This window comes from Meiothermus cerbereus (assembly GCF_051297115.1).
Classification (GTDB): Bacteria; Deinococcota; Deinococci; order Deinococcales; family Thermaceae; genus Meiothermus; species Meiothermus cerbereus_A.
In genome coordinates, this window is record NZ_JBEVAL010000004.1 from 1 (window position 1) to 56,093 (window position 56,093).

Below are 56,093 nucleotides of genomic sequence, written 5' to 3' on the forward strand. Positions count from 1 at the left end.
TCATCGCAAAAACTGCCACTTTTTGCCCACTTATCCACAGGTTGCCTGTGGATAACTCGGGTTTCTCATAAATACCCCCTTTAAGAGCCCTTTACAGGACGGCGATTAACGGGGTATGCTGTCGCAAACAAAAAGCCCCGTAAGGGGATTGCAACTTGGGCCGCGAGGAGATCCTCGAGCACACGCAATTTGTCGCAAACAAAAAGCCCCGTAAGGGGATTGCAACCGTCCACCTCACGTCATACACCTCGTTCTGAGCTAGAAAAGTCGCAAACAAAAAGCCCCGTAAGGGGATTGCAACTTTCGCCTTACCACCGGCCAATGAAAACCTCCTCATGTTTGGGAGTTACGCACTGGAGCGAGGCGCTGGGAGGGAACGAGATAGATAAAACTGCATGCAGAACAGTGTTTTCCTGAATCCCAGTGCGCCTGTGATTGCAAAGCACAAAGTTTCCAGAAACGAGAAGCCCGCAGCGTCAACAAAACATGATTCCGACGGGTCAAAGTGGGAGGCTTGCCTGTGGTTGTGTCAACGTTCAACTGCGTAAGTCCTAATTCGATTAAGATTCTTCTCTGCCGATTTACACATCGAACCGAACCATTCTCCGGCTAAGATATGTAGGTTGAGGTGGCTAATGGCCCTGACTTCCCCTGCACATGTTCCTAAGCGCTCTTTGCAAAAGCAGATAGTAGATCTACTTGGTGCTGCACTAAAACCGCTGTACTGGTGGTACGAGAAGCGCATCGAGGCCGAAGTACGCCAGGGGCACGCCCCTAAGCATCTGGGGCTCATCCTGGACGGGAACCGCCGTTTTGCTAAGGAGCTGGGGCTGGACGCGCACCATGGCCACGAATTCGGGGTACAGAAGGCCTACGAGGTGCTGGAGTGGTGCTTGGAACTAAAAATTCCCACTGTTACCATCTGGGTCTTCTCTACCGACAATTTCAACCGCAGCCAGGTAGAGGTTGAGACCCTGATGCAGTTATTCGTGCAGGAAGCCAAGCGCATGGCCCAGGATCCACGCATCCACGCCAACAAGGTGCGGGTTAAAGTGATTGGGCGACACGACCGCTTTCCCCCCAAGGTATTGGAAGCCCTGGAAGAGCTGGAAAAAGCCACCGAGCACCACAGCGGCATGCTCCTGAACATCGCCATGGGCTATGGTGGACGCGAAGAAATTGTTGATGCTGTCAAGCGCCTGCTACTAGAAGCTGCCAAAACCGGCCAGTCGCCGGAAGAGCTAGCCGCCGAGCTAGACCTCGAGCACATCTCCGAGCGGCTTTATACTGCTGGCGTACCCGACCCCGACTTCATTATTCGTACCTCGGGCGAGATTCGTCTCTCGGGCTTCTTGCTGTGGCAAGCTGCGTACAGTGAATACTACTTCTTTGATGCCTTCTGGCCCGCCTTCCGCAAGGTAGATTTTCTGCGGGCAGTACGCGACTACCAGAAACGTGAGCGGCGCTTTGGAAAGTGACGCCTAGCTTAAAGCACCATCAGCAAAGCCAGCAGCCCGCCCGGAAGCAGCCCCAGCGCCACATGTGTGCCAAGCCCTCGGGCTCCAAATGACAGCGCGGTTTTGAACACAGTGTTGCTCAGGGCAGCCACCACGATGGCAATGGAAGCAACAGACAGCATCAGTTGTTCGTTGGCTGTCAGGCGGGCCAGCGAGAGCGAGATGGCGTCCACGTCGGCCACCCCCGAAAAGGCGCTTACCACGTAAACCCCGGCATTGCCGAAGACCTCGAGGCCCACTTTGGTCAATAGCTTGACCAGCGCATAAACCCCAGCAAAGAGCAGTGCGCCCTGGAGCTGCAGGGGGTTTTGTACCGGCACGCTTTCCGGTGCTTCCCGGTCGCGTCGGGCCAGCCAGGCCGCTACCAGCAACCCCCACAGTAGCCACACAAGCACCGGGAGCCAGAGCAGCTGCAAGAGGGCCGGGGCGGTAGCGCTCCAGACCAGGATCCGCCCCAGCATCATCTGTGAGGCCAGCACCACTCCGCTGGCCCAGAGCGGATTGCGGCTGGGGTTGGCGCGGCTCTGGGTAACCATCGAAAGAGTAACGGCAGTGGAGGAAACCAGACCGCCCAGCAAAGCCGCTGCCCACAGGCCTTTAGAGCCTAGCAAGCGCAAGGCCAGATAACCCACAAAGTTAACTCCGGCCACCAGCAGAACCACCTGCCAGATTTCGCGGGGATTCCAGACCCCATAGGGGCCATAGTTGGCGTCGGGCAGCAGCGGGTAAACCACCCCGAGGAGCAGGGCCAGCAGCACCGCTGCCTCCACCTCACCCCGCTTGATCCCCCCTGCAAAAGCATGAAGTTCGTCGTGGAAGGCCAGGAAACCCAGCAGCAGGGCCCCTGCAAACAGGGCCGGCAGCACCGTACCCAAACCGCACAGTACCCCCAGCACATACACCACCAGGGCCGCCACCTGGCTGGTAGCATCGCGGCTGTTTTTGAGGGTATACACCGCCAGCCCTGCCACCGCAGCCAGCCCCACCACCGGCAACCACTGGTTTTGCCCAAGGGCGCTCACCCCCCCCAGCAGTCCCAGCAAAGTGAAGGTGCGCACCCCCCCAATGGTAGAGCCCTGGCGCTCTACCTTGGCCCGCTCGCGCTCGAGGCCCACTGCAAAGCCAATCAGGGTAGCGGCCAGCAAATGCCATAGCGACTCTTGCACTTCTCTACGCTACTACGTTTTTAGCATGACGAAGACGATCAGCCTGAGGGCAGGTTCAGCTCTGCCCGCAGCGTAGTGCCTGCACCAGGGCTGCTGGCGATGTAAAAGCGGCCCCCCAGGCGCTCGATGCGTTCCCGCATGGAAACCAGGCCCAGGTGGCCGGGATACTCGCGCTGGGGATCGAAGCCTACCCCATCGTCGCGGACCTCGAGCTCGACCTTGCCGTCTTGTTGTTGCAAGCGCAGGTACACCTTGTGGGCGTGGGCGTGCTGGACCACGTTGTGGAGGGCTTCCTGGGCCACCCGGTACAATGCCTCCTTGGCCTCCAGGCTTAGGGGTGGTTCGGAGTCCAGGCTGGTCTCGATATAAAGGCCATGCCGGGCCCGTGTGGCCGCTACCTGTCTGGCAAGCGCCGCCACCAACCCTTGGTGCTTTAGGGAGTCCGGGCGTAACTCAAAAATCAGGGCGCGCATCTCTGCCGTAGCCGCCTCGGCCAGCTTCAGCACGAAGTCCAGCGTGGCCGGAACCTGCTCGGGGTGCTGGGCAAGCTGGGCTTTGGCACTGCGCACCCCCAAGACAATGCCATAGATGGTCTGCGAAACCGAGTCGTGCAGGTTACGGGCCAGCTTCTGGCGCTCTTCCAGGGCCGCCTTGCCCTGGGCCTGGGCATAGAGGCGGGCGTTCTGAATGGCAAGGGCCGCCCGTCGTGCCAGCGAGGTAAAAGCCCGCTGTTCTTCGGGGCCAAAGGTATGGGGCTGCAGGTTGTTGACGCTAAAAACCCCGAACACCTGGCCCTCGAGGCGTATGGGAATGTGCATAAAAGCCCGGATGCCCTCGGGGTCGGTTATCTGCCGGGCCACCGCGTCGTCCTGGTGGGTGTCCTGCACCACCACCGTTTCCCCGCTGCGGGCCGCATGGGCTATCAGGCCGTGTCCTGCGTACTCGTTCATAAGCTGCACAAACTGCGAAGTAAAGCCCCGCTGGGCCCGGGTAATCAGGTACTGGTGGGTTTCATCCCAGGTCAGGATGCAGCTTTTATCGGCGCCCAGCAGATCCACACACACATCGGCCAGGGCCTGCAACACCTGGTCGAGCTCGAGCGAGGCATACAGCTTTTCGTCGGCCTGGTAGAGCGCCTCGAGACGCTTGCTTGCGAGGCGTTCTGCTTCAATGGCGTTCGGGGCAACATAAGGCACGTCCGCGTCCGTAAGGCTTTGCCGGGTCTGGCGGGGCTGGGTAATGTCTTGCACGATGGCTGCGCTGTACATTTGGCCCTCCAGCTCTGGGTACAGGAAAGAACAGCGCGCATACCGCCAGCTCCCATCCTTGCGTACAAAAGCAAGCTCGAGCGCGCCGGGCTGTGCAGGGCCGCCGGGCCACATCGCTCGGGCCAGCCCCTCGCGGTAGGGCGGCGCAACCCAGTCCAGCATCACTTTGGCCTGGAGCTCCTCCAGGCTGTAGCCCAGCAAGTCCAGGGCGGCCTGATTGGCATAGACCAGCCTGCGCTCTGCCGAGGCAATCAGGATGGCGTCATGAATCGCCTCCAAAAACCCGACCAGGGTTCTGGCCCAGGGTCGGTGCAAGAAATCAACCAGGCCCAACCAGCCCCTCCCGGATGGCAAATAAGGCGGCCTGGGTGCGTGAGGATAGGCCCAGCTTGGAAAGCAGGTTGGAGACGTGGGTCTTGACGGTGAGTTCGGACAGGTTCAGTTGTTGGGCGATGCGCTTGTTGGAAAGCCCCTGGGCTAACAGCCGCAGTATTTCGGTTTCTCTGGGGGTCAGGGCTTCGCGCATCTCGGCAGTACGCACTTCCTGGGCCAGCCGTCGGGCCGCCTCGGGGTGCAGCCGCACCTCACCCCGGCCCGCAGCATAAATGGCCTCAATTAGTTCCTCGGGCTGGGTGTCTTTGAGCAAATAACCCGTTGCCCCAGCGTGTATAGCCTCGGCCACCCACTGGTCTTCCAGCACGCTGGTCAGGGCAATGACCTCCACCTCGGGAAAGCGCGCCCTGATCTCGCGGGTTGCACGCACTCCGTCCATTACCGGCATCAGCAAGTCCATCAGCACCACATCCGGGTGTAGCTCGGCCACTTTTTCGAGCGCTTCCTGGCCGTTCTGGGCCTCACCCACCACATAAAGCCCCTCATCGGTTGCCAAAAACATGCGCAACCCCTGGCGCACCACCGCATGGTCGTCTACCAATAAAACACCCAGGCCTGTCTTTGGGTTGGGATGGTGCATGGTTTCAGGGTACACTCTGGTGGTCTGGCTCACCAGGGGCATCAATTTTTTGCGTCGGAAAGCGGGAAGGCTTGCCTCGGTTGCCAGAGTTCACTGGCCGGTCGAGGACAGCATGCCGTACACGCCGGGATGAGCGGGCGCACCGGCATGATGGTGGGCTACTGGAACCAGCACTTTACCCATGTGCCCATTGTGATGGCCACGCAAAAGCGCAAACAGATTGACCCCCAAAGCGAACTCTGGCAGCAGGTCTTGGGGGCTACCGGACAGCCCAGGTGGATGTAAAAGGGTGCAGCCTGCCCGCTACCCATGCCCCCTCGAGGCCAGGTTCAAAATCACCACCCCCACAATAATCAGCACGATGCCCAGGGCAATTGCGCCGCTCATCGGCTCTTTGAGCACCAGCCAGCCCAGTACCGCAATCAGGGCGGTGCCCAGCCCCGACCAGACCGCATAGGCGGTATTGAGCGGGATGGTCTTGAGCGCCAGGCTCAGAAAGTAGAAGGCACTGGCATAGCCCAGCACCACCACCAATGAGGGCAGCGGCTTGCTAAAGCCCTGCGAAGCCTTGAGACCCGTCGAGCCGATCACTTCCGACACAATCGCAAGCAGCAGCAAAGCCCATCCGTTCACAAAACCCCCTCGAGTGGTGCAGGTTTCTTTGGATCCGGCGAGACCAGCTTGAGGCCGATCACCGAGCCAATCAACAGCACCAAGAAGACAATTCGGCCCACAGTGATGGGGTCGCCAAAAAAGAGAATCCCCACCAAAGCAGTACCAAAAGCTCCAATACCTGTCCAGACCGCGTATGCGGTACCCAGTGGGATGTGCTTGGTAGCAACCACCAGCAGCCCGAAGCTGATAGCGGCGCAGACAAAAAAGCTGACCGTATAGAGCCAGTTACTAAAGTTTTCCGAGAGCTTGAGGCTGGTGGCAAACCCCACTTCAAAGATTCCAGCCACCAACAGATAGACCCAGGCCATCATCCACCCCCAAATATCCGCAGTCCCATCACCGAGAGGATCAGGGTGGTCAGGAAGAACAAACGCCCTGTGTTCACAGGATCTTTGAAGAAGAAGATGCCTACCAAGGCTGTGCCAAAGGCCCCAATCCCTGTCCAGACGGCGTAGGCGGTGCCGACTGGGATGGTCAGCAGCACGTGCGAGAGAATTCCCAGGCTGAGGGGCGCAAATACAAAGAAACCCAGTGTGGGAAGCGGCTTCTTGAAACCATCGGATAGCTTCATCAGGGTGGTGAAGACCACCTCGAAGAGCCCTGACACAATCAACAAGGCCCAGGCCATCAGGCACCCCCTGCCAGCTCGAGCATCCGCCGCAGTACCTTTTTCTTGAAGTCGCCCTCGGGCACCCCCAGCTTGAGAATATCGGCCATGAAGATACCGTCGGTAGCCAGCATCGCCACCATCACGTCGGGGTTCTGCGGAACCTGGGCATACCAGCGCTGCCAGCGCTCACGCACTATTTCGAGCAAACTGGGATTCAGGGCCAGGGTCGCCATCATCCCCAGCAGCAGACCTTGCGAGCCGTCGTAGGAACCAAGCTTCACATAGGCCTCGGCCAGGGGCAGGCCGCTGTTCTCCAGGCTCTGCTCAAAGTTGTCCATGTGGTGTTCCAGCAACCCCCGCAGCAGCGCGTCTTTGCTGGGGAAGTGGTAGAGCAGCCCCCCCTTGCTGACTTCGGCTCTCTTTGCTACCGCATCCAGCGTCAGGGCCATGGCCCCCTCCTGCCGGATCACCTCCGAGGCCGCCTGCAATATCCGCACTCGAGCCTCTAGCGTGGGCGCTTTCGTTTGCGACATATTTTTCACCCGCGAGGGAGTATACCGTCTGGACGGTTTATTGTCAACCGTCTGGACGGTACAGTTAGGGCCGGACAAGCTTGTAGTAGTGGATGTTCAGGCCTCTTTAATTAGGCTCCACAAAAGCATCTGCAGCCTTCCACCATCCCGATGCTCATTTTCGCTCGATAAAACCCAAGTTCAGGAGATAGAATAAGCCGTAATGATTCGCATCTTACTCGCCGACGACCTTGCCCTCTTTCGTCAGGGGCTCAAAAGCCTGCTGGAAGCGGAGCCCGACTTTAAGGTCATGGGCGAGGCCAAGGACGGGCGCGAAGCCCTGCGCCACGCCCTCGAGGCCCACCCCGACATCATCCTGATGGACATCCAGATGCCGGGCCTGGATGGTGTGCAGGCCACTCAGGAAATCCTCAAGGAATGGCCCCAGGCCAAAGTAATCATGCTAACCATGTACCGCCAGGACAGCTACGTCTTTGAGGCCGTGAAAGCCGGGGCCCGGGGGTACATGCTCAAGGATGCCGATGCCAAGGAGCTGCTGGAAGCCATTCGGCGGGTTTATCAGGGCGAAGTCTTGCTGGATGCCGAGATGGCCGAGCAAATCATCCAGGACTTCAAGGCCAAACAAGAAGCCACCCCCAAAGAACACGCCGAACTATCGGAACGCGAGGTGCAGATTTTGCGCCTGGTGGCCCAGGGCTACACCAATCTCGAGATCGCTTCCGAGCTGTCGCTCTCGGAAAAAACCGTGCGTAACCGGCTTTCGGACATTTTCCAGAAACTCCACCTCAACAACCGCACCCAGGCCGCCCTCTACGCCCTGCGCGAGGGTCTGGCAGAAAAAAACAACGAGCAGTAGGTGCGCCTGCCCCGCCCGATTCCCCGCCTGCTGTGCGGTGGGCCTCGAGCCAGTATTATCTGAAGCCAATGAGTGACTTTACCACCGAAACCAGCCGCGATCCCATAGCCCTGCTGGGGGAAATTGCTGAAATTGGCGGCGATGTGGCCCGTGGGGCCTGGGTAGCCCGACAACTCCAGGCCCAGGGACTGACGCCCCAAACCGATGAGCTGGGCAACGTTTGGGCAGGTCAGGGCCCCACTTTACTGGTTGCCCACCTCGATACCGTGCTCCCCCCCGCCCCCTTGCGGCGGGAAAAAAGCCGCTGGTACGGGCCCGCTGTGGGCGACAACTCCTCAGGGGTAGCCGTTTTGCTGGCGCTGTCCCAAGAGCTGGTGGCTCTGGGCTGCACCGTGGCCTTTAGCGTGGGCGAGGAAGGGCTGGGCAACCTTCGGGGAGCCCGGCGTCTGGTAAAGCATTTGCAACCCCAGCAGATGGTCGCAGTGGATGGCTATCTGCCCGGCGTTGTGAGTCGCTCGGCGGGTTCGCACCGGATGCGGGCCCGTTTTATAGGGCCGGGGGGCCATGCCTGGGGCGACCGGGAGGCCCCATCACCCGTGCCGGCGCTGGGGCAGGCCCTGGCTGAGATGTACGCCCTAAAGCGCAGCAGTAATACCAGCCTGAATGTGGGGAGGTTATGGGGTGGCGAAGCCATCAATGCCATCCCGCAGGAGGTGGGCCTCGAGCTCGATCTGCGGGCGCTAGATGCCTTAGAGCTGGGCCGGATGGTTGCTCAGGTGCGCGAAATTTTGATGGAAGCTACCCGCAAGTTCAGCCTGCGCATGGAAATTGACGTACTGGGTGAGCGCCCTGCTGGCATGACCGCCACCGAGGCCATGATAGAAGCGGCCCGTCGGGCCTTTATGGAGATTGGCCTCGAGGCCCAGTTCACCGCTGGTTCTACCGATGCCTCGGCAGGGGTAGAAGCAGGCATTCCCGCCATTACCCTGAGCGTCTATCAGGGGGGCGGTGCCCACACCCCCGAAGAATGGGTAGAGCCCAACTCCCTGCGCTTAGGGATGCACGCCCTCCGAAGCTTTGTGCGGCAGCTTCTCCAAACATAACGGCTTTGTAACGGCCTCCTTGCTACCCTCTGAGGCACAAGAGGGGGCTATGTCGAAAAAACAGACCTTTTTGTTGCAGCTCTGGCAAGACCAAAGCGGCGTTTGGGTGGTGCTCAAGGATGAGCAATGCGGGTTACTTCACCAGTTCGAGAGCCTCGAGGCGCTTAGCCAATTTTTGTCGCGCATCGGAGAAAATTCTTCTGAGCATAGCGAAATAAAGGAAGCCCCGGTGGTGAATTCGGAATGACCAGCCTGAACCACGGAAGGCGTTTCTTGCCGAAGGTAGTGGGGTTGCGCTCCAGAATGCAAAAAGATGGCCCCTTGGGATTTGTTTTGGGTACAACCGGCCTTCACCAAACCACAGAGTGCGATAGGATAGTCGGGTGCGTGTAGGTGTCTTGAATAGCTGGCTTGCCAATCGCTACCTGCCTTTCTGGGAGTCTTATTTGCAAGCGTTGGAGGTAGAGATTGTTCGCCCCGAAGCAATTACAGTAGATTTGCCTGTCCCCCAGCCCATCCGGCGGGTGCTGAGCCAGGTCTTCAGCCTGAAGAACCAGGGGGTGGACTTCCTCCTGCTGCCCGACGTACAGCTCGGCGTTGAACCCCGTAAAGGCAGCCCTTCGCCCTGGCTGGTAGACCTGGACGCAACCCTGGAGCGGCTTGTGCCGGGCCTGCCACCCACCCTGGTGGTTCCGGCTGAGCTCTCGCTCGAGGTGGCCGGTCTGGCAGCAAAAATTGGGCAGCACCTGACCCAGAACCCCATGCTGGCCCGGCGGGCGCTGGAGCGCACCAAGCATCTGCTAAACGCCCCCTTTTCGCCCCCGAAGCAGTCTGGAAACCACCTGATTGGGGTGGTGGCCCAGCCCATACTGCTCAGTGACCCCGACTGGCTGGCCGCCCTCGGGCGCGGGTTGACCGAGTATGGACTCCACTTGTTTCTGGCCGATAAGGCACCGGCTGAGCTTCGCCAGGAGGGAAGGCACCTCGAGCTAGGCCTCGTCCTACCCACCGACCTCGAGGCCGCCGGAATGCACCGCCACCTCTCGAGGCTGGGCAAAGTCAAAGGGCTGCTCTACGTCCACGATGCCCAGTACCTGCCCCTGCCCACCCCCCTGCGCCGGGTGCTCAAAAAAACACCACCCCCAAAACCCTGGCGTCTGGTGGGCCTCGAGGCCCCCTGGGCCAGGGTTGCCGCCGAACTAGCCAAAGACCTCCAGGTTTGATAAACTGGCAGTTCTGCGCCTGGCATCAACCCTTGAGCCCAAATAGGTTTAGGTATACGCTCAAGAAACATTGGGAGGAGTACAGTGGTAAAAATGCAGCCGCCGGGTCAATTCGATTCATCACCTAGAACTGACCGGTCAGTTTTTGGTCCCCTTATGGCCCTGATGCCCTACCTGCGCCGTTATGGACAGCAGTACCTGTGGGGCATGCTGGCCGGTATTGCCTCGGTAGGGATGGCCTCTTTGTCGCCCTACTTCCTGCGCCATGCCATCGATGCCATTCAGGCGGGCGAGGCCTATCTGGTCTGGGTGTGGGCCATCCTGGGCGCAGCGGTGGCCGCGGCCTTTTTCTCCTGGGCCAACCGGCAACTCCTGGTGGTGGCCAGCCGCTACATCGAGCACGACCTGCGCATGGATCTGTTCAAAAAAGCCCTGGCCCTGGACAGCTATTTTTACAGCAAAAACCGCATCGGCGATCTGATGAACAAATTCACCACCGACCTGGGCGCGGTGCGCGAGATGCTGGGTGGCGGCATCAACATGGGCAGCCGCCTGCTGATGTTTGTGGTGTTTGCCATTGTGGCCATGTACCTGGTGAGCGTGCCACTGGCCCTGGCCCTATCGCTGGTATTTCCCATCATCTTTGGGGTCATGTACTACGTATTGCGCCTGATTGACCGGCGCTACCGCGAAAGCCAGGAGTCTTTCGACCGGATTTCTACCCGCGCACAGGAAAATTTCTCCGGCATCCGGGTGGTCAAGGGTTTTGCCCTGGAAGACCGCGAGCTCGAGACTTTTCAGGCCCTCAACAAGGACTATATCGCCAAAAGCCTGGCCCTGACCCGTGTGGACGGCCCGGTGCGGGCCCTGATGGGCCTGCTGATGGGCTTTGCCGCCCTGATTGTGCTGTGGATGGGCGGCGGAATGGTCATCCGGGGCGAGATGACCGCCGGGCAGTTCGTGCAGTTTAACGCCTATCTGATGATGCTGGGCTGGCCCATTGTGGGGTTGGGCTGGACGCTCACCATCTTCCAGCGGGGCTCGACAAGCTACAAGCGGCTGGAGGAGTTCTGGCGCGAGCCTGCCCGCATTACCGATACGCAGGATACTTCCAAGCGCTCTTTAGCTCCCCTTCACCTGCGGGGAGAGGTCAAGTTTGAGGAGGTACACCTGGAGCTGGGCGGGCGCAAGGTGCTGGATGGCATCACCCTGACCATTCCCGAAGGCACCACCCTGGGCATCACTGGACGTACCGGAAGCGGCAAGACCCTGTTGGTAAGCCTGATTCCGCGCATCCTGGAGCCCACCACAGGCCGGGTTCTGGTGGGTGGCTCCGACGTAAAAGAGCTGCCCCTTGCGGCCTTACGTGCGGCCATCGGAATGGTGCCACAGGAGCCCTTCCTGTTTTCCGACACCCTGGTCGAAAACATCTGCTTTGGGCTACCGGAGGTAGACCTCGAGCGGGCCGTCTGGGCCGCCCGGCTGGCCGGGGTTCACGACGACATCGTGGGCTTTCCCAAAGGCTACAACACCTCACTGGGCGAGCGCGGCGTAACCCTCTCGGGCGGGCAGCGCCAGCGGGTAGCCCTGGCCCGGGCCCTGGCCCGCAAGCCCTCAATTCTGATTCTCGATGACGCCATGAGCGCTGTAGATACCGAGACCGAGTCGCGTATTCTTTCGGGACTCAAAGGCGTACTGGGGCAACAAACCACCATTCTGATCGGCCACCGCACCTCCACCCTGCAGTATGCCGACTGGATTGTGGTACTGGACCACGGCAAAATTGCCGAGGAAGGCACCCACGAGATGCTGTTGGCTACAGGGGGCATCTATGCCGAGCTGGATAGAATCCAGCGCCTGCAAGCAGAGGTGGATTAGCACGCCTGACCCATTGCCAGGAAAAACTACCAGCCATTAGCAACCAACCATCAGCAGCGGAGTCTTATGCACGAAGAAGAAGCCTTTAAGAAGAGTTTTGATGCCAAACTGGCCCGGCGCATTCTGAGGTACGTCCGGCCCTACTGGAAGCAGATAGGGCTGGCTTTGCTGGCGCTGGTCGTAAGTACCCTTACGGCAGCCTCGACCCCGCTTTTTCTCAAATATGCCATCGACAACGCCATCCTGCCGCGCGAGGTGCTACCCCTGGCCCAGCGCTACGAGACCCTGCTGCTCATCAGCGCGGTTTTTCTGGCGGTGCGGGTGGTGGATTTCATAGCCAACTACGCCCAGACCTACCTGATTAGCTGGGTGGGGCAGCACATCCTCTACGACCTGCGCTCGGAAATCTTCGCCAAGCTCCAGCGCCTGCACCTTGGCTATTTTGACCGCAACCCCGTGGGCCGCCTGATGACCCGCATCACCTCCGATGTGGACGCCATTAACCAGTTCATTACCGGCGGACTGGTCGGGCTCATTGCCGATTTTGCCCTGATTATCGGCCTGATGACCTTCATGCTGGTGCTGGACTGGCGTCTGGCGCTGGTGGCCTTTGCCATCATGCCCATCTTCCTGGCCGTTACCACCTGGATTCGCAATGGAATGCGCGAGTCCTACCGGGCCATGCGGCTACGGCTGGCCAAGGTTAACGCCTCGCTGCAGGAAAATCTGGCAGGGGTACAGACCACCCAGCTCTTCGGTCGGGAGCCCAAAAATGAAGCCCAGTTCAACCTGCTCTCCACCGACCTGCGCAAGGCCTGGGTAGACATTATCAAGTGGTTTGCCCTGTTTTTCCCTCTGGTGGGCTTCATGGGGGAAATCACCGTGGCCCTGGTGCTGTGGTACGGGGGTGGCCAGGTCATACAGCAGGCCATTACCCTGGGCCTGCTGGTGGCCTTTACCGACTACGTGCGCCAGCTCTTCCAGCCCCTGCAAGACCTGTCCGACAAGTTCAACATCTTCCAGGCGGCCATGGCCTCGGCTGAGCGCATTTTTGGGCTGCTGGATACCAAAGAAGAGGTGGCCGACAGGCCAGGGGCCATAGGGGTCGAGCGCTTTCGGGGCCAGATTGATTTTGAGGACGTCTGGTTTGCCTACGGCAAGCGGGGCGAGGCCCCGGTGGAACCAGGAAGTCAAGCAGAGCAACAAGGCAGACCAACCTTTGCTTCCTCTTCAGAGCGGCTCGAGGCCCCTGCTTCTGGCCAGAAGCCAGCAGACGACTGGGACTGGGTGCTGCGCGGGGTGAGCTTTCGCGTACGACCTGGCGAAAAGATTGCCCTGGTGGGTGCGACTGGCGCCGGCAAAACCAGCGTAATTAGCCTGATCGCCCGCTTTTACGATGTGCAGCAGGGAGCAGTCAAGATTGATGGTGCGGATGTGCGGGATTACCGGCAACGCGATCTGCGTCGGGCCATTGGCATTGTTTTGCAAGACCCCTTTTTATTTAGCGGCACAATTGAGTCGAACCTGAGGCTGGGCGACGGGCGCATTTCCTTCGAGCGCATCCAGGAAGTGTGCGCTTTTGTGGGCGCCGATGAGTTTATTCAGAAGCTACCACAAGGCTATCAAACAGTTCTGCACGAGCGTGGTGGGGGGCTCTCGACAGGCCAAAAGCAACTGCTGGCCCTGGCCAGGGCTATCCTGCATAACCCCGACATCCTGTTGATTCTGGACGAGGCCACCGCCAACGTGGACTCCGAAACCGAGCAGAAAATTCAGGCTGCCCTGGAGCGGGTAATGGAAGGCCGCACCTCGATTGTGATTGCCCACCGCCTTTCGACCATTCGTCACGTAGACCGGATTCTGGTATTCCGCAAAGGCAAGCTCCTGGAGGAAGGCAGCCACGAGGAGCTGCTGCGGAAGGGCGGCTATTACGCCAAGTTGTACGAATTGCAGTACGTGCACGGTAGCGGCGACTGATGGAAAGCAGGATTGCCGCAATTTCTACCCAAAACCCAGCACACCGCTACAGCGCCTCGAGTTCATCGCGGTGGCGCTCGATGAGCAGCAATAGGCGCGAGAGCAGGGCTTTTTCGGCCAGGATAACCAGCCCTTTTTGCTTCAAAGGCACCAGCACCAGCACCCACTGGGGCAGCGAGATAACGGAAAGCCGAGCCAACTGCCCCGATAGCTCGTTGGCCAGGTTGAGCAGGTCGTCGAAGACGGTCTGCGCGCTGCTGGCAGCAAAGGGCAGGCTGCCCACCACTGCCCGGCCCCCCTCCACCAGGGCTACGGCCTCCACGCCTCGCATATGAAACTGCCTCAGCACCTCGGGTTGGTCGGAAGGAGCAGCAGAGGGTGCCTGGGGGGTGGGTTGGGCAGGTTCGGGCTGGGGGGAGACCTCGAACACCTCCAGCAAGGACTCGAGGTCGGCCCCCCTCAGCTCCTGAAGCACACTCTGCGCTGCGGCGTATTCCTGGGCCAGTTGGGCCCCCAGGCGCTCGGCTTCCTCCAGGGCCCGCCGTACCTCCAACAGGCCGCTTACCCCCAGGCGGGGCAGGCGCTCGGCGGCTGAGCGGAGGAAGTCGCATAAGGGTTTGAGCCGCAGGGCTGTCTCGCCCCCTACCCCTTTGTGGGTGTTGTAGGCCTCGAGCACAGCCCCGATGCGTGCGCTCATCTCGGTGCGCAGGGTTTCCTGGGCCCGGCGCAGGCGACCCAGGAGGGCGTGAATCTCGGTTAGGTCGGGCAGCTCACCGGCCTGCAGACAGGCCCTGGCCTGGTCAACTTTCTCCTCGAGTTCTTCACCGCCCAGGCCCTTCATGCTACGGGCCACCATCTCGTAGCGTGAGAGCTCCTCGGTGATGGAGGCCCGGCGGGCTGCCACCAGGTCGCCCAAAGCCCGTTCCAGGGGGGCAGGATCGGCAACGCGCCCCTGGGCCAGCGCCGCGCGGCTGGCCTGCAAAGGTTGCTTGAGTTCAATCAGGGACTCTTTGAGGGTTCGCTCGAGGTCCAGGATACGGGCCTCGAGGGCATCCAGCTTGCTCGATACCAGCCCCCTGGCGCGTTCGACCAGGGCTTGCACGGCGGGCTCGAGTTCGGCCAGGCGCCCCGCCCCTTGCTCAATCTGCTGCATCAGGTTCTTCCTGTCCAGCTCGAGGGCTTCCAGGTTGGGCAAAGCCTGCAGGGTAGCCCGCAGGCCCATGCGCTTGAGGCTGTCTTCCTCGCGTTCTCTGGCTAGCTGGGATAAAAGCTCGGAAAGCTCCTGGCGCAGGGCGGTCAGGGCCGACTCGGAGATGTCTGGCGCGGCCAGACTTAGCAAAAAAGACTCCACCTGCCTGTGCCCGCGAAAAGGCGAAAGGGCCTGCTCCGCCTCGGCCCGCAGGGTAGCCAGGGCGGCCTCGAGGCGGGCCTGGCGCTCCCGGTTTTCGCGGTTGGTTTTTTCTTCAGCCTCGAGGCTTTCCAGGTTGCGCTCGAGCTCGGCCAGTTCGGGTGGAATTCCACCCGCGTGCAGGGTCTCCAGCACCACTGCCAGGCGGGCCTGAAGGGGGGCGGTACGGCCTGAGGGCAGCTCGAGGCGACCCAGCCGATCGGCCAGCCACTCGTAGCGCACCCGGGCTTCGGCCAGGGCCTCTGCGTGGGCGGCTTTGAGCAGCTCGGCAAAGGCCTCCAGGCGCTCACCCAGGGGGTTTCCGCCTGCCAGCTGGGCTTCCAGGTCGGCCAGTTGGCTGGCCAGGTGGGGCTGGCTCAATAAAGCCGCGTAGCGCTCCTTGAGCGACTCGAGCTGACGGGCATCCTCGGCCACATCAATCTCGCGGATGCGCGACAGCTGCTCGGCAGACAGGGCGTCGAAATCGAGGTCGATGACCAGCGCTTCATCGTCAAAGCCATCGGCGGCCTCACCCAGCTCGACCGGCGCCTCGATGGTGGGATCCTTGAGCACCACCTGTGGCTCGGTAGGGCTGTCCATCTGCGGGATATCCTCGATGGTGTCCAGGGTTATGGTCGCTTCGCTGGTCGGGTTTTGCACCACCGAGGACTCCACCAGCTTGCGCATGTCGGCGGCCAGGGCCCGCGCCCGCTGCACCTCGGCTGCGGCCAGGGTCTCTTGTGCGTGGGCCTCCTGGATTACCCGGATCAGGTTTTCCAGGCGACGCACCTTGGGGCCACCCACGCTCTGCACCCGCTGCAAGCTCATCTCGAGCTCGGTGATGTCTCGGGTCTGGCGCAGCAAAGCGGCCTGGAGCTTTTCCTCGAGCTGGGCCAGCACCTCCTGCCCCTCACGCAACAAAGACCGCACCGCCGAGGCTTCCGGGTCCTGCTTAATCACATTGATTACCCCGCGCAAGCGCCCCACCTCGGGCCAGTCCAGGTAGAGGCTGAAGCGCTTCAGACCCGCCTCGAGGTCCGCCAGTACCCCCCTGGCGTGGGCCGACAGCCCGCCTCCCCCCGCGCTGGCGGCCTTCTCGCCGCCAATACCCAGTTCCTTTAGTATTTCTTCGATGCGGCTACGGGCCGCATTGGGGCTCATTTTGGTCTGTAATTCGCGGTAAACCAGGCGTTTGAGAATCGTCTCGGCCTGGGATGCATCTAGCTTATCGGGACTTATGCCCAACCGGCGCACCCCTTCCTCCAGAACCACCCGGGTGCGCTCCCCTAAAATCGGCTCGAGGGACTTACTGAGACTCTGATACAGCGACAAGCCCTGACCTCCAGTTAAAACCATAAGATACCCGTTCTCAACCCAGTGTATAGCCGACAAGGTTTTGGGGTTGTTCAAAACGACACTGGAAGGCAGTTAGATTATCGCTTGCTCAAACCCCGTCCACGGTCTCTACACAAAAACCTTGCAAGCCACCGCTCAACGAACCGGGTGGTGGGCCGCGGCCTCAATCAGCAGGCGGAAAATACCCCATTGTTCGGGCAGCAGTTCGGGATGCCACTGTACCCCCAGGTAGAAGGGGTGGCCCTCGAGCTGCACCGCCTCCACAATGCCATCTGGAGCAGTAGCCACCACACGCAGGCCGGGGGCCAGGTCTTTGAGGGCCTGATGGTGATACGAGTTAACCCGAAAGCGATGCGCGAACAGCTTATTCAGGGGACTCTGCTCGGTCTGCTCCACACTGTGGCCCAGCGCGGGCGGCTCCGCTTTCTGGCTATGCTGCACAGCACGAAACCCCTGGGCAGGAAGGTCCTGGTAAAGGCTGCCCCCCAGGGCCACGTTCATCACCTGAACGCCTCGGCAAACCCCCAGGGTGGGGATACCGTGCTGGGCGGTATAGCGGGCTACAAACAGCTCGATGGCATCGCGCTCGAGGCTCACCTCCCCCATCTCGGGAATGGGCTCCTCGGCAAAATGGGCCGGATCCACATCCACCCCCCCTGGAAGCAGCACCCCGTCCAGCTTGCGCAACAACGCAGGCAGCTTATCGCTGGCCTGGGGGGGAAGGATTACAATGCTGGCACCCTGGCTCTCCAGGGCCTTGAGGTAGGGCTCGAGCAGACCCCAGATCTTGGTTCGAAAAAGACCTTCCACGCTGCGCGACTGAGGGGTTACACCAATGAGCATGTCCCAATCCTACACTGCCCTGCGCCCAGAGTTTAAAGAGGCCCTCAAGGAAGCTGCGGCTCGCTTTGAGACCCCCTTTTATGCCTACGACTGGCCCAGCATCCTGGAGCGCTTGGGGCGCCTGCAAAACTCGTTTCCCCAGGCAGAGATTTTCTATGCCATGAAGGCCAACCCCCGCCTGGGGCTCTTGCGGCGCTTGCTGGAGCGGGGCATTTTTGTGGAGGCGGTAAGCCTGGGCGAGGTGTACCGGGCCTACCAAGCCGGTTTCCGTCGCAACGAGGTGCTGCTCAATGGGCCGGTCAAGACTCCGGCCATGCTGGAAGCGTTGAGTCGCATGGGCATTCCGATTCTGGGCCTTGACTCTCTGGCCGACCTCAAGCGGGTTGGTAAGCTGCTGCCCAGGGCCCGGGTTCTTCTGCGGGTCAACCCCGATCTGCCCATTGTCACCCACGACCACCTGGCCACAGGGCGGGGCGACAGCAAATTTGGCCTGTTGCCCGAGGACATTGGGCAGGCCCTGGAATTGGCCCAGCGAAACCAGCTCGAGGTGCTGGGTTTGCACATCCACCTGGGATCGGCCCTCGAGCACCCCCAGGACTACCAGGCTGGCTACGCCGTGATGGACGCGCTCTACCGGGCCCACGGCCCCTTCCAGGTTATGAACCTGGGCGGGGGGTTTGGGCTGGGCCTCGAGCTGGCCGAGCTGGGGGCGCAGGTTGCTGCGCTGGCCCAAAAGCACAACGTCGAGGTTTGGCTCGAGCCGGGCCGTTATCTGGTGGCCGAAGCCGGGGTGCTGGTTACACGCTGCTGGGGAGTCAAGCGTACCCGGCGCAATTATCTGCTCATTGACGCAGGCATGAGCCAGCTCATTCGGCCCATGCTCTACGCTGCGGTACACCCGGTTGAACCGCTGTACCACAACCCCCGCCAGGCCACCTACGACCTGGCTGGCCCTGCCTGTGAGTCGGGCGATGTGCTGGCCCGCGACATAACCCTGCCCGAGCCCAAGGAAGGCGACCTGCTGGCCATTCTGCAAGCAGGGGCCTACGCCAGCAGCATGAGCAGCAACTACCTCGACACCCCCCGCCCCAGCGAGCTTTTGTGGACAGGCCAGGGCTGGGAGGTTATCCGCCAGCAGCAGAGCCTGGAGGCCCTGCTGCAAGACGAGATGTGAGCTTTTTCCCTCAGCGGGCCGCCTCGGCCTTGCGCTGGGCTTCCTCGAGGGCCTGGCGGGCCGGTACGTTGCCTTTCAGGGCTTTCTCCAGGGCTTCTTCCAGGAAATTGCGCCAGACCGCAAACTGAGGCACCCGTGGGCGGGGCTGGGCCACCGCCACCTGTTCAAAGGCCACCTTGCGGTAAGGGTTCTCGCGGTAGAAGGCTTCCAGCAAGGGCGTGGCCGACTTGCGCAAGGGCACGTAGTAGCTGGCCTCGACCCAGGTCTTGATGTTCTGTGGCTCCATCAGGAAGCGCCAGAACTCGAAGGCCCCCCGCTGCTGCTCGGCACTGGCTCCACGCAACACCACCAGCTGCGCCCCACCCAGCGGAACCTTTCCATTGGGCTCACGCGGGATGGGGGCCACACCCAGCTTGAAGGCAAAGGATGCGTTCTCGGCGGCGGGCCAGTTGGCAATCGAGGCCATGACCATCATGCCCTTGGTGCGGATAAAGTCGGTCTGCGCGAAAAAGCTTTCAGAGAGGTTGCGCACGCTAATACTGCCCTCGCGCCCCAAACGCTGAAGGTACTCGAGGGTCTCCACCACCTCGCGGGAGGTGAAGTTGGGCCGGCCATCGGGGGTGACCAGGTTGCCCCCCCGGCTGGTAACCTGGGCCTCAAAGGTCCAGGACTCGCTCAACGCAATAAACCCCTTGGAGGTTCGGCTGGTGAGCCCCCTGGCGGCCTGTTCAAACTCGCGCCAGTTGCTGGGCACTTTGAGTCCCTTGGCCCGAAGCTGGTTTTCGTTGAAGAACAGCACCGGTGTGGAGGTGTTAAAGGGCAGGCCATAGCGGCGGTTGTTGATCAGGCCGTAATCCCAGGCCGCCTCGAACAAATCGTCGGTGAAGGCCTTGGGCAAGGCATTCGCCAACTCGTCCAGCGGCAACACCACCCCCTCGGCCACCAGGCGCGGGAACAGCAGAATCTCGGCCTGGAACATCACCGGCGCACCGCCAGCACGTAGCGCTGCCAGCAAGCGGGTCTCCCCTTCGCGGTAATCGCCAATCAGGCGTGGGGTGACCCGGTAGTTTCGCTGGGAGGCATTAAAGGCGTTTGCAAACTGTGCAATCGTCCGTTCAGCCGGGCCATCCATGCTGTGCCAGAAAGAAATCTCGGTCTGGGCCGAAGCCATTCCCGCCACCAAAACCAAAGAAGTCAGCAAACGCTTCACATCTTCCTCCTAGGTGTCACCCTATTCTATGCCCATAGCCGGATTGTCAAGAACAGGTGGTCGCCTATCCGATAAGCAAGTATGCAAGCGCGATAAAGTTAGACCATGAAACAACCCGAAATAGATCTGCTGCAACATCAAGACTCCTGGCGGCTATGGCGCATTATGGCCGAAATTGTGGAGGGGTTTGAAGTTTTGGGAGAGCTTGGCGTACCGCTGGTAACGGTGTTTGGTTCAGCCCGCCTTGGTTCGGAAAACCCCTATTACCAGCAAGCCCTGCTGCTGGGCCAGCGGCTGGCCGAAGCAGGTTTTGGTGTGGTTACGGGCGGAGGGCCCGGGCTAATGGAGGCTGCCAACCGAGGGGCCTACAACGCCGGGGGCATCTCGGTGGGGCTCAACATCCAGCTGCCCCATGAGCAGCGGGCCAACCCCTTCCAGACCCACAGCCTTAGCTTCCGCTACTTTTTCGCCCGCAAGCTTATGCTGGTGCGCTACGCCAAGGCCTTTGTGGTAATGCCTGGGGGTTTTGGCAGCCTGGATGAGCTGGCCGAGGTGCTGGTGCTGGTGCAGACCGGCAAAGTACACCCTTTCCCCATTTTTGCGCTGGACACGGCTTACTGGAAAGGATTGCTGGACTGGATGAAGGACACCATGATTCCCGCAGGGGTCATTGACCCCCAAGACTTGAAGCTCATGACCCTGGTGGACACACCAGAAGCAATACTTGAAGCGCTCACTGGCGCTAATAGAAACAACCATTAGAGTGCTCTAGAGGCTTATCAGCCCAGCGGGAACCGGCAGTGTCCGATTGGCTTTGGTTGCCGGGAACACTCGAGACAGACGCAAACGACGTGTTGAACGCTCTTCCATGACAATGCCCTCTTCAATAATGTTCGTTTGACAGCGGCGGTTAGATGCAGGTGTTTTCCACCAGTACCGGGCCGGATTACAGTTTGGCAGCGCACCGCCAAGGCCATTTTGTCAACCGCCAACACGCGCTGTTTTGACCAGCTAGGCATGGCAAGCGATGGCAGTTTTCACCATAAAAAACTGTTTGGGGTTTAGCGGTGCATATAACCGTTACGTGGGAAGCGCAAGCTTGACTGCTTCGTTCTGAACAGCACAGCAAGCGTCCGGTGGTGCGGTCAATCGTTGGTCAGGCCCATGGTCTCTGGGGCGGGCAGTGATACGATTGGTTGTGATGAATGCGGTTGCTTCCTTCGTTGGGGCCTGGCAACATGCCCCTGTGCGCGATTCCAGGCTTCTTCCCATAGTCGAAAAAGTGGAGGCAGGGGAGCGCCTGACCTTCGAAGACGGGATGGTGCTCTACCATACCCCCGACTACAACACCCTGATGCGGCTGGCCAACCGGGTGCGCGAGCGCAAGCATGGCGGCAAAACCTACTTTGTGCACTCGCTGCGGCTCGAGTTCACCAACATCTGTTATGTGGGCTGCACCTTTTGCGCTTTTGCTGCCAAAAAAGGTGAGGCGCGGGCCTGGGACTACAGCGTGGAGGAGGTGGTGGCTAAGGTGCGCGAGAAGTGGGAGCCGGGCCTGACCGAGCTGCACATGTCCAGCGGGCATCATCCCACCCGCCCCTGGAGCTACTACCCCGAGATGGTGCGGGCCCTGAAGGAAAACTTCCCCGGTATCCAGGTCAAGGCCTTTACTGCCGCGGAAATTGAGCACCTCTCGAAAATCAGCAAAAAGCCTACGCTCGAGGTGCTGCGCGAGCTCAAGGAAGCCGGCCTGGTGGCCCTACCGGGCGGCGGGGCGGAAATCTTCGCCGAGCGGGTACGCAAGCAGATCGCCAAAAATAAGGTCAAGGCCGACAAGTGGCTGCAAATCCACCGCGAGGCCCACAGCCTGGGCATCCGCACCAACGCCACCATGCTTTACGGCCACATCGAAACCCTGGAAGAACGCCTCGAGCACATGGATCGGCTGCGCCGGCTGCAGGACGAGACCGGCGGCTTTTACAGCTTCATTCCCCTGGCCTTCCAGCCCGACGCCAACGCCCTGGCCTTCAACCTGGGCAAGACCGAGTTCACCACCGGCCTTGACGACCTGCGCAACCTGGCCGTAGCGCGGCTTTACCTGGACAACTTCGACCACATTAAAGGCTACTGGGTGATGATCTCCTCCGACCTGGTACAGGTCTCGCTCGACTGGGGGGTTTCGGACATCGACGGCACCATCATCGAAGAACACATTGCCCATGCCGCGGGAGCCACCTCTCCCCTGGGGCTCTCCCGTCAAAAAATGGTGCAGCTCATTCAGGCGGCCGGACGGGTGCCGGTGGAGCGGGATGCGCTATACAACGAGCTGCACATCTACGACCCCGCACCGCGGGCCTAGCGCCGTTTCGGCTGGTCATTCCAGAGCTTTTGTCATTGCTATGTACATACTTGGGGTTCCCCGCTACGCCAACACCGCGCCGCTCTATCACTTTTTGGACGAAGGGGAGGGGGTGGCCTTTCGCTATGGCGTTCCCACCGAGCTCAACCGCTGGCTTCTGGAGGGATCGGTAGACCTGAGCCTGGTCTCCTCGTACTTCTACCTGCAAAACGCAGGCCAGCTGCGACCCCTGCCCGACTTTAGCGTGGCCGACCTGGGGCCGGTGTACTCGGTCAACCTGTTTCACCGCGCACCCTGGAGCAAGCTAAAGCACATTGCCCTGACCACCGAAAGCGCCACCTCGGTACGGCTTTTGCAGTACCTGCTTCAGGCCGATGGCATAGAGGCCCGGTACACCCCCGAGCAAGGTGGCCTGGAGCTGTTAGAGCGTTTTGATGCTGTACTGCTGATTGGCGACCGGGCCATCACCACCTACTTTAGTCTGCTATCCGTCATTCCCGAATCGGTGCACCAGGTGCCCAGCCAGGTTGAAGGCATCCACATCACCGACCTCTCGATGAAGTGGTTCGAGCGTACCCGGCTGCCCTTTGTGTTTGGGGTCTGGGCTACCCGCAAAAACGCCCCGCCACCCCCCAATATTGTCCGCCGCCTGCGGACGGCCCGTTCGCTGGGACTGGGCAACCTGGCCGCGGTGGCCGGCAGCGAAGCCCAGCGCCTGGGCATTCCCGAGCGGCTGATGCAGCACTACCTGTGGAACTTCCGCTACCACTTAGAAGCCCCCGACCGGCTGGGGCTGCAGGCTTTTGCCGAGGCAGTGGGTCTGCCCTACCCAGACGACTACTGGGATGTGTAGGGCCAGCCAAACCCACCCCACACCTGTCGGATTTGTAACCTGGGGAGTCCGAATCCCGACTAAACTACTATACTTTTTAGAGAACAGAACCTATACTCTTATTGCGAGTGATTCGCAGTAAGAACTGGTTGTTCTAGGTGAAACAAGCTGTTAGAAGGGGAATAAGCATGGCAAATCAACTGGAAATCCGCAACCTGCACGCTAAAATCGTGGACGGCGAGACCATCCTGAACGGGGTCAACCTGATTGTGCCTAAGGGCCAGGTACACGCCATTATGGGGCCCAATGGGGCTGGCAAAAGCACCCTGGGCAAGATCATTGCCGGAGACCCCAGCTACGAGATCATCAAGGGCGACATTCTGATGGATGGCGAGAGCATCCTCGAGATGGAAGCCGACGAGCGTGCCCGCAAGGGGTTGTTCCTGGCTTTCCAGTACCCGGTTGAAGTGCCGGGGGTTTCCAATGCCAACTTTTTGCGGCTGGCCCTACAAGCTAAAAAGGGCGACGAAGTCAACATGATGGAGTTTTACGGCAAGCTGCAAAAGGCCCTACAGACCCTCGAGTGGGACGAGAGCATCCTGACCCGCTACCTCAACGATGGCTTCTCGGGGGGCGAGAAGAAGCGCAACGAGATCATGCACATGATGGTCCTGGAGCCCACCTACGCCATTCTGGACGAGACCGATTCAGGCCTGGACATTGACGCTTTGAAGGTGGTAGCCAAGGGCGTAAACGCCATGCGCGGGCCCAACTTCGGTGCACTGCTGATTACCCACTACCAGCGCCTGCTCAACTACATCGTGCCGGATGCGGTACACGTGATGATCGATGGCCGCATCGTCACCTCGGGGGGCCCTGAGCTGGCCTTGAAGCTCGAGGAGCAGGGTTACGACTGGGTCAAGGAACTGGCCGTGTCGAACTGATGGTGCGGGTTGCTCTATCAGAACCCTGGGCGCAAAGGAGCGAATATGTCCGACAACATCCTGATTGAAGACATTGGGAATGAATACAAGTACGGCTTTGTGGACGAGGTAAAACCCGTCTGGAAGGCCGAGAAGGGGCTGAGCCGGCGCGTGGTGGAGGCCATCAGCTACCACAAGGACGAGCCCGCCTGGATGCTCGAGTTCCGTCTCAAAGCGCTGGAAATCTACCAGTCCAAGCCGGTGCCGACCTGGGGGGCCGACCTCTCGGGCCTCAACATGGACGAGATCTACTTCTACGCCAAGCCCACCGAGAAGCGCGACGCCCGTAGCTGGGACGAGGTGCCGGAGGAGATTCGCCGCACCTACGAGAAGCTGGGCATCCCCGAGGCCGAGCGCAAGGTGCTGGCGGGGGTGGGCGCGCAGTACGACTCGGAGATGGTGTACCACCAGGTCAAAGAAGAGCTGCAGCGCCTGGGGGTTATCTTCGTCTCCATCGAGGAAGGGCTTAAGCACCACGAAGACCTTTTCCGCGAGTACTTCGCCACGGTTATTCCGCCGGAGGACAACAAGTACGCCGCCCTCAACTCGGCAGTCTGGTCGGGTGGAAGCTTTGTGTATGTGCCCAAGGGCGTGAAGGTAGACCTGCCTTTGCAGGCCTATTTCCGGGTCAATACCGCCGAGCTGGGCCAGTTTGAGCGCACCATCATCGTGTTGGACGAAGGCGCCGAGATGCACTACATCGAGGGCTGCACCGCCCCCACCTACACCACCGATTCGTTCCACTCCGGGGTCATCGAGATCGTGGTGAACCAGGGGGCCAAAAGCCGCTACACCACCATCCAGAACTGGTCGCACAACATGTACAACCTGGTCACCCAGCGGGCTTTGGTGAAGAAAGACGCCTACCACATGTGGCTGGACGGCAACCTGGGCTCCAAAGTCACCATGAAGTACCCCAGCAGCTACCTGGTGGAGGAAGGGGCCCGCTCGGACATCCTCTCCATCGCTTTTGCCAGTACGGGTCAGCACCAGGACGCGGGCGGCAAGCTGATTTTTGCGGCCTCCCATACCGGCGGCTCCATCGTCTCCAAGAGCATCTCCAAAGGCTCGGGCCGCAGCAGCTACCGGGGCCTGATTAAGGTCTACGAAGGGGCCAAACACGTCAAGGTCAATGTGGAGTGCGACGCCCTGCTGATCAACGAGGAGTCCCGCACCGATACCTACCCCTACATGGAAATCGAAGACGACACCGCCACGGTGGGCCACGAGGCCACCGTGAGCCGCCTCAACGACGAGCAGATCTTCTACCTGCAGAGCCGGGGCCTGCCCGAGGACGAGGCCGCGGCCCTGATTGTGCGCGGGTTCATCGAGCCGGTGGCCAAGGAATTGCCCCTGGAGTACGCGGTGGAGCTGAACCGCTTGATTGAGCTCGAGATGGAAGGTAGCGTAGGATAAAAAAGGATATGGCTGCCCAAACACCCGATACCCACCTCTACCTGACCGATGCTGAAGGTCGCAAGACCCACATCGTGCTGCCCCTCGAGGAGTACGAGGAGCTGCTTGAGGAGGCCTGGCACCGCCAGGTTATCGCCGAGCGTAGGGGGGACCAGACCTATAGCCTCGAGGACCTGCAAAAGGAACTCGAGCCATAGAATATGGCCTACACCCTTGCCATCTCTAAGCGCGTTGGCAAAGACCTGGCCGATCTCCCCAAAGAGGTACGGGGAAGGATCATTGCAAAGTTGAAGGAATTAGCAGAAGAGCCTTTCACGCCTGGCACCATCAAGCTCAAGGGGGAGGCTTCGTATCGGGTAAGGGTTGGCGATTTCAGAATCGTCTTCGATGTGGATACCAGCAGCCAGATTATAACCGTGCTGGCCGTGGGCCACCGCAAGGACATTTACAAGCGCCAAGGATGGCCGCAGTAGGGTGTGCCCCTCGTACTGCATTCAAGGAACCAGGAGGAAATCAGTGCAAACCACTTCGACCCTTTCGCGCGACCTCGTGCTCGAGGTCTCCCAAAAACTCGCCGAGCCCCAGTGGCTTCAGGCCAAGCGCCTGGAAGCCTGGGAAACCTTTGCTAAGCTGCCCTACCCCACCACCCGCACCGAGGAGTGGAAGTACACCGACATCACCGAGGTGCCCTTCGAGGAACTGCCGCTCGAGCTGCCCAAAGGGAACGCAAGCGAGATTCCCCCAGCGGTCAAAGAGCGCTTGGCCCAGGCCCAGCTCTCGGGCTACGCGGTCTTCGTGGGGGCCGACCTGGTGCACGTCGAACTGCCCGAAGAGCTGAAGGCCCAGGGGGTGATCTTCACCAGCCTGCACCAGGCCATCGCCCACCACCCCAGGCTGGTGCAGGAAAACCTCTTCAAGGCCGTGAACTGGCACGACCTGGTAGGCACCCAGGTAAACCGGCCCGAGAACTCCAAAATTCCTGCCCTCAACGCGGCCCTCTTCACCCACGGGGTGTTTTTGTACATCCCCAAGAACGTGGAGTTTAGCAAGCCCATTGGGGTCTTTAAGTACCTGGAGGGCGGCCACCTCTCCGGCTCGCGCACCCTGATTGTGGGAGACGCAAACAGCCAGGCAGTCTACATCGAGGAGTACATCTCGCCCGCCAAAGTGGCCTCTTCGGTCAACACCTCTTCCACCGAAATCATCGTGGGCAGCGGGGCCAAGGTGCGCCACGCCCACATCCAGCTTTTGGGCCAGGGCTTCTACCACTTCCACCGCCAACGGGCCCACCTGGAGCGGGATGCCGCCCTCAACGACCTGGTGGTGAACATGGGGGCCTCCATCAGCCGGGCCGAGGTGCAGTCGGAGATGCTGGGGCCGGGTTCGTCCTCCGAGATGCTGGGCCTGTACTTCACCACCGGCCAGGAGCACGTGGACCATTACACCCTGCAGCACCACGTGGCCGACCACGCCTACTCCGACGTGCTCTATAAGGGGGCGGCCAAGGACCAGAGCCGCACGGTATATGCGGGCTTAATCAAGGTGGAGCCGGGGGCCCAGAAAACCGACGCCTACCAGACCAACCGCAACCTGCTCCTATCGGAGGATGCCCGCAGCGACAGCGTGCCCCAGCTCGAGATTGGGGCCAACGACGTCAAGTGCTCCCACGGCTCCTCTACCGCGCCGGTGGCCCCGGAGGAGCTCTTCTACCTGATGAGCCGGGGCCTCCCCCGCCACATGGCCCAGCAGATTCTGGTCAAGGGGCACATGACCGATGTGCTTACCCGCATCCCCATCGAGCCCTTGCGCCAGCACATCGAGCGCATCATCGAGGAGAAGGTACGCGTCTAGATGCCCCAGGATGGGGGAAAATCAGTGGTCGGGTAAGACCTTCGATGAGTTTATGTGGATTCCTGTTGCCAAGCTCGAGCAGTTTCAGAATGGCCGTCTGGTGGTCAAGGTCGAGGGCGAGAAAACCCCGGTGCTGCTGCTTTACACCGGCCAGGAGGTTTTTGCCATCTCGGACATCTGCACCCACGACAAGAACCCGCTCTCCGATGGCCCGGTAGAAGGCGATACCATCAAATGCACCCGCCACGGCGCCAAATTCAACCTGCGTACTGGCAAGGCCACCCTGCCCGCGCCGCGTCCGGTCAAGGCGTATAAGGCCCGAATAGAAGACGGGCAGGTCTGGCTGGAAGTATAAAGTTCTAATCGGCGTAGTTCCGCTGGGGCTGCGTTGAGCGGCGCACGATCAGGGTGGGTTCAAAGCGCCGGGCCCTGGGGCTGCCCTTATAGCCCCGGATGCGATCCAGCAACAGGCGGGCGGCCTCGCCCCCCATGTCCTCGATGGGCTGTGAGAGGGTGGAGAGCCCTCTGGCCTCGGTCCAGGGATGACCGTCGAAGCCCAGCAGGCGCACCTGTTCACCCAGCTCGAGGCCCTGTCGCTCAGCCTCTTCAAGAACCCCCAAAGCCAGCAGGTCGGCCCCGGCAAAAATGTTGTAGGGGGGTTTGGACTGCTGCATAAAGTGCTGCAAGGCCAGCCGCCCGCCCTCGGCAGAAAAGCGCGACATAAACACGTGTGAATCGGGCAGCTTCCGGCCGGCCCGCTTTAGCCCATCTCGGAACCCAGCGACCCGCTCCTGCCCTACGGTATTGCGCATGACCTCATCGAGCTCTTCCTGCATCTGAATGGCAAATAGTTCACCAGGAAATTGCGCCAGGTGCTGGGCCGCCATCTGTCCCCCCAGGTAGTTGTCGACGTAAGCCGAGTCGTAGTGAGGGCTGTAGGCATCTACCAGCACCACAGGACGCTCAGTAGGAAACCTCTGGTCGGGCAGCAGGTGGGCCAGGCCCTGCGAGGCTACCAACAACCCATCGGTCTGGTACGCCAGCGAGCGGCTCTCCAGGTAACGCTGCAAGCGTTGGGGCGAGAAGATGGGGAAAAGGGCAATCTCGTAGCGCTCTTCACTCAAAACCTGCTCAATGCCCTCGAGCAGTCGGTTGTAAAACTCGGTGGAGATTACCGGAAGGATGAGAGAAATGGTATAGCTGCGCCCCCCCGCAACCCGCCGCGCGTGGGGGTTGGGGCTATAGCCAAGACTGGCCATTGCCGCCAGCACGCGTTCTCGCGTCGCAGGACGCACCGAAGGGTGGTTGTTGAGTACCCGGCTTACCGTACCGATCCCCACCTTGGCGAGGTAGGCGACTTCGTGGATGGTAGGTTTACGTTTGGCCACGTCAGGTTCCTTTTGTGTATGGAAGCGCTTTCTTTAGTAAGCCAAACACAGTCTACCACACAATCCAAACCAAAAAATTGCTGCGCCCGGGGGTTCACTGCTGCATCCCCTCGGTTGGGTTGCCGCTGCCGAAAAGCACGGTAGCATAAAGGCAGTCTATGGATTTCTTTTGGGTGATGCTGGCCTATCTGGTGGGTTCGCTTAGCTTTGGGCGCATTGTCGGCGCCGTCAGGGGTATCGACCTGGCCGAACGCGACACCCCCGGCGCCAGCGGCACCTGGCGGCAGCTTGGGCCTGCTTGGGGGGTGCTGGTGGCCGTGGCAGACATTGCCAAGGGAAGCCTGGTGGCCTATTTGAGCGGGTTTCTGCAAACCCCCTGGGCTTTGCCGTTAATGGGCGCGGCTGTAGTAGCGGGGCATAACTGGCCTCTGTACTTCGGCTTTCGTGGAGGGGGCGGCATCGCACCCACCCTGGGTTTTTTCGTCTTTTTGTATCCCACCATCACCTTGGTGGCAGTAGCGCTTGGCCTGGCTGTAGCGGGCCTGTACTGGCAACTGTACTGGAAAAGCCACCGGCAAAGCTGGTACCCCCTTCCCGTAGGCGCACTGGTGGGGTATGCCTATGCGCTGATTGCTTTTTGGCCCACTGGAATCGGGTTCTGGGCTTTTCTGCTGGTAAGCGCAACAGTGGCCTTGCGGGGTCTGCGAATGGCCAGAAGTGGCCGCTGATGTGAACCCGCCAAAGCCGCTTTGTCGGCTGAATGGGTGCGCCCATCCAACCCATGTTTGGCAGCAGTAGAAAAGGTTTCTTATGGGCAATTGCGCTGTTCGCTTGAACGGGCCATCGAAAGGTCTCCCTTGCTAAACTGGCTGATGTGCGGATTGTATTTGCCGAGAACCTCGAGTACACCCTGGGGGCCCGCGACCTGCTGGCGGGGGTGAACCTGGAATTGCGCCACGGCGACCGGCTGGCCCTGGTAGGGGCCAACGGCTCGGGTAAAACCACCCTGATGCGCCTGTTGGCAGGGAGCCTCGAGCCCAGCGCAGGCCGCATCCACCGTACCGAGGGGGTGCACCTGGAGCTTTTGCCCCAGGACCCTCAGTACAGCCCTTCCGATACCGTGGAGTCGGTGCTCAAGCGGGGGTTTGCCCGGGTGCAGGCTATGGAAGCCGAGCTGGCCCGGCTCGAGGCCCGCCTGGCCGACCTCGAGGTCTACCACCGCTGGGAAGTGCTGCACGAGCGCTATCAGGCCATCGGGGGCTATCAGCAGCGCGCGCGTTACGAAGCCGTGCTCAAAGGGCTGCGTTTTGTGGGGCGCGAGCAGGAAAAAACCAGCGTACTCTCGGGTGGCGAGGCCCGGCGGCTGGCTCTGGGGGCGTTGCTCTTATCGGGGTCGGACGCGCTGCTGCTGGACGAGCCCACCAACCACCTCGACCTCGAGATGACCGACTGGCTGGTGGACTTTTTGCAGTCGTTTGGGGGGGCCACCGTCACGGTCTCGCACGACCGCCGCTTCCTCGACCAGGTAACCCAGCGGGTGGCCTGGTTGCGCCGGGGCCAGCTCAAGCTTTATGAAGGCAACTACTCGGCCTTTCGCCAGCAGCGGGCCATACAGGAGGAGCAAGAAGCCCGGGCCTATGCCAACTGGCTCAAGGAAAAACAGCGGCGCGAGGGCATCCTCGAGCAAGCCCAGCGCTGGGCCCACAGCAGCGCTAAACATGCCCGGCGTTTGCACAGCCTGGAAACCCGAATGGCGCAGTTCATGCAGGAGGCCGTAGCCGCGCCCGATGCGGACGACCCCACCGTACAGATTCGCTTTCCCCTCGAGCAGCAAGCAACGGCTGAGCGGGTTTTGGAAGGCTGGGAGCTGCAAAAAACCCTTGGGGGGCGCACGCTTTTTTACATTCCCAGCCTGCTGGTGCGAAAAGGGGAGCGCATCGCCCTGATTGGCCCCAACGGGGCCGGCAAGACCACCTTGCTCAGGGTGCTTTTGGGCCTGCTTCCTTCCGACCATCCGGCGGGGCGGGTCAAAACCGGGCCAGGGGTACGGGTGGGCTACTACGACCAGAAGCTCTCTGGCTTCGACCCCCAGCTCACCCTGTTCGAGACCCTTTACCGGATGCTGGGCGAGAAAGCCCATGCCGCTCTGGGGGCCTGGATGTTTCCCTACGAGGCCCAGTTCAAGCAGGTCAAGCAGCTTTCGGGCGGCGAGCGGGCCCGGCTGGCTTTGCTCTCGCTCTCCTTACAGCAGGCCAGCCTGCTGGTCTTGGACGAGCCCACCAACCACCTCGACCTGGAAACCGTGGAGGCCCTCGAGCAGGCCCTTCTGAGCTACACGGGTACCCTGCTCCTGGTCTCCCACGACCTGGCCTTTTTGGATAAGCTAGCCAGCCGAACCTGGCACGTGCACCACGGTCAGTTTGGCGATTACCCCGGCCCCCCCAGCGAGTACCTCGAGCGCCGCAAAGCCGAGGTCGTGCCCAAAAGCCCCGAGCCTCCCGCCGCTCAAACCGTCGGCCAGCCCGCAAGCAAAACCACGGGCAGGGTCAAGGGCCGCTGGCACCTCGAGCGCGAAAAAGAACGCCTGGAAAATCGGATTGCCGAACTCGAGGCCCAGGTGCAGGCCCTCCTGGCCCAGGCCAATGCGCCCAACCTGCACCACCTCGAGTACGCCCAGATTGCCGAAGCGCAGCACCGGCTCGAGGCCGAGCTCGAGCAAGCCTTTGCCCGCTGGGCCGAGGTGACCGAGCAGCTCGAGGGTTAACCCCCCACAAGCAGGGTCCATAGCCGCGCCCAGCGGCACAGAGCGTAATGTCAAATGAAATCTCGCTGGATTGCTCCCTTGATGTAGAGAGCCTGAGCGATCAGGCCCGTTGACGGCAAAACCGCACCGTCAACAGTGTTCCCTTGCAGGCAGGGCGGGCAGTAAGGGACTGCTGCCCTGGGCTTACCTCCGGGATTGTCCTAGCACAATCCGGCAACTTGTATCTTTCCCCTGCTTGGGCCCTGTGCATATAATGCCAACCATTATTCAGGAGAGCGTATGGGCGTGCGGGTCAGGCCACGGCATGACAAACATATGGCTTTATACCGCCATATTGCTGAGGAGTTCCGCACCCGCATTGCCAAGGGCGAACTGCCCCCCGGCACAAGGCTGCCCACGGTACGGGCCCTGGCCCGCGAGGTGGGCACCACCCGCCTCACCATCCACAACGCCTACCGCGAGCTGCAAAGCGATGGGCTTATCGAGTCGGTGGTGGGGCGGGGTACGTTTGTGAGTCTGCAAGCCCGGCCCACCGCCCCACTCAGCTTTGGCGAGCGGCTGGAGCCCGACTCGGTGCTCTCTGACCTGCACCGTCTGCAGCACGCCCGGGTGCTGCACAACCTGGCCCTGGCCACCGCCGACCCGGCTTTGTTTCCTTACCAGGCCTTCTGGGCCTGTCTGGAGGGCCTGAAGCCCTTAGCCCAGGAGGTTTTTGGCTACGGCTCGCTGATGGGCGAGCCCGAGCTCCGGGTGGCCCTGAGCGAACTGTTGGAGCAGCGGGGCATCGGGGCCGACCCCCAGGAGGTGCTGGTTACGGTGGGGGGGTTGCAGGGGCTGGCCCTGGTCTGCCGGGCCCTGGCCGAACCGGGCGAGGAGGTCTTGCTGGAAGAACCCACCTACCTGGGCCTGCTGGGCATTCTCAAGCAGTTTCGCCTCAAGCCCCTGCCGGTGCCGCTCGACCCCCAAGGCCCCCGGCTGGAGGTGCTCGAGGCCCTTTTGAGGCGCCACCGTCCGCGCTTTTACTACACCATTCCCAGCTACCACAACCCCACCGGGCTGCGCTTCCAGGAAGCCCGGCTTCAGGGGCTGCTCGAGCTGGCCCAAACCTACGGCTTTACCCTGGTGGAAGATGACACCCTGGGCCTTCTGTCCTACGAAAAAACCCCCCCTACCCCCCTGCTGGCCCTGGCCCAGCGCATGGGTCTGGAGGCCCAGGTGGTGCACCTGGCCAGCCTCTCCAAAGTGCTGATGCCCGGCCTGCGCATTGGCTACCTGGTCGCCCCGCCGGCCCTGCTCGAGCGCTTCATCTCCTTACACAACGTCTCCGACATCACCGGCCCCCCGCCCCTCTTGCAGCGGGCCACGGCCCAGTTTGTTCGTCTGGGAGGGCTTAAGCAGCACCTGAGGCAGGTACTGCCTATCTACCAGAAGCGCCGGGATGTGCTGCTACATACCCTGGAGCGCCATATGCCGCCAGGGGTGTCCTGGAGCCGCCCAGAGGGAGGGTTCTCCTGCTGGGTGAGCCTGCCTCGGCTTTTTTCCAACCTCGAGCTCCACCACCAGGCCCTGGCCCAGGGGGTGGCCATCACCCCCGGCGAGGCCTTTTTGGTACAGGCCGACCAGACCATGCACTTTCGCCTGTGCTTCGGAGCCCAGACCGCAGAAGGTCTGGAGGAGGGGGTGAAAGAACTGGCCAAACTCATCGGTGCACGGGTTTTACACGAGCAGGCTTGAAGCGAACTGGCGGGAGGTGGTTCAGCTATGGAAAACAAACCCAAAGAGGTGCGCGGAGCGCACTATATAGACGTAGACAACACCTATCTGGAGAAACGGCGCTTGCGCAAAAGCGCAGGCTGGGTGCTCTTGTGGGGCCTGGGGGTGGGGGCGGTCATCTCGGGCGACTTCTTCGGCTGGAACTTCGGGCTGGCCGCAGGGGGTTTTGGCGGGCTGCTGCTGGCCACGCTGGTGGTGGCGGTGCTGTACGTGACCATGGTGCTCTCCATTGCCGAGCTCTCCACCGCACTACCCCACGCAGGGGGCTTTTACTCCTTTACCCGCAGCGCCTTTGGCCCCAACTGGGCCTTTTTGAACGGGGTCACCGACCTGATCGAGTACGTGATTACCCCGGCGGTGATTGTGGTGGGCATTGCCGGTTACATGAACGCGCTCATCCCCGGCGTACCGGCCTGGATCTGGTGGGCCACCTTCTACGCCCTCTTTGTGGGCATCAACATCCGGGGCACCGCCCTGACGCTGCGGGTCTCGCTCATCGTAACCCTGCTGGCGCTGGGGGTGCTGGTCTTCTTCTACGTTGCGGCGGGCTTCTCCGGCGCGTTTAGCTGGGACAAAGTTTTCAACATCGCGCCGCAAGAGGGGGGCTCGAGCTTCCTCCCCTTTGGCTGGTATGGGGTTTTTGCCGCGCTGCCCTTTGCCATCTGGTTCTATCTGGCCATCGAGCAGCTTCCCCTGGCCGCCGAGGAGTCGCACGATGTGGTACGGGATATGCCTCGAGCCCTCATCCTGGGCATCCTCACCCTTTTGGTGCTTTCGGTCCTGACCCTCATCCTCAACACCGGGGTGGCCGGGGCCAAGGAGGTGGGCGAGTCGGATGCTCCTTTGGAACTGGGCTTCAAGGCGGTCTTTGGGGATGCTGCCACCAGCACCTTCCTGACCCTGATTGCCATTACCGGCCTGGTGGCCAGCTTCCACGCCATTATCTACGCCTACGGGCGGCTGATCTTCGCCCTCTCGCGGGCCGGTTACCTGCCCACCGGGCTTTCCATTGTGAGCCGCTACCACACCCCGCACTTTGCCCTGGTGCTGGGGGCGGTGGTGGGCTTTTTGATGTGCGTGCTAATCAGCACCTTCTCGGACAGCGTGGGGGCCGCCCTGCTCAATATGGCCGTTTTTGGTGCGGTCATCTCCTACGCCATGGTGATGTTCGCCTACATCCGCCTGGCCCGCACCCGCCCCGACCTGCCCCGGCCCTACAAAAGCCCGCTGGGCGTGCCGGGGGCCTGGGTGGGGGCCATTCTGTCCCTGGTCTGCCTGGGTGCCACCTTTGCGGTGGAAAGCTACCGGCCTGGGGTGGTGGGCACGGCGGTCTTTGTGGTGCTGATGATGGCCTACTACTGGTTCTACAGCCGCTTCCGCCTGGTGGCCCAGGCCCCCGAGGAAGAGGCCGCCCTCATCGCCGAGGCCCAACGGGAGATTCGCTAGGGCCCCAAACCCCGGAGGTTCTATGAGGGAAAACGCCGCAGGAAATCTCAGTTGGCTGGCCCACAAGGTCAACTCCGGCGAGATTGACACAGTGCTGGTGGGCTTCCCCGACCACTACGGGCGGCTCATGGGCAAGCGCTTCGAGGCCGAGTACTTTCTGGAAGAGGTGGCCCAGCACGGCACCCACGGCTGCGACTATCTGCTCACCACCGACATGGAGATGGAGCCGGTGCAGGGCTACCGCTTTGCCAACTGGGAGCTGGGCTATGGCGACTTTCACCTGGTGCCCGACCTGGCTACCCTGCGGCCCGCTAGCTGGCTGGAGAAAAGCGCCTTGGTGCTGTGCGACCTCGAGGACGAGCGCACCCACCGCCTGATTGAAGTAGCCCCCCGCACCCTGCTCAAACGGCAGCTCGAGCGGGCCAGGGCCCTGGGCTACACCGTGATGGCGGCCTCCGAGCTGGAGTACTACCTCTACCGGGTCTCCTACCGCCAGGCCCAGCAGCAGGGGTACGCGGGGCTCGAGCCTGCCGGGTACTACCTGGAGGACTATCATCTGCTGCAGGGCACTCGCGAGGAGCCCTTTACCCGCACGGTGCGGCAACACCTGAAGGCCTCGGGTATCCCGGTCGAGAACTCCAAGGGGGAGTGGGGGCTGGGCCAGCACGAGGTGAATGTGCGCTACGCCGAGGCCCTGGAGATGGCCGACCGGCACGCCATCTTCAAGCAGTGCCTGAAAGAGGTGGCCGATTCCATGGGCCTCTCGGTAACCTTTATGGCCAAACCCCACCACGGCCAGGCCGGCTCCTCCTGCCATATCCATCTCTCGCTGTGGAAGGACGGCCAGAACGCCTTTGCGGGCGAGGAAGAGTACGGGCCGGTGCGGGGCTCGAGGGTCTTCGGGCAGTTTCTGGCAGGCTGGATAGCGCATACCCCCGACTTCATGCCCTTCTACGCCCCCACCGTCAACAGCTACAAGCGCTACGAGGACGGCTCCTGGGCCCCCACCCGGCTGGCCTGGAGCTACGACAACCGCACCGCCGGGTTCCGTGTGGTGGGGCGGGGGGCCTCGCTGCGCATCGAGTGCCGGATTGGGGGGGCCGACCTGAACCCCTACCTGGCCCTCACCGCCGCGCTGGCCTCGGGGCTCGACGGCCTGGAGCAGGGCCTCACCCCACCGGCCATCTTCCAGGGCGACATCTACCAGGCCCGCCACCTGCCGCGCGTACCCTACACCCTGGGTGAGGCCGCAGAGCAGTTTGCCGCCAGCGCTTTTGCCAAAGCCACCCTGGGGGAGGCCGCCCACGAGCACTACACCCACTTCTTCCGAAGTGAGTGGCAGGCCTATAACCGGGCCGTAACCGACTGGGAACGCAAGCGGTACTACGAGCGGATTTGAGGGAGGTCTTGCATGCAACTAGCCGACAAAGTAGCCCTGATTACTGGCGCTGCCAGCGGAATTGGCCGTGAGGCCGCGTTGCTCTTCGCCCGCGAAGGGGCCCAGGTAGTCGCGGTGGATCTCTCGGAAAAAGGCCAGGAAACCGTGGAGGCCATCCAAAGCGCAGGGGGCCAGGCCCACTTCGTGCAGGCCGACGTTTCGAAGGCCCAGGACGCCCTGCGGATGATATCCGAGGCCGAGCGGGTCTTCGGGCGGCTACAGATCCTCTTCAACAACGCGGGCATCTCCCACGCCGAAGACGACGACGCCATCCACACCAGCGAGGCGGTCTGGGATCTGACCTTCGCGGTAAACGTAAAAGGGGTCTTTCTGGGCTGTAAGTACGGCATCCCGGCTTTGCGCCGGGCCGGGGGCGGCAGCATCATCAACACCGCTTCCTTTGTGGCCTTTATGGGGGCCGCCACCCCCCAGCTGGCCTACACCGCCAGCAAGGGGGCGGTGCTCTCCATGACCCGCGAGCTGGCGGTGATCCACGCCCGCCAGGGCATCCGGGTCAATGCGCTCTGCCCAGGGCCCTTGCAGACCGAGTTACTGATGAAATATCTGGACACCCCCGAAAAACGCCAGCGCCGGCTGGTGCACATCCCCATGGGCCGCTTCGGCCAGGCCGCCGAGATTGCCCAGGCCGCTTTGTACCTGGCCAGCCCGGCCTCTTCCTTCATGACCGGAGCGGCCTTGCTGGTAGACGGGGGCATCACCGCGGCCTACGTCACCCCGGAGTGAGGCTATGCAAATCCAGCGAACCGTCAGCCCCGTAGATGGGCGCATCTATGTGGAACGAACCCTGGCCGGGCCAGCGGCGCTCGAGCAAACCCTGGCCCAGGCCGCCAAGGCCCAGAAAGCCTGGGCCCAGACCCCCTTGCACGAGCGGCTGGCCATCGTAGAGCGCATGGTCGAGGTCATGCTGGGGGCCGTGGAGGCAGTGGCCGAGGAACTCACCTGGCAGATGGGCCGGCCCATCCGCTACAGCCCCAAGGAGATCCAGGGGGGCTTTGCCGAGCGGGCCCGCTATATGGCCCGTATCGCCCCCACGGCCCTACAGGACCTCCCCGCCGAAGCCCTGCCGGGCTTCACCCGCTTTATACGCCGTGAGCCCTTGGGGGTGGTGCTGGTGCTGGCCCCCTGGAACTACCCCTACCTGACCTCGGTTAACACCATTGTGCCAGCTATCCTGGCCGGGAACGCGGTGGTGCTGAAGCACTCCGCCCAGACCCCCCTGGTGGCCGAGCGCTACGCCTGGGCCTTCCAGGAGGCCGGGCTGCCCGAGGGGGTATTTCAGTACCTGCACATGGACCACGGCCTCACCGCCCAGGCCATCGCCGACCCCCGGGTGGCCTTTGTGGCCTTTACCGGCTCGGTGGCCGGGGGGCGGGCGGTAGAAAGGGCGGCAGCCGGGCACTTCAAAGGGGTGGCCCTCGAGCTCGGCGGCAAAGACCCGGCCTATGTGCGGCCCGACGCCGACCTCGAGTACAGCGTGGTCAACCTGGTGGACGGGGCCATGTTCAACTCGGGCCAGTCCTGCTGCGGGGTGGAGCGCATCTATGTGCACGAATCCCTCTACCAGCCCTTTGTGGAGGCTTTTGTGGCCGAGACCCTAAAGCTCAGGCTGGGCAACCCCTTAGACCCCGAGACCACCCTGGGCCCCATGGTGCGCACCGAGGCCGCCGAGTTCGTGCGGGGCCAGATTGCCGAGGCCATCGCCCAGGGTGCCAAAGCCCTGATTGACCCCAAAGCCTTCCCCGCCGACGCGCCCGGCACCCCCTACCTGGCCCCCCAGGTGCTGGTGAACGTGAACCACCAGATGCGGGTGATGGTGGAGGAGAGCTTTGGCCCGGTGGTGGGCATTATGCCGGTCAAAAGCGACGAGGAGGCCCTCGTGCTCATGAACGACTCCCCCTACGGCCTCACCGCCTCCATCTGGAGCAAAGACGAAGGGGCCGCACTCCAGCTTGGGACGGGCCTCGAGACCGGCACGGTCTTCCTCAACCGCTGCGACTACCTCGACCCGGCCCTGGCCTGGACCGGGGTCAAGGCGTCGGGGCGGGGCTGCTCGCTCTCGCTCTTGGGCTACGAGCAGCTCACCCGGCCCAAGTCGTATCATCTGCGTAAGGTATGAGGCTGGCGGTACTGGTCTGCGACCAACCCCCGGCAGGTCTGGAGGGGATCGCCGGCGATTACCCCGCCATGTTCGAGCGGCTGCTGGGCCAGGCCCTCACCCCTTTCGATGTGCGGGCAGGGCAGTATCCGGCCCGGGTAGAGGACTTCCAGGGCTACCTGATTACCGGCTCGCGGGCCTCGGTCTACGACCCTTTGCCCTGGATTCCCCCCTTAGAGGATTTTGTGCGGGCGGTAGCGGCTTCCTCCAGCAAGCTGGTGGGGGTTTGCTTCGGCCACCAGATGATCGGGCAGGCCCTGGGGGGGCGGGTGGAGCGCTGGCCTCTGGGCTGGGGGGTGGGGGTGCACCACTTCTCGCTCTACCGGCAGGCCCCCTGGATGGAGCCCCCCCTGCAGGAATTGCAGCTCATCCTCTCCTGCCAGGACCAGATCACCCGGCTGCCCCCTGGGGCAGTCGTACTTGGCGGCAGCGCCTTTAGCCCCCATGCCCTGATCCAGGTGGGGGCCAACGTGCTGGGCCTGCAGCCCCACCCCGAGTTCCCCAAAGCCTTCGCCCAAGCCCTGCTGGAAGAGCGGCGTCTTTTGGTGGGGCCGGAACGCTATGCCAAGGCCAAAGCCAGCTTTGCCCTGGAGCAAAGCGCAAAGGAGGTGGCGAGCTGGATTCGGAATTTTCTCGCTACCGGGCCTTCTTAAAGCAGTACCCCCCCTTCGACGAGCTTAGCGAGGCCGACTGGGCAGGGCTCGAGGGGGCCCTGGTCGTCTGCCACTTTGCCCCGGGGGCGGTGATACTCGAGCCCAGCCAGAGCGAGGCCGAAGGCCTGTATGTGGTCTACCAGGGTGCGGTGCGGCTGGAACAGGACGGACAGGCCGTGGCCTGGCTCGAGCCCGGCGAAGCCTTTGGCTACCCTTCCCTGCTGGGACAGCAGCCCCCCAGCCTTACCGTGCGGGCCGAGGGCGAGACGGCCTGTTTGCGCCTAAGCAAGGAGGCCTTCCGTGGCCTGCTGCAAAAACCCAGCTTCGCCCTTTTCTTTAGCGCCCGGCTGGCCGAGCGGCTGCGGCTGTTGCAGCCTATGGCCCTGAACCTGCCCGACCTGGGGCAGCCCGCAGGCGAGGCGGCCGAGGCCGGGGTCTGGCTCGAGCCCGGCGCCAGCGTGGCCCAGGCCGCCCGGCTCATGCGCGAGCGGGGGGTGAGCGCTTTGTTGATCCCCCAACCCAGGGGGCTGGCCATCCTTACCGACCGCGACCTGCGCAACCGCGTGCTGGCCGAAGAGCTGCCCTACCACACGCCTGCTTCCACCGTAGCCAGTAGCCCAGCCCGTACCCTGCCCGCCAGCACCCCCCTCCACGAAGCCCTGCTCTTCATGGAGCAGCAGGGCATCCACCACCTGCCCCTCACCCAGCAAAGCCAGGTGGTGGGCCTCCTGACCGACCGGGCCTTCCTGCGGCGCTGGCTGCAGACCCCCCTGGCCCTGCTCAAGCGGCTTGCCAAGGAAGAGCACCCTGGCGTACTGCAGGATTACCGCCAGCAGCTCGAGGCCATCGTGCGGCAGATGTTCGCGGCGGGCTTCGCGGTGCAGGCCATCACCCGCCAGGTAAGCCTTTTGAACGACGCCCTGACCCGCGCGCTTCTAAGGCGCGCCGAGCAAAACCTGGGCCCCCCGCCCTGCCCCTACGCCTGGCTGGTTCTGGGCTCCGAAGGCCGCACCGAGCAGGCTTTGCTCACCGACCAGGACAACGCCCTGGCCTACGCCGAAAAAACCGCCAAAGCCTATTTTCAGGCCCTGGCCCAGCAGGTGCTGGAAGGGCTTTTGCAGGCGGGGTTTCCTCCCTGCCCCGGGGGCTTCATGGCCGACCGCTGGTGTTTTCCCCTGGCCGAATGGGAGGCCCGTTTCGAGCAGTGGCTGGCCGTCCCCGAGGGCGAGGGCCTGCTGGAAGCCCAGATATTCCTCGACTTTCGCAGCATTGCCGGAGGGCTTTCCCTCGAGCCCCTGCAGCGCCGCCTGCGCCAGGCCTCTAAAAACCGGCCTTTCCTCACCGCGCTGGCCCGCTCGGCCCTGGTCTTTACGCCCCCCCTGGGCCTTTTGGGCCGCATCCGCTTCGAGGAGGGCACGGTCAACCTCAAGAAAGGGGGCCTGGCGGCCATCGTGGGGCTGGCGCGGGTGTATGGCCTCGAGGCCCAGAGTCTGGCCCGCCCCACCCTCGAGCGCTTGCGGGCCGCCGCCCTGGCCCGTGTGCTTCCCCAGGAGGAGGCCGAAGACCTGAGCGAAGCCTTTTTGTTTTTGTCCCACCTGCGCCTGCGCCACCAGCTCCTGGCCCTGGCCCAGGGCCAGCCCCCCACCAACCGGGTGGCCCAGGCTGCCCTCAGCCCCCGCGAGCTACAGGTGCTGCGCCAGGTCTTTTTGCGGGTGCGCCAGGCCCAGCAGACCCTGGCCGCGCGGTTCAGGCTGCAGGTGCTCTAGGCTGAACCCGGCCATAAAAAACCGATAGCGGTTGCCCGCTACCGGCCCAATGCTTACTGGACAGCTTCACAAGAAATCCGCTTGATCTGTTCTGATTTTTGGGGCCCCTGCCCGAAGCGCTGCAACTCGAAGCGGTCGTAACAGATGAGCTGTTGCGAGACTTGGCAGAACGCTTCGGGTGGGGTTCATATCAATGGAACTGGGCTTCCTCGGTCGAACCCGCCAGGGCCGCGGTGGAGGCCTGTCCGGCGGTGATGGCCATCAGCACCTCGTCGAAGTAGCCCGCGCCCACCTCACGCTGGTGTTTGACCGCGGTAAAGCCCTCTTTCTCGGCGGCGAACTCGAGCTGCTGCAACTCCACGAAGGCGCTCATGCCGCGCTCCTTGTAGCCTTTGGCCAGCTCGAAGGTGCGGTAGTTGAGGTTGTGCCAGCCGGCCAGGGTGATGAACTGGAACTTGTAGCCCATGGCCCCCAGCTCCCGCTGGAACTTGGCGATGGTCTCGTCGTCGAGGTTTTTCTTCCAGTTGAAGCTGGGCGAGCAGTTGTAGGCCAGCATCTTGCCCGGATACTCGGCATGCACCGCCTCGGCGAACTTGCGGGCCACCTCCAGGTCGGGGGTGCTGGTCTCCATCCACAAAAGGTCTGAGTAGGGGGCATAAGCCAGGGCGCGGGTAATGCAGGCCTCGAGGCCGTTCTTAATCCGGTAGAAGCCCTCGGGGGTGCGCTCGCCTTCCTTCACAAAGGGCTTGTCGCGCTCGTCAATGTCGCTGGTGATTAGGGTGGCGGCTTCGGCATCGGTACGGCAGATGATGATGCTGGGAACCCCCATCACATCGGCCGCCAGACGGGCCGCATTCAGGGTGCGGATGTGCTGCTGGGTGGGAATCAAGACCTTTCCGCCCAGGTGCCCACACTTCTTCTCGCTGGAAAGCTGGTCTTCCCAGTGCACCCCGGCCGCACCCGCCTCGATCATGCTTTTCATGAGCTCGAAGGCGTTCAGGGGGCCGCCAAAACCAGCCTCGGCGTCGGCCACGATGGGAGCGTACCAGTAGCGGTCGGTTTTGCCCTCGCTGCGCTCGATCTGGTCAGCCCGCTGCAGGGCATTGTTGATGCGGCGCACCACCTGCGGCACCGAGTTGGCCGGGTAGAGCGACTGGTCGGGGTAGGTTTGCCAGGCCAGGTTGGCATCGGCGGCCACCTGCCAGCCCGAAAGGTAGATGGCCTCGAGGCCGGCCTTGACCATCTGCACCGCCTGGGCTCCGGTGTAGGCCCCAAAGGTGTTCACGTAGGGGCGGGTGTGCAAGAGCTCCCACAGCCGAAGGGCCCCCACCCTGGCTAAGGTCTGCTCGGGCAGAAGGCTGGGGCGCAGGCGCACCACATCTTCGGCGGTATAATCGCGCTGAATGCCTTTCCAGCGGGGGTTGGTCTCCCACTCGCGGCGAAGTTTTTCGGCTTCCAGTTTCATTTCGGGGGACAGTTTGGACATCGCAATTCCTCCTGCTTTGAGTATGGCTTGGGTAGCAGGAATCTGAAGGGTGTATATCAAGCAGAACGACACCTACAAAAATGTGTACAACTTATTTGAGTACACGCCAAATAGATTACACAAAAGTGTAGCTAGTTCGTCAGGCCGCAAACCGGGTTTACCAGTCCGGCGCTGCGATAACCAGCGGCTTATATCTGGTGCAGATTTTTGACCTGGGGCTGGTAGGATGAAGGACATGGACTGGGCGGTTCCACAAACACTGCGCTACAGCCTGCGGTACGCTGGACACGCAGCAGGCGAGCAGCGTCTGACCCTCGAGCCCCGCCGGGATGGCCTGCGGGTGGTGCTCGAGGCCAACGTAGAGCTACCGCTGCCCAAAACCCGCCAACGCTGGGAGAGCGAACTGAACCGTGAAGGGCTGCCCCGCCGCTACCGCGAGCGGGTGGAAGGCAATGGGGCCCGGGTTATGGAGGTGGAGTTCTCCCGCGAGGAGGGTCTGGTCACAGTCAGTCAGGGCAAGGACGACTTCGCCATGCCCTATCTGGCCGAGATGCACGACCCCCTCTCGCTGATATTGGCCGTAGGAGCGCTCAACATCGAGGTGGGCCAGGTAAAAAAGTTTGCCCTGGTGGGGGGGCGGGCCTATGCCGAACGCCTGCCCGACCAAACCATCGAGGTGGGTGTAGAGGGCCAGAAGAAAGCGCAAAGCGTGCGGGTCTACCGTTTGCGCCCAGGCCTTAGCCTGCTTTATTTTGATCAGCAGGGCTATCCCGTGCGCCTCACACAAAAGGTGGGCGAACACGTTTTTGAGGCCGATCTGGTTCAGGTGCAGCGCCTCGAGGCCGGTCAGCGCTTACAACCACTGGAGCGCAGCCAGGAGGCCGCCCCGCGCAACTCGAGCCGCCCTCGAGTGGTCTCTGGAGAGCCCCCCAAGGCCAGGGTGGTGTCCGGCGAACCCCCCAAAGAGCAAAATGGAGCCTCGAGGCGGCGACGGCGGCGCAGGCGGTATAGCTAAAGCCAGGCAAGCGGTGATGAGCAATGATCAAAACCCCTGAGGAAATCCGCGGGCATTTCAAGAACCGCCGCATGACGGTGGAGTACGGCGATGCGCTAGAAACCGTGCGGTTGATTTTGCATCAGGTCGAGCACGAGGGCGATGCAGCCCTGCAGCGCATCAGCCTGGAGATCGACGGGCAGCCAGTGGAGGAAATTCCCAAGCGGGCCTGGCGCGAAGCCTACGAAAACCTGGATGCTGATTTGCGCGACGCCCTCGAGACCGCCAAAGAGCGCATCGAGGCCTTCTACCGACGGGAGCCTGTGGGCGGGTTCCTGGAAGCCGGAGCCGACGGGGTGCTGGGCCAGCTGGTGCGCCCGCTGGATCGGGTAGGGGTGTATGTGCCGGGGGGGTCGGCACCGCTGCTTTCCACCGTTTTGATGACTGCGGTTCCCGCCAAGGTTGCAGGCGTGGGCGAGATTGTGCTGGCCTCCCCTCCTCGGGTACATCCAGGCATTCTGGCCGCGGCCTGGGTGGCCGGTGCCGACCGCCTGTTTGCCATGGGCGGGGCCCAGGCCATTGCCGCGCTGGCCTATGGCACCGAAACGGTACCCCGGGTGGACAAGATCATGGGCCCTGGCAACCGCTACGTGGTGCTGGCCAAGCGCGAGGTATATGGCGCTGTGGGCATGGAGGGCCTACCGGGGCCCACCGAAACCCTAATCATCGCCGATGCCTCCGCCGACCCCAAGCTACTGGCCGCCGACCTGCTGGCCCAGGCCGAACACGGCCCCGACTCCGAAGCCTGGCTGCTCTCGTCGTACCGGGAGCTGCTGGAACGCGTGGAGGAGGAGCTCCAGCGCCAGCTGGCCGACCTGCCCAGGGCCAGCATCGCCCGCCAGGCCCTAAAGCGAAGTGGGCTGGTACAGGTAGAAAACCTGGAGCAGGCCCTCGAGCTGGCCAACCTATACGCCCCCGAGCACCTTTGCCTCTCGCTGCACGACCCCCTGGCCGTACTGGGGCAGGTACGCAACGCCGGAGGGGTTTTTCTGGGCGAGCATTCCTGCGAGGCCCTGGGCGACTACATCGCGGGCCCCAGCCACGTGATGCCCACAAGCGGCACAGCCCGCTTTGGGGGCGGGCTATCCCTGCGGGATTTCCTCAAGGTGATCCCGGTGGTGGGCCTCAACCAGGAAGCGGCCCGTCGTCTTGCCACGCTCGGGGCACGCATGGCCCGCGAGGAGGGACTGGAGGCCCACGCCAGGGCCCTGGATCGCAGAAGCAAAGGGTAGCTCCCCTACCCGGCTGGTTGGGTCTGGCTTCTTCCCTATTCGGGCAGGTAAATCTGGCCGCGGGCCGCGGCTACCGCAAGCTCCAGGCCAAGTTCCTGTCCCACCCGCTGGTACACCTTGATCCACTCTTCGTTGCTCATGGCTTTATCCACAACCAGCCTGAGCAGCAGGTTATAGGGGTGGCTGCCGTTCGCCAGGGCTACCATTGTGTCGCCTGGCGCGGTTGTTTCTTTTTGTTGGCGCATCAGGCCCAGGGCCTCGAGCTGCACCGTCGAGAGGGGCAGGAACTCCTCGCCACCCCGGTAGACCAGGCTGCTCACCTGTTCCAGCACATTGAGGGCTTTCTGACGTACAGCGGCCCCTTCCAGCGCCTTGCGCTGGGCCTCGAGGGCTTCCAGCACCCTGGGCAGCAAAGGCTCGATCAAGGCCCCGCCCAGCATACGCTGTGCCCGTTCGTACAGCCCATCAAAGGCCTGTGCACCAGCAACCAGCAGAGCGGCAAGGTCTGGAGAAGGGGGATGGCCGTTATCCAGCTCGGCGGCGGCCTGGCGCAATTTTGTGCCCAGCTCAGCCAGGTGGTTCTGCAGGCGCTGGCCTTCCTCCAAAAGGGCCATTACTTCGGTCATGCTGTTTAATTCTTTTGTTGGTGTAGTAATCATAGGGCTCTCCATAAGTTCACGCAACCGCGCGAGCAGCGTGGGTAATTGCTTTACGCTGCCAGTGTACTCCAGCCCCCAGGCCCTCCCCTGCTGATTTGAACCTCGAGCACCCGCCACAAACCAGCGCACACCAGCAAGTAAAAAAGGGCAAGCCCGGGCTTGCCCTTTGGGTGTGGCTTTTGTAGCGAGCTTATGCAGTCTTCGCTTTTTACCGCTGGGGGCAGCGGAAAAAGTAAACCTGTTGAGCCTTTTTATGATGGAGGTTTTACCATTCTCTCTGAAGGCCGCTCTAATCCTTTAGCTTTTTGGCCGCATCAACCAGCGCAGGCAGCACCTGATGCACATCCCCCACAATGCCGTAGTCGGCGATCTTGAAGATGGGGGCCTCGGCGTCTTTGTTGACCGCCACGATGTACTTGCTCTTGTTCATACCGGCCTGGTGTTGCACCGCCCCCGAGACCGCCAGGGCAATGTAGAGGTTGGGCTGCACAGTCTTGCCGGTCTGGCCCACCTGCTCGCTGTAGGGCCGCCAGCCCGCATCCACCACCGCACGAGTTGCGCCCACTGCGGCCCCCAGCGCGCCTGCGAGCTCCTCCACCGTCGCAAAAGCCTCGGGGCTGCCCAGCCCGCGTCCGCCCGTCACCACCACCGTGGCCTCGCTGAGCGAAACCCCCTTTTTCTGTTCGCTCAGGCGTTCCAGCACCTCTACTGTCAAAGGCAGGTTTACCTCGAGCACCTCCACCGTGCCGCTGCCCGCCGGCTCGGCAGGGGGCGTGGTGTTGGGTTTGGCGGTAAATACCACCGGCAGAGCAGCTTTTTGCTTCTCGGTGACGCGATTCAAAAAGCTGTAGCGGAGGCCAATGATGTGCTGGCCGTCGGTGCTGGTCTCGAGGGTATCCTCCATCAGACCAGCCTTCATTTTGTAGGCCAGCCGAGCTGTCCAGGTGCGGCTCTGGCGGCTTCCGGTAGCCACCACCACCTGAGCCCCGCTTTTTTGCACTGCCGTATAGGCCGCCTCGGCCCACTTTTCCGCGGTATAGCCCCCCACCTCAGCAGCATAGACGGTGGGCAGGTACTGCGCGGCCTCCTGGGCCACGGCCTGGGTGTTTTCACCGATCACCACCCCGGCGATGGGCCCCAAAGTGCTGAGTTGCCGGGCCCGACTGATGGCCTCCAAAGCGCCCTTGCGCAGGCGCTGTCCGTCATGTTCCAAGACTACGAGTATCACGCGCACCTCCTAAATCACCTTGGCTTCCTCGTGGAGCAGCCGGATCAGCTCATGGGCGGCAGCCACGGGGTCTTTGCCATCTAGCATCTTGTTCAGACGGCTCTTTTCCTGGATGGTCTGCTCCAGAATCTCCACCTTACTCCCTACGCTCATGGGCAGCTTTTTCAGCTCCTTGCGCTTGGCCTTCATAATGCCGGGCAGGGTGGGGTAGCGGGGCTCGTTTAGGCCCTGCTGGCTGGTAAAAACCGCCGGCAGGGGCACCCGCACCAGCTCGGCGCCCTCGTCGAGGTCGTGGCGGGCTTTGGCGTGGGTCTGGCCCTCCAGTTCAATCATGGTGGTCCAGCTCACCACCGGCCAGCCCAGGGCCTCGGCCAGCGCCGGCCCCAGGGCCTGGGCGTCCCAGTCGGCCTGCTGTCCGCCGGTAAAGACCAGGGTGGGGGCTTCGGCCCGGATGACCTCGGCCAGGGCCTGGGCCTGGGTGATGGGGTCGGTGTAGCCCTCGGCCACCAGGTGAATGGCCCGGTCTATGCCCATGGCCAGCGCGGTGCGGATGGCCTCCTCGAAGCGCTCGGGGCCCAGGGCCACCACCACGCTCTCACCGCCATGCTTTTCCTGTAGTCGGATGACCTCCTCCACCGCCCACTCGTCCATCTGGTCGAGGATCATGGTGGCTCCGCTGAGGTCTACCTTACCCCCCTCAATCTTGAGGCGGGACTCGCCGTCGGGTACTTGCCGTATGACTGCAATAAATTTCATGTGTTACCTCTCGTGTGCTAGGGCGCCAATGGCCGATAGCTGATAATCCATAGCTTATGATGAAGCGGCCTCACAGCTATCGGCTATCCGCTATTGGCTCAGTATGTGCCGCGCGATAACCAGCCGCTGAATCTCGTTGGTTCCCTCGTAAATCTGGTTCAGTTTTACGTCGCGCAAGAGCTTCTCTACCGGGTATTCGTGCATGTAGCCAAACCCGCCATGAATCTGAATGGCCTGGTTGGCGGCCTCAAAGGCCATCTCCGAAGCGTAGGCTTTGGCGATGGCGGCGGCGTGGGAATGGGGCTGGTGGGTGTCTACCAGCCAGGCGGCGTAGTAGGTGTAGGTGCGGGCGGTCTCGAGGCCCATCAGCATCTCGGCCAGTTTGAACTGGATGGCCTGGAACTCGGCAATGGGCTTGCCAAAAGCCTCGCGCTCCTTGGCGTAACGGGTGGCCTCCTCGAGGGCCCGCCGGGCCACCCCCACACTGCCTGCCGCCACCGGGATGCGGGTCTTGTCCAGGGTTTGCATGGCAATCTTGAAGCCGTCGCCCTCTTGGCCCAGCAGGTTCTCGGCAGGAACCCGGCAGTCTTCAAAAACCAGCTCGTAGGTGCCGCTGGCCCGCTGGCCCATCTTGCCGTGCAGTTTGTTGGCGCTAAAACCGGGGGTGCCCTTCTCCACCACCAGAGCCACCACGCCCTTGTGGCGCAGCTCCGGAGCGATGGTGGCAAAAACCACCACCGTTTCGGCCTCGCCGCCGTTGGAAATCCAGGTCTTGGTGCCGTTCAGAACATAGTGGTCGCCATCACGCACAGCCCGGGTACGCAATGCAGCGGCGTCCGAGCCGTTGCCCGGTTCGGAGAGGGCAAAAGCAGCCAGGGCGGGTTTCTCGGTGAGCTTTTTGAAAAAGCGCTGCTTCTGCTCATGGGTTCCGGCCAGCAGGATGGGGGTGATGCCCAGATCGGAGGCCATGGGGATGGTGTAGATGCCCATACAGCCCCAGGCCAACTCCTCACCGATAATCACCTCTTCCAGCATCCCCAATCCCAAGCCGCCATATTCCTCCGGAATGATGGCGTTGAGCAGGCCCACCTCGTAGAGCTTTTCCACCACACCCCAGGGCACTTCCTCTTTGGCGTCGTACAGAGCGGCAATTGGCGCAATCTGCTCTTTGGCAAAGCGACGGGCCAGTTTTTGCAGTTCTTTTTGTTCGTCGGTCAGGGTGAAATCGATGGGCATAAGCGGATAGCCCATAGCGTATAACCCATAGCCTGTAGCGTGCATGCTCAGCTAGCGGCTATTGGCTTTTAGCTATTGGCTTCACATCACCTCCTCGCAAAACAAAACTTCTTGTACTTAGTATAACTTTTTCCTTTGGCCCCTGTCTATCGTAACACCCACCTGGTGAAGAAAAAGCGTTATGTATCAAAGTCCACAAATCGGGCTGCCCCAGGGCGTAGAATCCCCGCTATGAGCCTGCTCTTTAGCCCCCTAAAACTGCGTTCCGTAACCCTGAAAAACCGCATCGCCATGTCGCCCATGTGCCAGTACTCGGCCCAGGCCGGGCAGGTAACCGACTGGCATCTGCTGCACTACCCCACCCGGGCCATTGGCGGTGTGGGGCTGATTATCGTCGAAGCCACCGCGGTGGAGGCCCGGGGGGTGATCAGCCCGGACGACCTCGGCATCTGGTCGGACGAGCACATCGGTGGCCTACAAGAGCTAACCCGGCGCATCAAGAACGCGGGCGCCGTGCCGGGCATCCAGATTGCCCATGCCGGACGCAAGGCCGGAACCGCCAACCCCTGGCAGGGCGGCAAGCCCCTTCACCGATGGACACCGGTAGCCCCCAGCCCCCTTGCCTTCCAGGAGGGCTGGCCGGTTCCCCAGGCACTGGACCAAGCCGGGCTCGAGCAGGTACGCCAGGCCTTCCAACAAGCGGCAAAGCGGGCCCTCAAGGCCGGTTTCGAGGTGCTCGAGCTGCACATGGCCCACGGGTATCTGCTGCATTCTTTCCTCTCGCCCCTGACCAACCAGCGCACCGACCGCTACGGGGGCAGCCAGGAGAACCGCATGCGCTTCCCTTTGGAAGTGGTGGAAGCAGTGCGTGCGGTCTGGCCCGCCGAGCTGCCCTTGCTGGTACGGGTCTCGGCCAGCGACTGGGTGGAGGGGGGCTGGGGCATCACCGATACGGTGGCCTTTGCAGACGAGTTGCGCAAGCGCGGTGTAGATTTGCTGGACTGTTCTTCGGGAGGGGCTATTGCAGGGGTGAAAATCCCTGTGGGGCCTGGCTATCAGGTGCCCTTTGCCGCCCAGGTGCGGTTGTCCACAGGTTTATCCACAGGCGCGGTGGGCCTCATTACCGAGCCCTTACAGGCCGAGGCCATTCTTCAGGAAAACCAGGCCGACCTGGTTCTGCTGGGCCGGGTTCTGCTGCGGGACCCCTACTGGCCCTACCGGGCGGGCCAGGCCCTGGGCAGCCGGGTCTGGCCGGTGCAGTACGAACGGGCTTTCTAGAGCGCGTGTTGTCAGCCCATGAGGGCACTGTCGTCAAGATTCCGCCTGGTGAGGCTACGGGTTTTTTGAGCCTTTGGGGTGTGCGGTTTACTCAGCGGTAAATTGGGGTATGGAAAACCCCTGGAAAACCTTTGTACCCCAGGCCCCGACCCGCCTGGGCAAACCCGAGTGGTTTACCGGCACCGTTTACCTGAGCGAACTGGTGGTTACACCTGCGCCCATGCATCTGCACGTGCTGCGGGTCATGTTTGCCCCTGGGGCCCGCACGGCCTGGCACACCCACCCCCAGGGGCAGGTTTTGCACCTGGAGGCAGGCATCGGCTGGTTCCAGCGCTGGGGCGAGCCGGTGCGCGAGATGAAGGCGGGCGACACCATCTACTTTGCCCCAGGTGAAAAGCACTGGCACGGGGCCAGCCCCACCCACGCCATGACCCACCTGGCCATCCAGGCCGCGGTGGATGGGGTGAGCACCGAGTGGCTGGAGCAGGTCAGCGAGGAGCAATACCGCCTCTAAGTGTCTCCATAAGCGAAATGCAAGATACCGTACCGAAAGTTCGCTTTAGGAATTGCGCCAGGTATGCATTGACTCATTCCGCTGGTTTTGCCAATCTGCCCTGGCGCAACTTAGAACGGTTTTCGCTGTTTTTGTCAGCCAGGGCCGCAACAAAACGCATCTGAACAGCTCGGTCGAGCTGGGCAGGCCAAGCGCTGTATCGAGCCTGGCAGAGCCTCGCTGCATCCGGCAGCCACAGTTTATCCAGGCAGCTGGGACAGCTCTTCCTGCCAGGGGGGGTTGGCCCCGGCCCGGGTACAGGTGATGGCCGCTACTCGAGCGGCAAAGTTTAGCAGGTCTGTAATTTGCTCGCGCTCGAGCGACCCCAGGGCGGCTCTGGACCAGTAGCCCCGCTGCCACAACCAGCTCAGGATGCCCGACATGAAAGCATCACCCGCACCCACGGTGTCCACGACGCTGACCCGAGGGGCCTGGACTTTAGCAATGCCCCGGCTGGTCACGGCAAAAGCCCCCTGGCCTCCCTGGGTTACGATGACCAGCAGGGGGCCTTGCTGTTTCCACTCCTGAGCGATGGTTTCCGGGTTCTCGCCTGGATAGAGCCACTGCAGATCGGCCTGGCTGACCTTGACCAGATCGGCCTGCTCGAGCCAGCCCATCAGGCGTTCGATGTAGACATCCCGGTTGGGAATCAGGAAGGGGCGCACGTTGGGGTCGAGCGAGATCAGTCGACGGCGGGCCTCGCGTCGCATCAGGAGTTCGAGGGTCGAGGCCCCTGGCTCCAGAACCAATGAATACGAGCCAAAGTGCAGGGCCGCGCTGGCGGGTAAGACAGGGGGCAGATCTTCGGGGTACAGCAAGCGGTCGGCGGTATTTTCGCAGTAAAACGAGAAAAATTCGCCTGACTCGGAAGGGGCTACCAGGGCCAGGGTGGTAAGCTGGTCGCCTTCCTTCACATACGCCAGGCTCACCTTGCTGGCGGCCAGGTGGCTTTTGAGCAACTGTCCGAAGCCGTCGCGCGAAATCCGCCCCAGAAAAGCGGTGGGCGTGCCCAGGCGGCCCGCACCTATGGCCACGTTGTAGGGTGAGCCACCAGGATGCGGCACATAGGCCGTACTGCCATTCAGGACAGCGGGGGTCATGTCTATCAGGGCTTCTCCGGCAACAATCAACATGCTTCCTCCAAAGAGATGGCTGGCCCCAGCTCCGGCAGCAGTTTATCGTGGAGCAGGACAGGTTGTAAGTCCAGATGTAGTTCTTGAGGTAGACTTGAAGGCGGAGAAAACTATGGGACTGAGCAAAGGTAAGTTTGAACGGATTCAGGCTTGTGCTGACGATCATGGGGTTATTGCGGCAGCTGCAATGGATCAGCGGGGCTCCTTACGCAAGGCCATTGCCAAAGCACGTGGCACAGACGTAAGCGACGCCGAACTGACCGAGTTCAAAACAGCGGTGGTCAAAATCCTCACCCCCTATGCTTCGGCCATTCTGATCGATACCGAGTATGGCCTGCCCGCCCTGAAGCACAAAGCCCCCCGCACCGGGGTTTTGCTGGCCTACGAGAAGTCCGGCTACGATACCAGCACAACGGGCCGTCTGCCCGACCTGCTGCCCGACCTCAGCGTGCGGCGCATCCAGGAAGCCGGCGGCAATGCAGTAAAGATTTTGCTCTACTACAACCCCGAAGACGACCCCAAAATCAACAACATCAAGCACGCCTTCATCGAGCGGGTAGGGGCCGAGTGTGCTGCGCTGGAGATGCCTTTTTTCCTCGAGCCCATCGCCTACGACGACAGGCTCGGCGAGGGCCTCGAGTTCGCCAGGGTCAAGCCCCGCTACGTAGCCAAATACATGGAAGAGTTCTCCAAAGACCGCTACGGCGTAGACGTGCTCAAGGTCGAGCTGCCCTTCAACATCGCCTACACCAGCGGAACCCTGGGCTTCAAAGGCGAAGAGGCCTACACCCGCGCCCAGGCCCTGCAATTTCTCAAAGACACCGCCAGCGCTGCCGGCAAACCCTTTATCTACCTCTCGGCGGGGGTCAGCGATGCGGTCTTCCGTGAGTCGCTGGAGATGGCCGCCGAAGCCGGGGTGCCCTTCAGCGGGGTGCTGTGCGGACGGGCCACCTGGCAGGACGGCATCCCGGTCTATGCCAAACAAGGGCTCGAGGCCCTCGAGGCGTGGCTGGCCGATCAAGGGGTGAAGAATATCCAGATGCTCAACCAGGTGCTGGCTAAGGGCGCCAAGCCCTGGTGGACGCTGTACGGAAGCCTGGAAGCGGCCAGAGGTTAATCTGCTTTCAGCCATGGGGCGGCTTCCAAGTTTGGGAGCCGCTTTTTTGTGCCCTGGCCTTCAAGCGCTGTTCAGGCCGAGCTTTGAGCCTTTGTGGGTTCAGACAAAGCCAAATTTTGTTGACAGCCTGCAGCAGCTGTGTTAACCTACAGGACGCATTTGGTGGTATTCACCAATGCCACAAGGGCGCGTAGCTCAGTTGGATAGAGCGACTGACTACGGATCAGTAGGTCGTGGGTTCGAATCCTGCCGCGCCCGCCAATCCAAAAGCACGGGGTTTAAAGCGCCTCGTGCTTTTTGCATGAACCCCAGCAAAAATAGATGACGCCACCTGCTATCGCTCAGGCTCTCTACATCAAGGGAACAATCCAGCGAGATTTCATATCAGGTTGGCTGAGCGGGTCGAAACCAACGCCCCAACGGTCAATACTGGCATCCATCAAGGAACACCCGTTATGCCAGGCTTGGTTATTTCGTCACCCGATAATGTTGGAAAACCGTGGTTTCAAAAACGCTGTGCCCTGGTACGCGCCGAACCCTCAATGGGCATAAAGCGCTTGTTGCAAATGGTGGTCATTGTAAACAGTCCGCTGGGGCTATTTACGCCACTCTTCAATGCGCTCGTGCAGTTCGCGGGCATAGCGGGGGTTCCGCCCCCCACCCAGTGCGGCCAGCCCGCCAATCAGGAAAAAGGCCAGGCCTACCGGGATGGGTTTGATCAGGAGTGCCACCAGCACACCGGCAATAATCAAGCCCAGCCCCACACGGGTACGGCCAGCCAGCAAACCCCGCACCGCCAGAAAAGCCAGGATGCCGGGGAGCAGCCACAGCAGCAGCCGCAAAAAAAGTACTGCGCCTTCGGTCATACAGCTAATGGTAGCAGAGCCTTATGAGCCAATACCCCAGACCAGCAGGGCCCCCAGGTCTTCGGCGGGAACAGGCCAGCCCAGGATGTGCCCCTGTCCGAAGTCGGCGCCCAGTTCTTTCATACGGGTAAGCTGAGACTGCTCCTCCAGACCTTTGGCCACCGCCTTGGTGCCCACAGCGTGCACCATGTCGATGGCGGCCTTTGCCAGGGTGGCGTTTTCTGAGGCCGAAAGAACCGGGTTGAGTTTTATCCAGTCGATGGGAAGGCGCTTGAGCTGGGTAAGCGGGAGGGGGTTGGTGCCAAAGTTATCGAGGGCAATCAAAACGCCCAGGTGCTTGAGGATCTCCAGGCTACGACCGGTGGTCTCGAGGTCACTCAAGATGGCTTCTTCGCGCACCTCGATAATGAGTATATCGGCCGAGAGGCGCCTGGCCGAGAGCATCTCCTGCAACACATTGGGGAAGTTCGGATCAATCAGGGTTTCGGTTGAAACATTGAGGCTAAAGCGCGCATTGACGCCAGAGGGCCTCCAGAGGGCAGCCTGCTCGAGCACTTTGTCCAGGGCCCAGCGATCCTGGGCGCTCATGAGACCCACCTGCTCAGCCAGGGGCAAAAACTCACCCGCCTGGTGCAGCCCTTTGGGCCGGGGCCAGCGGGCCAGGGCCTCCACCGCAACCAGCTCGAGGTCGTTCAGGTTGAACACCGGCTGAAAATGCAGGGTCAGGCCGTCTTGTGAGATGGCCTCCTGCAGTTCGGTTGCACCGGCGGTCAGGAGGCGAATACCACCACCGGCCTCGAGGGCCAGCCGACAGGCTTGTTCAGCCTGGTTCCAGAGCCCCTCCAGGGTGGTGGCATCCTGGGGGTACATGGCAATACCAATACCCACCTTTAGACCCGATAGCGCAGCCCGCAAGCGGGCCAGCAAGCGGTGGGCCACCCGGCTGGCCCCGGCCGTCCAGCGCACCTCGGAGAGCAAGAGGGCAAAACCCTGCTCACCCAGGTACGCCAGGGAATCGCTCTGGCGCAGGGTATAGGCAATTTCGCGGGCAGCGCGCTCGGTCTGGGCTTTGTTCATGCCCTCGACCTGAATGCGCATCAGGGCCAGTGAGCGCTCGTAGCGCTGGGCCATCGAGAGGGCCTGGGCCAAATTGAGTTCGAACTCGCTGCGCTTAACCGCCAGCGACTTGCGCTCGGGGGTCTGGATTTTGATGTCGTCTTTGAGCGGGCGCAAAATGCGCTCGATAACCTGGGCCAGGGCCAGGGCCAAAGTCTCGTCGGCGTTGCTCCATTTTCGGGGCTGGAGGCTTTCGATCCACATCACACCCCGCAGGCCCCCCTCCGCATGGAACACCACCTGCAAAACGGCCCCCAGGCCCCGGCTCATCAGGATCTCGCGCAGCTCGGTCATACGGGCATCCTGGCGCGCATCATCGGCTGCGATCAGCAGGTTGCGCTCGAGCACCTGAAAATAGACCGGGTGGCGTTCGGGCTGAAGGTCGTCCGGGGGGGAGGCTTCGGGGTACTGTCCAACCAGCTTCAGGTGAGGTGCGTTGCTGTCGCGCAGCCACAAACAGATTCCCTTGAAGCCCAGCGAAACCAGCATCTCGCCCAGCTTGGGCAGGGCTTCCTCTACACTGGCAAATCGGCGCTGGGTAATCTCTAGCAAGGAGCGCTGCCAGGTTTCCTTGGGCATGGGGTTGACCGCCACGCCCTGGGACTCAACCAGTAGCGACTGCAAGGCTTCGATCAGGGCCAGTTTGGCACGTTCGTTTAAGTTGTAGCCTTTTTGCCCGATGTGCAGGCGGGGCGCCGCCCACACCAGACGGCTGCTCACCCAGGATTCGCCGGTAAGCAGGTTGAGCAATAGCTCCTGGGCTTCCTGGGGTTTGAGTACCACCCCCCCCGCCCCTCCCAGGCGTACAGCCATACCAGAGGGCAAATCCTGGTGCTCAATTAGGAGCGTGGCTCCTTCAATCGAGAGCGGTGCAAATAGTTTCCAACCAACCTCGTTCACCAATTCCAATCCTTTCCCTTGGGACTCAAAGCACCCCCTCTAATGTAGCAAGCCGAATAGAGGTGTGCATGGTTATTGGTCACATCCCGCTGCGCATTACGCCGATCCAGCGATAACCCGGAGCCCTCCCGGAATCATCCGCACCCGATACTCCTGGCTAGGCTCGAGCAATTCCCCGTCGGAATGAGCCGGAACCGGCCGGTCGAAGCGAACCACAAACTCGGCCCCGCGAAAGAAGCGCAGCCGGGGGTGGTGCACATGCTTGCCCATAATCAGCCGGGGCAAAATCCCCACCACCCCCAACCGGCTAAACGCTCCCGCCACCGCTACGGAAATAAGGCCATCGGTAGGTACGGCGTCAGGCACGATGGGGATACCCCCGCCATAGGTCGAGCCATTCATCAGGGCCACCAGCAGGCTAGGGCCCTGGTAGAGGGTCTGGTTGTTCTGGATGAGCTCGAGGGTGGGTAGCTCGAGTTCCTTGAGTACGCCAAACATCGAGTACAGGTAGCGGGGCATCCCCCGCAAAAAGGTGGGGGCCGAGAGGGCCTTGCGGGCCACCGCCGCATCAAAACCAATGCCCAGGCTGGCCCCGTAAGGTTGGTTGTTCACCAGGCCCAGGTCCACACTGCGGATGGTTGCCTGCAGAGCAGTGCGTAGAGCAGCCTCGAGGGGCAGCTTGTGCAGGCCCACCATGCGGGCAAAGTCGTTGCCACTGCCGATAGGTATAACCCCAATGGCCTTGTCCGATCCGGCGATTCCCCGCAGCACCTCGTGCACGGTTCCGTCGCCCCCCACGGCCACCACCCGGCTGCTGGCAGGGGCCTTCTGGGCTATCTGGATGGCGTGCCCGGGGAACTCGGTGATAGCGATCTCTATGTCGGA

The 56,093-nt window shown here is 62.0% G+C and carries 52 protein-coding genes and 1 tRNA gene (1 of these 53 running past the window's edge); 33 read left to right on the plus strand and 20 right to left on the minus strand.

Features of this window, described 5'->3' with window-relative positions:
• The first annotated feature begins 635 nt into the window (after positions 1–635).
• A complete protein-coding gene (locus ABWU19_RS01475) occupies positions 636–1,478 on the plus strand; it encodes an isoprenyl transferase (RefSeq protein WP_435900000.1) in 843 nt (280 codons plus the stop codon).
• Between the two features lie 8 nt (positions 1,479–1,486).
• On the opposite strand, the gene ABWU19_RS01480 is transcribed toward ABWU19_RS01475, so the two are convergent.
• The 3 genes from ABWU19_RS01480 to ABWU19_RS01490 are packed head-to-tail and all read right to left on the minus strand — an operon-like array spanning position 1,487 to position 4,924.
• A complete protein-coding gene (locus ABWU19_RS01480) occupies positions 1,487–2,683 on the minus strand; it encodes an MgtC/SapB family protein (RefSeq protein WP_435900001.1) in 1,197 nt (398 codons plus the stop codon).
• A gap of 38 nt (positions 2,684–2,721) precedes the next feature.
• Positions 2,722–4,284 (minus strand): GAF domain-containing protein, encoded by a 1,563-nt coding sequence (locus tag ABWU19_RS01485; protein ID WP_435900002.1) that lies wholly within the window; start codon positions 4,282–4,284, stop codon positions 2,722–2,724.
• Positions 4,271–4,924 (minus strand): response regulator, encoded by a 654-nt coding sequence (locus tag ABWU19_RS01490; RefSeq protein ID WP_435900003.1) that lies wholly within the window; start codon positions 4,922–4,924, stop codon positions 4,271–4,273. The genes ABWU19_RS01485 and ABWU19_RS01490 overlap by 14 nt, the downstream gene beginning before the upstream one ends.
• Before the next feature lie 129 nt (positions 4,925–5,053).
• Between ABWU19_RS01490 and ABWU19_RS01495 the strand changes: the two genes are divergently transcribed.
• Positions 5,054–5,209, plus strand: a complete 156-nt coding sequence (locus tag ABWU19_RS01495) for a hypothetical protein (protein ID WP_435900004.1) — start codon at positions 5,054–5,056, stop codon at positions 5,207–5,209.
• Positions 5,210–5,227: 18 nt separating this feature from the next.
• Here ABWU19_RS01495 and ABWU19_RS01500 read toward each other — a convergent pair whose 3' ends face one another.
• Genes ABWU19_RS01500 through ABWU19_RS01515 form a run of 4 tightly spaced genes read right to left on the minus strand, consistent with a single transcriptional unit; the run spans position 5,228 to position 6,742 of the window.
• Positions 5,228–5,557 carry a DMT family transporter gene (locus ABWU19_RS01500; RefSeq protein ID WP_435900005.1) on the minus strand — a complete coding sequence of 110 codons (330 nt, stop codon included), beginning with the start codon at positions 5,555–5,557 and terminating at the stop codon, positions 5,228–5,230.
• Entirely contained in the window at positions 5,554–5,907 is a 354-nt protein-coding gene (locus ABWU19_RS01505) for a DMT family transporter (RefSeq protein ID WP_435900006.1), read from the minus strand. The genes ABWU19_RS01500 and ABWU19_RS01505 overlap by 4 nt, the downstream gene beginning before the upstream one ends.
• Positions 5,907–6,227 (minus strand): DMT family transporter, encoded by a 321-nt coding sequence (locus ABWU19_RS01510; protein ID WP_119361526.1) that lies wholly within the window; start codon positions 6,225–6,227, stop codon positions 5,907–5,909. Before ABWU19_RS01510 ends, ABWU19_RS01505 begins: the two co-directional genes overlap by 1 nt.
• Positions 6,227–6,742 (minus strand): TetR/AcrR family transcriptional regulator, encoded by a 516-nt coding sequence (locus ABWU19_RS01515; RefSeq protein ID WP_435900007.1) that lies wholly within the window; start codon positions 6,740–6,742, stop codon positions 6,227–6,229. Before ABWU19_RS01515 ends, ABWU19_RS01510 begins: the two co-directional genes overlap by 1 nt.
• Positions 6,743–6,944: 202 nt before the next feature.
• Between ABWU19_RS01515 and ABWU19_RS01520 the strand changes: the two genes are divergently transcribed.
• The 6 genes from ABWU19_RS01520 (at position 6,945) to ABWU19_RS01545 (ending at position 13,779) form a co-directional block, all read left to right on the plus strand.
• Positions 6,945–7,598: a response regulator gene (locus ABWU19_RS01520; RefSeq protein WP_435900008.1), complete on the plus strand. Its 654-nt coding sequence runs from the start codon at positions 6,945–6,947 to the stop codon at positions 7,596–7,598.
• Positions 7,599–7,666: 68 nt separating this feature from the next.
• Positions 7,667–8,701: a M20/M25/M40 family metallo-hydrolase gene (locus ABWU19_RS01525; RefSeq protein WP_435900009.1), complete on the plus strand. Its 1,035-nt coding sequence runs from the start codon at positions 7,667–7,669 to the stop codon at positions 8,699–8,701.
• Between the two features lie 49 nt (positions 8,702–8,750).
• Complete coding sequence (locus tag ABWU19_RS01530) at positions 8,751–8,948, plus strand: hypothetical protein (protein ID WP_435900010.1); 198 nt, start codon at positions 8,751–8,753, stop codon at positions 8,946–8,948.
• A gap of 151 nt (positions 8,949–9,099) precedes the next feature.
• A complete protein-coding gene (locus ABWU19_RS01535) occupies positions 9,100–9,924 on the plus strand; it encodes a hypothetical protein (RefSeq protein WP_435900011.1) in 825 nt (274 codons plus the stop codon).
• A 165-nt stretch (positions 9,925–10,089) separates the two neighbouring features.
• Positions 10,090–11,802: an ABC transporter ATP-binding protein gene (locus ABWU19_RS01540; protein ID WP_435900061.1), complete on the plus strand. Its 1,713-nt coding sequence runs from the start codon at positions 10,090–10,092 to the stop codon at positions 11,800–11,802.
• Positions 11,803–11,868: 66 nt separating this feature from the next.
• Entirely contained in the window at positions 11,869–13,779 is a 1,911-nt protein-coding gene (locus ABWU19_RS01545) for an ABC transporter ATP-binding protein (protein WP_435900012.1), read from the plus strand.
• 46 nt (positions 13,780–13,825) lie between these two features.
• Here ABWU19_RS01545 and ABWU19_RS01550 read toward each other — a convergent pair whose 3' ends face one another.
• Positions 13,826–16,498 carry a hypothetical protein gene (locus ABWU19_RS01550; protein ID WP_435900013.1) on the minus strand — a complete coding sequence of 891 codons (2,673 nt, stop codon included), beginning with the start codon at positions 16,496–16,498 and terminating at the stop codon, positions 13,826–13,828.
• Positions 16,499–16,657: 159 nt separating this feature from the next.
• Positions 16,658–17,365, minus strand: coding sequence for a gamma-glutamyl-gamma-aminobutyrate hydrolase family protein (locus ABWU19_RS01555; RefSeq protein ID WP_435900014.1), 708 nt, complete (start codon positions 17,363–17,365; stop codon positions 16,658–16,660).
• Between ABWU19_RS01555 and lysA the strand changes: the two genes are divergently transcribed.
• A complete protein-coding gene (lysA, locus tag ABWU19_RS01560; protein ID WP_435900015.1) occupies positions 17,364–18,539 on the plus strand; it encodes a diaminopimelate decarboxylase in 1,176 nt (391 codons plus the stop codon). The two genes, ABWU19_RS01555 and lysA, sit on opposite strands and share 2 nt — an antisense overlap.
• A gap of 10 nt (positions 18,540–18,549) precedes the next feature.
• On the opposite strand, the gene ABWU19_RS01565 is transcribed toward lysA, so the two are convergent.
• The gene (locus tag ABWU19_RS01565; RefSeq protein WP_435900062.1) at positions 18,550–19,710 is read right to left on the minus strand and encodes an ABC transporter substrate-binding protein; all 1,161 of its coding nucleotides are present in this window, start codon (positions 19,708–19,710) and stop codon (positions 18,550–18,552) included.
• Positions 19,711–19,854: 144 nt separating this feature from the next.
• On the opposite strand from ABWU19_RS01565, the gene ABWU19_RS01570 reads away from it, so the two are divergent.
• The 9 genes from ABWU19_RS01570 (at position 19,855) to ABWU19_RS01610 (ending at position 27,545) form a co-directional block, all read left to right on the plus strand.
• Positions 19,855–20,511, plus strand: coding sequence for a TIGR00730 family Rossman fold protein (locus ABWU19_RS01570; RefSeq protein WP_435900016.1), 657 nt, complete (start codon positions 19,855–19,857; stop codon positions 20,509–20,511).
• Between the two features lie 439 nt (positions 20,512–20,950).
• Positions 20,951–22,108, plus strand: a complete 1,158-nt coding sequence (mqnE, locus tag ABWU19_RS01575; protein WP_435900017.1) for an aminofutalosine synthase MqnE — start codon at positions 20,951–20,953, stop codon at positions 22,106–22,108.
• Between the two features lie 40 nt (positions 22,109–22,148).
• The gene (locus ABWU19_RS01580; protein ID WP_435900018.1) at positions 22,149–22,961 is read left to right on the plus strand and encodes a menaquinone biosynthetic enzyme MqnA/MqnD family protein; all 813 of its coding nucleotides are present in this window, start codon (positions 22,149–22,151) and stop codon (positions 22,959–22,961) included.
• A gap of 167 nt (positions 22,962–23,128) precedes the next feature.
• Positions 23,129–23,884, plus strand: a complete 756-nt coding sequence (gene sufC, locus ABWU19_RS01585) for a Fe-S cluster assembly ATPase SufC (protein WP_435900019.1) — start codon at positions 23,129–23,131, stop codon at positions 23,882–23,884.
• Between the two features lie 45 nt (positions 23,885–23,929).
• Positions 23,930–25,339, plus strand: coding sequence for a Fe-S cluster assembly protein SufB (gene sufB / locus ABWU19_RS01590; RefSeq protein ID WP_435900020.1), 1,410 nt, complete (start codon positions 23,930–23,932; stop codon positions 25,337–25,339).
• Positions 25,340–25,347: 8 nt separating this feature from the next.
• Positions 25,348–25,536: a hypothetical protein gene (locus tag ABWU19_RS01595; protein WP_314136400.1), complete on the plus strand. Its 189-nt coding sequence runs from the start codon at positions 25,348–25,350 to the stop codon at positions 25,534–25,536.
• 3 nt (positions 25,537–25,539) lie between these two features.
• Positions 25,540–25,812, plus strand: coding sequence for a type II toxin-antitoxin system RelE family toxin (locus ABWU19_RS01600; protein ID WP_314136401.1), 273 nt, complete (start codon positions 25,540–25,542; stop codon positions 25,810–25,812).
• Between the two features lie 43 nt (positions 25,813–25,855).
• Positions 25,856–27,190 (plus strand): Fe-S cluster assembly protein SufD, encoded by a 1,335-nt coding sequence (sufD, locus tag ABWU19_RS01605; RefSeq protein WP_435900021.1) that lies wholly within the window; start codon positions 25,856–25,858, stop codon positions 27,188–27,190.
• Positions 27,191–27,242: 52 nt separating this feature from the next.
• Complete coding sequence (locus ABWU19_RS01610) at positions 27,243–27,545, plus strand: Rieske (2Fe-2S) protein (RefSeq protein WP_435900022.1); 303 nt, start codon at positions 27,243–27,245, stop codon at positions 27,543–27,545.
• Positions 27,546–27,549: 4 nt separating this feature from the next.
• Here the strand turns inward: ABWU19_RS01610 and ABWU19_RS01615 are convergent, their stop codons facing one another.
• Positions 27,550–28,578 carry a LacI family DNA-binding transcriptional regulator gene (locus ABWU19_RS01615; protein WP_435900023.1) on the minus strand — a complete coding sequence of 343 codons (1,029 nt, stop codon included), beginning with the start codon at positions 28,576–28,578 and terminating at the stop codon, positions 27,550–27,552.
• A 158-nt stretch (positions 28,579–28,736) separates the two neighbouring features.
• Here ABWU19_RS01615 and ABWU19_RS01620 point away from each other — a divergent pair, with 158 nt between their 5' ends.
• The 9 genes from ABWU19_RS01620 to ABWU19_RS01660 all read left to right on the plus strand — a co-directional run bounded on the left by ABWU19_RS01620 (position 28,737) and on the right by ABWU19_RS01660 (position 40,594).
• Positions 28,737–29,306, plus strand: a complete 570-nt coding sequence (locus ABWU19_RS01620; RefSeq protein WP_435900024.1) for a glycerol-3-phosphate acyltransferase — start codon at positions 28,737–28,739, stop codon at positions 29,304–29,306.
• Between the two features lie 146 nt (positions 29,307–29,452).
• Entirely contained in the window at positions 29,453–31,342 is a 1,890-nt protein-coding gene (abc-f, locus tag ABWU19_RS01625) for a ribosomal protection-like ABC-F family protein (protein WP_435900025.1), read from the plus strand.
• Positions 31,343–31,657: 315 nt separating this feature from the next.
• A complete protein-coding gene (locus ABWU19_RS01630; protein WP_435900026.1) occupies positions 31,658–33,076 on the plus strand; it encodes a PLP-dependent aminotransferase family protein in 1,419 nt (472 codons plus the stop codon).
• A gap of 27 nt (positions 33,077–33,103) precedes the next feature.
• A complete protein-coding gene (eat, locus tag ABWU19_RS01635) occupies positions 33,104–34,561 on the plus strand; it encodes an ethanolamine permease (RefSeq protein WP_435900027.1) in 1,458 nt (485 codons plus the stop codon).
• Between the two features lie 22 nt (positions 34,562–34,583).
• A complete protein-coding gene (locus tag ABWU19_RS01640) occupies positions 34,584–35,960 on the plus strand; it encodes a glutamine synthetase family protein (protein ID WP_435900028.1) in 1,377 nt (458 codons plus the stop codon).
• A gap of 12 nt (positions 35,961–35,972) precedes the next feature.
• Positions 35,973–36,743: a glucose 1-dehydrogenase gene (locus ABWU19_RS01645; RefSeq protein WP_435900029.1), complete on the plus strand. Its 771-nt coding sequence runs from the start codon at positions 35,973–35,975 to the stop codon at positions 36,741–36,743.
• 4 nt (positions 36,744–36,747) lie between these two features.
• Entirely contained in the window at positions 36,748–38,136 is a 1,389-nt protein-coding gene (locus tag ABWU19_RS01650; protein ID WP_435900030.1) for an aldehyde dehydrogenase family protein, read from the plus strand.
• A complete protein-coding gene (locus ABWU19_RS01655; protein WP_435900031.1) occupies positions 38,133–38,828 on the plus strand; it encodes a glutamine amidotransferase-related protein in 696 nt (231 codons plus the stop codon). The genes ABWU19_RS01650 and ABWU19_RS01655 overlap by 4 nt, the downstream gene beginning before the upstream one ends.
• 59 nt (positions 38,829–38,887) lie before the next feature.
• Positions 38,888–40,594, plus strand: a complete 1,707-nt coding sequence (locus tag ABWU19_RS01660) for a DUF294 nucleotidyltransferase-like domain-containing protein (RefSeq protein ID WP_435900063.1) — start codon at positions 38,888–38,890, stop codon at positions 40,592–40,594.
• Positions 40,595–40,784: 190 nt separating this feature from the next.
• On the opposite strand, the gene aceA is transcribed toward ABWU19_RS01660, so the two are convergent.
• Complete coding sequence (gene aceA / locus ABWU19_RS01665) at positions 40,785–42,080, minus strand: isocitrate lyase (protein WP_435900032.1); 1,296 nt, start codon at positions 42,078–42,080, stop codon at positions 40,785–40,787.
• 235 nt (positions 42,081–42,315) lie between these two features.
• On the opposite strand from aceA, the gene ABWU19_RS01670 reads away from it, so the two are divergent.
• Entirely contained in the window at positions 42,316–43,095 is a 780-nt protein-coding gene (locus ABWU19_RS01670) for a DUF3108 domain-containing protein (RefSeq protein WP_435900033.1), read from the plus strand.
• A gap of 23 nt (positions 43,096–43,118) precedes the next feature.
• Positions 43,119–44,366: a histidinol dehydrogenase gene (hisD, locus tag ABWU19_RS01675; RefSeq protein WP_435900034.1), complete on the plus strand. Its 1,248-nt coding sequence runs from the start codon at positions 43,119–43,121 to the stop codon at positions 44,364–44,366.
• 35 nt (positions 44,367–44,401) lie between these two features.
• Here the strand turns inward: hisD and ABWU19_RS01680 are convergent, their stop codons facing one another.
• The 4 genes from ABWU19_RS01680 to ABWU19_RS01695 form a co-directional block, all read right to left on the minus strand.
• Positions 44,402–44,992 carry a hypothetical protein gene (locus ABWU19_RS01680; RefSeq protein WP_435900035.1) on the minus strand — a complete coding sequence of 197 codons (591 nt, stop codon included), beginning with the start codon at positions 44,990–44,992 and terminating at the stop codon, positions 44,402–44,404.
• A 322-nt stretch (positions 44,993–45,314) separates the two neighbouring features.
• On the minus strand, positions 45,315–46,253 hold the full coding sequence (locus tag ABWU19_RS01685; RefSeq protein WP_027876055.1) for an electron transfer flavoprotein subunit alpha/FixB family protein: 939 nt from the start codon (positions 46,251–46,253) through the stop codon (positions 45,315–45,317).
• Between the two features lie 9 nt (positions 46,254–46,262).
• Complete coding sequence (locus ABWU19_RS01690) at positions 46,263–47,009, minus strand: electron transfer flavoprotein subunit beta/FixA family protein (RefSeq protein WP_027876056.1); 747 nt, start codon at positions 47,007–47,009, stop codon at positions 46,263–46,265.
• A 90-nt stretch (positions 47,010–47,099) separates the two neighbouring features.
• A complete protein-coding gene (locus tag ABWU19_RS01695) occupies positions 47,100–48,245 on the minus strand; it encodes an acyl-CoA dehydrogenase family protein (protein ID WP_027876057.1) in 1,146 nt (381 codons plus the stop codon).
• Positions 48,246–48,476: 231 nt separating this feature from the next.
• Between ABWU19_RS01695 and ABWU19_RS01700 the strand changes: the two genes are divergently transcribed.
• On the plus strand, positions 48,477–49,523 hold the full coding sequence (locus tag ABWU19_RS01700; protein WP_435900036.1) for an NADH:flavin oxidoreductase/NADH oxidase: 1,047 nt from the start codon (positions 48,477–48,479) through the stop codon (positions 49,521–49,523).
• A gap of 109 nt (positions 49,524–49,632) precedes the next feature.
• The gene (locus ABWU19_RS01705; RefSeq protein WP_435900037.1) at positions 49,633–50,037 is read left to right on the plus strand and encodes a (R)-mandelonitrile lyase; all 405 of its coding nucleotides are present in this window, start codon (positions 49,633–49,635) and stop codon (positions 50,035–50,037) included.
• A 239-nt stretch (positions 50,038–50,276) separates the two neighbouring features.
• Here ABWU19_RS01705 and ABWU19_RS01710 read toward each other — a convergent pair whose 3' ends face one another.
• Entirely contained in the window at positions 50,277–51,209 is a 933-nt protein-coding gene (locus ABWU19_RS01710) for a carbohydrate kinase family protein (protein WP_435900038.1), read from the minus strand.
• 112 nt (positions 51,210–51,321) lie between these two features.
• Between ABWU19_RS01710 and ABWU19_RS01715 the strand changes: the two genes are divergently transcribed.
• Positions 51,322–52,326, plus strand: coding sequence for a tagatose 1,6-diphosphate aldolase (locus tag ABWU19_RS01715; protein WP_435900039.1), 1,005 nt, complete (start codon positions 51,322–51,324; stop codon positions 52,324–52,326).
• 184 nt (positions 52,327–52,510) lie between these two features.
• Positions 52,511–52,587, plus strand: a tRNA-Arg gene (locus ABWU19_RS01720).
• Positions 52,588–52,922: 335 nt separating this feature from the next.
• Here ABWU19_RS01720 and ABWU19_RS01725 read toward each other — a convergent pair.
• The 3 genes from ABWU19_RS01725 to ABWU19_RS01735 form a co-directional block, all read right to left on the minus strand.
• Entirely contained in the window at positions 52,923–53,192 is a 270-nt protein-coding gene (locus ABWU19_RS01725; protein WP_435900040.1) for a hypothetical protein, read from the minus strand.
• Positions 53,193–53,213: 21 nt separating this feature from the next.
• Entirely contained in the window at positions 53,214–55,121 is a 1,908-nt protein-coding gene (locus tag ABWU19_RS01730) for an EAL domain-containing protein (RefSeq protein WP_435900041.1), read from the minus strand.
• 183 nt (positions 55,122–55,304) lie between these two features.
• Positions 55,305–56,093: the 3' portion of a diacylglycerol/lipid kinase family protein gene (locus ABWU19_RS01735; RefSeq protein WP_435900042.1), read on the minus strand. Its footprint extends 105 nt past the window's final position; 789 of the gene's 894 nt are visible here — the last part of the coding sequence; the start codon falls outside the window, past its right edge — the gene reads right to left on this strand; its stop codon occupies positions 55,305–55,307.

Excerpts from the sequence above, each read along its gene's own strand:
- ABWU19_RS01475 (WP_435900000.1), top strand. The coding sequence starts at position 636 with ATGGCCCTGACTTCCCCTGCACATGTTCCTAAGCGCTCTTTGCAAAAG.
- ABWU19_RS01490 (WP_435900003.1), bottom strand. The coding sequence starts at position 4,924 with ATGCACCATCCCAACCCAAAGACAGGCCTGGGTGTTTTATTGGTAGAC.
- ABWU19_RS01495 (WP_435900004.1), top strand. The coding sequence starts at position 5,054 with ATGAGCGGGCGCACCGGCATGATGGTGGGCTACTGGAACCAGCACTTT.
- ABWU19_RS01505 (WP_435900006.1), bottom strand. The coding sequence starts at position 5,907 with ATGGCCTGGGTCTATCTGTTGGTGGCTGGAATCTTTGAAGTGGGGTTT.
- ABWU19_RS01510 (WP_119361526.1), bottom strand. The coding sequence starts at position 6,227 with ATGGCCTGGGCCTTGTTGATTGTGTCAGGGCTCTTCGAGGTGGTCTTC.
- ABWU19_RS01515 (WP_435900007.1), bottom strand. The coding sequence starts at position 6,742 with ATGTCGCAAACGAAAGCGCCCACGCTAGAGGCTCGAGTGCGGATATTG.
- ABWU19_RS01520 (WP_435900008.1), top strand. The coding sequence starts at position 6,945 with ATGATTCGCATCTTACTCGCCGACGACCTTGCCCTCTTTCGTCAGGGG.
- ABWU19_RS01525 (WP_435900009.1), top strand. The coding sequence starts at position 7,667 with ATGAGTGACTTTACCACCGAAACCAGCCGCGATCCCATAGCCCTGCTG.
- ABWU19_RS01530 (WP_435900010.1), top strand. The coding sequence starts at position 8,751 with ATGTCGAAAAAACAGACCTTTTTGTTGCAGCTCTGGCAAGACCAAAGC.
- ABWU19_RS01540 (WP_435900061.1), top strand. The coding sequence starts at position 10,090 with ATGCCCTACCTGCGCCGTTATGGACAGCAGTACCTGTGGGGCATGCTG.
- ABWU19_RS01545 (WP_435900012.1), top strand. The coding sequence starts at position 11,869 with ATGCACGAAGAAGAAGCCTTTAAGAAGAGTTTTGATGCCAAACTGGCC.
- lysA (WP_435900015.1), top strand. The coding sequence starts at position 17,364 with ATGTCCCAATCCTACACTGCCCTGCGCCCAGAGTTTAAAGAGGCCCTC.
- ABWU19_RS01555 (WP_435900014.1), bottom strand. The coding sequence starts at position 17,365 with ATGCTCATTGGTGTAACCCCTCAGTCGCGCAGCGTGGAAGGTCTTTTT.
- ABWU19_RS01565 (WP_435900062.1), bottom strand. The coding sequence starts at position 19,710 with ATGGCTTCGGCCCAGACCGAGATTTCTTTCTGGCACAGCATGGATGGC.
- ABWU19_RS01570 (WP_435900016.1), top strand. The coding sequence starts at position 19,855 with ATGAAACAACCCGAAATAGATCTGCTGCAACATCAAGACTCCTGGCGG.
- mqnE (WP_435900017.1), top strand. The coding sequence starts at position 20,951 with ATGAATGCGGTTGCTTCCTTCGTTGGGGCCTGGCAACATGCCCCTGTG.
- ABWU19_RS01580 (WP_435900018.1), top strand. The coding sequence starts at position 22,149 with ATGTACATACTTGGGGTTCCCCGCTACGCCAACACCGCGCCGCTCTAT.
- sufC (WP_435900019.1), top strand. The coding sequence starts at position 23,129 with ATGGCAAATCAACTGGAAATCCGCAACCTGCACGCTAAAATCGTGGAC.
- sufB (WP_435900020.1), top strand. The coding sequence starts at position 23,930 with ATGTCCGACAACATCCTGATTGAAGACATTGGGAATGAATACAAGTAC.
- ABWU19_RS01595 (WP_314136400.1), top strand. The coding sequence starts at position 25,348 with ATGGCTGCCCAAACACCCGATACCCACCTCTACCTGACCGATGCTGAA.
- ABWU19_RS01600 (WP_314136401.1), top strand. The coding sequence starts at position 25,540 with ATGGCCTACACCCTTGCCATCTCTAAGCGCGTTGGCAAAGACCTGGCC.
- ABWU19_RS01610 (WP_435900022.1), top strand. The coding sequence starts at position 27,243 with ATGTGGATTCCTGTTGCCAAGCTCGAGCAGTTTCAGAATGGCCGTCTG.
- ABWU19_RS01620 (WP_435900024.1), top strand. The coding sequence starts at position 28,737 with ATGGATTTCTTTTGGGTGATGCTGGCCTATCTGGTGGGTTCGCTTAGC.
- ABWU19_RS01630 (WP_435900026.1), top strand. The coding sequence starts at position 31,658 with ATGGCTTTATACCGCCATATTGCTGAGGAGTTCCGCACCCGCATTGCC.
- eat (WP_435900027.1), top strand. The coding sequence starts at position 33,104 with ATGGAAAACAAACCCAAAGAGGTGCGCGGAGCGCACTATATAGACGTA.
- ABWU19_RS01640 (WP_435900028.1), top strand. The coding sequence starts at position 34,584 with ATGAGGGAAAACGCCGCAGGAAATCTCAGTTGGCTGGCCCACAAGGTC.
- ABWU19_RS01645 (WP_435900029.1), top strand. The coding sequence starts at position 35,973 with ATGCAACTAGCCGACAAAGTAGCCCTGATTACTGGCGCTGCCAGCGGA.
- ABWU19_RS01650 (WP_435900030.1), top strand. The coding sequence starts at position 36,748 with ATGCAAATCCAGCGAACCGTCAGCCCCGTAGATGGGCGCATCTATGTG.
- ABWU19_RS01655 (WP_435900031.1), top strand. The coding sequence starts at position 38,133 with ATGAGGCTGGCGGTACTGGTCTGCGACCAACCCCCGGCAGGTCTGGAG.
- aceA (WP_435900032.1), bottom strand. The coding sequence starts at position 42,080 with ATGTCCAAACTGTCCCCCGAAATGAAACTGGAAGCCGAAAAACTTCGC.
- ABWU19_RS01670 (WP_435900033.1), top strand. The coding sequence starts at position 42,316 with ATGGACTGGGCGGTTCCACAAACACTGCGCTACAGCCTGCGGTACGCT.
- hisD (WP_435900034.1), top strand. The coding sequence starts at position 43,119 with ATGATCAAAACCCCTGAGGAAATCCGCGGGCATTTCAAGAACCGCCGC.
- ABWU19_RS01680 (WP_435900035.1), bottom strand. The coding sequence starts at position 44,992 with ATGACCGAAGTAATGGCCCTTTTGGAGGAAGGCCAGCGCCTGCAGAAC.
- ABWU19_RS01690 (WP_027876056.1), bottom strand. The coding sequence starts at position 47,009 with ATGAAATTTATTGCAGTCATACGGCAAGTACCCGACGGCGAGTCCCGC.
- ABWU19_RS01695 (WP_027876057.1), bottom strand. The coding sequence starts at position 48,245 with ATGCCCATCGATTTCACCCTGACCGACGAACAAAAAGAACTGCAAAAA.
- ABWU19_RS01700 (WP_435900036.1), top strand. The coding sequence starts at position 48,477 with ATGAGCCTGCTCTTTAGCCCCCTAAAACTGCGTTCCGTAACCCTGAAA.
- ABWU19_RS01705 (WP_435900037.1), top strand. The coding sequence starts at position 49,633 with ATGGAAAACCCCTGGAAAACCTTTGTACCCCAGGCCCCGACCCGCCTG.
- ABWU19_RS01710 (WP_435900038.1), bottom strand. The coding sequence starts at position 51,209 with ATGTTGATTGTTGCCGGAGAAGCCCTGATAGACATGACCCCCGCTGTC.
- ABWU19_RS01715 (WP_435900039.1), top strand. The coding sequence starts at position 51,322 with ATGGGACTGAGCAAAGGTAAGTTTGAACGGATTCAGGCTTGTGCTGAC.
- ABWU19_RS01725 (WP_435900040.1), bottom strand. The coding sequence starts at position 53,192 with ATGACCGAAGGCGCAGTACTTTTTTTGCGGCTGCTGCTGTGGCTGCTC.
- ABWU19_RS01730 (WP_435900041.1), bottom strand. The coding sequence starts at position 55,121 with ATGGCTGTACGCCTGGGAGGGGCGGGGGGGGTGGTACTCAAACCCCAG.